General features: G+C 67.3%; 44 protein-coding genes and 1 tRNA gene. 21 read left to right on the top strand and 24 right to left on the bottom strand.

The genetic code is table 11. The features are described 5' to 3' along the window. Window positions 1-1,091, bottom strand: a 1,091-nt coding sequence (locus ACM14_RS22750; RefSeq protein WP_065347371.1) for a M20 aminoacylase family protein, incomplete at its 3' end; no start/stop codon positions are given. A 244-nt stretch (window positions 1,092-1,335) separates the two neighbouring features. Here ACM14_RS22750 and ACM14_RS22745 point away from each other — a divergent pair. Further along, a complete protein-coding gene (locus tag ACM14_RS22745) occupies window positions 1,336-2,328 on the top strand; it encodes a DHH family phosphoesterase (protein WP_043823772.1) in 993 nt (330 codons plus the stop codon). Here ACM14_RS22745 and ACM14_RS22740 read toward each other — a convergent pair. Next, window positions 2,268-3,137: a pseudouridine synthase gene (locus ACM14_RS22740; protein ID WP_065347370.1), complete on the bottom strand. Its 870-nt coding sequence runs from the start codon at window positions 3,135-3,137 to the stop codon at window positions 2,268-2,270. The two genes, ACM14_RS22745 and ACM14_RS22740, sit on opposite strands and share 61 nt — an antisense overlap. A gap of 212 nt (window positions 3,138-3,349) precedes the next feature. Between ACM14_RS22740 and ACM14_RS22735 the strand changes: the two genes are divergently transcribed. Continuing rightward, window positions 3,350-4,348 carry a diaminopimelate dehydrogenase gene (locus ACM14_RS22735; RefSeq protein ID WP_065347369.1) on the top strand — a complete coding sequence of 333 codons (999 nt, stop codon included), beginning with the start codon at window positions 3,350-3,352 and terminating at the stop codon, window positions 4,346-4,348. Here ACM14_RS22735 and ACM14_RS22730 read toward each other — a convergent pair. Beyond that, window positions 4,345-5,718: an MFS transporter gene (locus ACM14_RS22730; protein WP_013803397.1), complete on the bottom strand. Its 1,374-nt coding sequence runs from the start codon at window positions 5,716-5,718 to the stop codon at window positions 4,345-4,347. The genes ACM14_RS22735 and ACM14_RS22730 overlap by 4 nt on opposite strands. Before the next feature lie 90 nt (window positions 5,719-5,808). On the opposite strand from ACM14_RS22730, the gene ACM14_RS22725 reads away from it, so the two are divergent. Together ACM14_RS22725 and cls are read left to right on the top strand one after the other, a co-directional pair. Next, window positions 5,809-6,156: a hypothetical protein gene (locus ACM14_RS22725; RefSeq protein WP_012204400.1), complete on the top strand. Its 348-nt coding sequence runs from the start codon at window positions 5,809-5,811 to the stop codon at window positions 6,154-6,156. 366 nt (window positions 6,157-6,522) lie between these two features. Further along, window positions 6,523-7,971: a cardiolipin synthase gene (gene cls / locus ACM14_RS22720; protein WP_065347368.1), complete on the top strand. Its 1,449-nt coding sequence runs from the start codon at window positions 6,523-6,525 to the stop codon at window positions 7,969-7,971. Between the two features lie 10 nt (window positions 7,972-7,981). Here the strand turns inward: cls and ACM14_RS22715 are convergent, their stop codons facing one another. From ACM14_RS22715 to ACM14_RS22680, 8 genes are all read right to left on the bottom strand, one after another. After that, entirely contained in the window at window positions 7,982-8,614 is a 633-nt protein-coding gene (locus ACM14_RS22715; protein WP_175403295.1) for an ANTAR domain-containing response regulator, read from the bottom strand. 4 nt (window positions 8,615-8,618) lie between these two features. Beyond that, window positions 8,619-9,761 carry a transporter substrate-binding domain-containing protein gene (locus tag ACM14_RS22710; protein ID WP_065347367.1) on the bottom strand — a complete coding sequence of 381 codons (1,143 nt, stop codon included), beginning with the start codon at window positions 9,759-9,761 and terminating at the stop codon, window positions 8,619-8,621. 153 nt (window positions 9,762-9,914) lie between these two features. Then, window positions 9,915-10,622 (bottom strand): ABC transporter ATP-binding protein, encoded by a 708-nt coding sequence (locus tag ACM14_RS22705; RefSeq protein WP_065347366.1) that lies wholly within the window; start codon window positions 10,620-10,622, stop codon window positions 9,915-9,917. Continuing rightward, window positions 10,619-12,448: an ATP-binding cassette domain-containing protein gene (locus ACM14_RS22700; RefSeq protein WP_084027424.1), complete on the bottom strand. Its 1,830-nt coding sequence runs from the start codon at window positions 12,446-12,448 to the stop codon at window positions 10,619-10,621. The genes ACM14_RS22705 and ACM14_RS22700 overlap by 4 nt, the downstream gene beginning before the upstream one ends. Further along, complete coding sequence (locus tag ACM14_RS22695) at window positions 12,441-13,274, bottom strand: branched-chain amino acid ABC transporter permease (protein WP_065347365.1); 834 nt, start codon at window positions 13,272-13,274, stop codon at window positions 12,441-12,443. Before ACM14_RS22695 ends, ACM14_RS22700 begins: the two co-directional genes overlap by 8 nt. Before the next feature lie 41 nt (window positions 13,275-13,315). Then, the gene (locus ACM14_RS22690) at window positions 13,316-14,482 is read right to left on the bottom strand and encodes a substrate-binding protein (RefSeq protein ID WP_065347364.1); all 1,167 of its coding nucleotides are present in this window, start codon (window positions 14,480-14,482) and stop codon (window positions 13,316-13,318) included. Window positions 14,483-14,522: 40 nt separating this feature from the next. Next, window positions 14,523-15,446, bottom strand: a complete 924-nt coding sequence (locus tag ACM14_RS22685) for a nitrilase family protein (RefSeq protein WP_257221264.1) — start codon at window positions 15,444-15,446, stop codon at window positions 14,523-14,525. 258 nt (window positions 15,447-15,704) lie between these two features. Then, window positions 15,705-16,547, bottom strand: coding sequence for an META and DUF4377 domain-containing protein (locus ACM14_RS22680; RefSeq protein ID WP_013803395.1), 843 nt, complete (start codon window positions 16,545-16,547; stop codon window positions 15,705-15,707). A 332-nt stretch (window positions 16,548-16,879) separates the two neighbouring features. Here ACM14_RS22680 and ACM14_RS22675 point away from each other — a divergent pair, with 332 nt between their 5' ends. Beyond that, window positions 16,880-17,458 carry a DUF2242 domain-containing protein gene (locus tag ACM14_RS22675; RefSeq protein ID WP_013803394.1) on the top strand — a complete coding sequence of 193 codons (579 nt, stop codon included), beginning with the start codon at window positions 16,880-16,882 and terminating at the stop codon, window positions 17,456-17,458. Window positions 17,459-17,480: 22 nt separating this feature from the next. Here ACM14_RS22675 and ACM14_RS22670 read toward each other — a convergent pair whose 3' ends face one another. The 5 genes from ACM14_RS22670 to ACM14_RS22650 form a co-directional block, all read right to left on the bottom strand. Then, window positions 17,481-18,278: a peptidoglycan DD-metalloendopeptidase family protein gene (locus ACM14_RS22670; RefSeq protein WP_254662116.1), complete on the bottom strand. Its 798-nt coding sequence runs from the start codon at window positions 18,276-18,278 to the stop codon at window positions 17,481-17,483. Window positions 18,279-18,468: 190 nt separating this feature from the next. Then, complete coding sequence (locus tag ACM14_RS22665; RefSeq protein ID WP_065347361.1) at window positions 18,469-20,733, bottom strand: DUF3300 domain-containing protein; 2,265 nt, start codon at window positions 20,731-20,733, stop codon at window positions 18,469-18,471. 183 nt (window positions 20,734-20,916) lie between these two features. Further along, window positions 20,917-21,234 carry a DUF2322 family protein gene (locus ACM14_RS22660; protein ID WP_013803391.1) on the bottom strand — a complete coding sequence of 106 codons (318 nt, stop codon included), beginning with the start codon at window positions 21,232-21,234 and terminating at the stop codon, window positions 20,917-20,919. Between the two features lie 99 nt (window positions 21,235-21,333). After that, the gene (locus tag ACM14_RS22655; protein ID WP_065347360.1) at window positions 21,334-22,050 is read right to left on the bottom strand and encodes a class I SAM-dependent methyltransferase; all 717 of its coding nucleotides are present in this window, start codon (window positions 22,048-22,050) and stop codon (window positions 21,334-21,336) included. Window positions 22,051-22,179: 129 nt separating this feature from the next. After that, window positions 22,180-23,988, bottom strand: coding sequence for a glutamine--tRNA ligase/YqeY domain fusion protein (locus tag ACM14_RS22650; protein WP_043823783.1), 1,809 nt, complete (start codon window positions 23,986-23,988; stop codon window positions 22,180-22,182). Window positions 23,989-24,218: 230 nt separating this feature from the next. Here ACM14_RS22650 and ACM14_RS22645 point away from each other — a divergent pair, with 230 nt between their 5' ends. The 7 genes from ACM14_RS22645 to ACM14_RS22615 all read left to right on the top strand — a co-directional run bounded on the left by ACM14_RS22645 (window position 24,219) and on the right by ACM14_RS22615 (window position 29,336). Further along, window positions 24,219-24,584 carry a hypothetical protein gene (locus tag ACM14_RS22645; RefSeq protein WP_065347359.1) on the top strand — a complete coding sequence of 122 codons (366 nt, stop codon included), beginning with the start codon at window positions 24,219-24,221 and terminating at the stop codon, window positions 24,582-24,584. A 130-nt stretch (window positions 24,585-24,714) separates the two neighbouring features. Continuing rightward, window positions 24,715-25,158: a type II 3-dehydroquinate dehydratase gene (gene aroQ, locus ACM14_RS22640; RefSeq protein ID WP_065347358.1), complete on the top strand. Its 444-nt coding sequence runs from the start codon at window positions 24,715-24,717 to the stop codon at window positions 25,156-25,158. Next, a complete protein-coding gene (locus ACM14_RS22635; RefSeq protein ID WP_065347373.1) occupies window positions 25,155-26,039 on the top strand; it encodes an alpha/beta fold hydrolase in 885 nt (294 codons plus the stop codon). Before aroQ ends, ACM14_RS22635 begins: the two co-directional genes overlap by 4 nt. Further along, window positions 26,032-26,442, top strand: coding sequence for an alternative ribosome rescue aminoacyl-tRNA hydrolase ArfB (arfB, locus tag ACM14_RS22630; protein WP_017405644.1), 411 nt, complete (start codon window positions 26,032-26,034; stop codon window positions 26,440-26,442). Before ACM14_RS22635 ends, arfB begins: the two co-directional genes overlap by 8 nt. Before the next feature lie 82 nt (window positions 26,443-26,524). Further along, window positions 26,525-27,463, top strand: a complete 939-nt coding sequence (locus ACM14_RS22625) for a class III extradiol ring-cleavage dioxygenase (protein WP_065347357.1) — start codon at window positions 26,525-26,527, stop codon at window positions 27,461-27,463. Window positions 27,464-27,558: 95 nt separating this feature from the next. Next, entirely contained in the window at window positions 27,559-28,224 is a 666-nt protein-coding gene (locus tag ACM14_RS22620; RefSeq protein ID WP_013803384.1) for an alpha/beta hydrolase, read from the top strand. 191 nt (window positions 28,225-28,415) lie between these two features. After that, window positions 28,416-29,336 carry a DUF3014 domain-containing protein gene (locus ACM14_RS22615; RefSeq protein ID WP_065347356.1) on the top strand — a complete coding sequence of 307 codons (921 nt, stop codon included), beginning with the start codon at window positions 28,416-28,418 and terminating at the stop codon, window positions 29,334-29,336. A gap of 18 nt (window positions 29,337-29,354) precedes the next feature. Here the strand turns inward: ACM14_RS22615 and ACM14_RS22610 are convergent, their stop codons facing one another. Continuing rightward, on the bottom strand, window positions 29,355-29,825 hold the full coding sequence (locus ACM14_RS22610) for an Lrp/AsnC family transcriptional regulator (RefSeq protein WP_012204416.1): 471 nt from the start codon (window positions 29,823-29,825) through the stop codon (window positions 29,355-29,357). A gap of 104 nt (window positions 29,826-29,929) precedes the next feature. Here ACM14_RS22610 and mdeB point away from each other — a divergent pair, with 104 nt between their 5' ends. Both mdeB and ACM14_RS22600 read left to right on the top strand, forming a co-directional pair. Further along, a complete protein-coding gene (mdeB, locus tag ACM14_RS22605; protein WP_065347355.1) occupies window positions 29,930-32,560 on the top strand; it encodes an alpha-ketoglutarate dehydrogenase in 2,631 nt (876 codons plus the stop codon). Window positions 32,561-32,895: 335 nt separating this feature from the next. Beyond that, entirely contained in the window at window positions 32,896-35,076 is a 2,181-nt protein-coding gene (locus ACM14_RS22600) for a c-type cytochrome (RefSeq protein ID WP_065347354.1), read from the top strand. Window positions 35,077-35,144: 68 nt separating this feature from the next. Here the strand turns inward: ACM14_RS22600 and ACM14_RS22595 are convergent, their stop codons facing one another. Together ACM14_RS22595 and ACM14_RS22590 are read right to left on the bottom strand one after the other, a co-directional pair. Continuing rightward, window positions 35,145-36,479: a DUF2325 domain-containing protein gene (locus ACM14_RS22595; RefSeq protein ID WP_065347353.1), complete on the bottom strand. Its 1,335-nt coding sequence runs from the start codon at window positions 36,477-36,479 to the stop codon at window positions 35,145-35,147. A 123-nt stretch (window positions 36,480-36,602) separates the two neighbouring features. After that, on the bottom strand, window positions 36,603-37,358 hold the full coding sequence (locus ACM14_RS22590) for a sulfite exporter TauE/SafE family protein (protein ID WP_225614328.1): 756 nt from the start codon (window positions 37,356-37,358) through the stop codon (window positions 36,603-36,605). Between the two features lie 126 nt (window positions 37,359-37,484). Here ACM14_RS22590 and ACM14_RS22585 point away from each other — a divergent pair, with 126 nt between their 5' ends. Then, a complete protein-coding gene (locus tag ACM14_RS22585) occupies window positions 37,485-38,453 on the top strand; it encodes a LysR family transcriptional regulator (protein ID WP_013803379.1) in 969 nt (322 codons plus the stop codon). Here the strand turns inward: ACM14_RS22585 and ACM14_RS22580 are convergent. From ACM14_RS22580 to ACM14_RS22560, 5 genes are all read right to left on the bottom strand, one after another. Beyond that, the gene (locus tag ACM14_RS22580; RefSeq protein WP_065347351.1) at window positions 38,444-39,313 is read right to left on the bottom strand and encodes a zinc-dependent peptidase; all 870 of its coding nucleotides are present in this window, start codon (window positions 39,311-39,313) and stop codon (window positions 38,444-38,446) included. The two genes, ACM14_RS22585 and ACM14_RS22580, sit on opposite strands and share 10 nt — an antisense overlap. Then, window positions 39,310-40,158, bottom strand: coding sequence for a UDP-2,3-diacylglucosamine diphosphatase (locus ACM14_RS22575; RefSeq protein WP_065347350.1), 849 nt, complete (start codon window positions 40,156-40,158; stop codon window positions 39,310-39,312). The genes ACM14_RS22580 and ACM14_RS22575 overlap by 4 nt, the downstream gene beginning before the upstream one ends. 164 nt (window positions 40,159-40,322) lie before the next feature. Continuing rightward, on the bottom strand, window positions 40,323-40,829 hold the full coding sequence (locus ACM14_RS22570; RefSeq protein ID WP_063326722.1) for a peptidylprolyl isomerase: 507 nt from the start codon (window positions 40,827-40,829) through the stop codon (window positions 40,323-40,325). Window positions 40,830-40,886: 57 nt separating this feature from the next. Next, on the bottom strand, window positions 40,887-41,474 hold the full coding sequence (locus ACM14_RS22565; RefSeq protein WP_013803375.1) for a peptidylprolyl isomerase: 588 nt from the start codon (window positions 41,472-41,474) through the stop codon (window positions 40,887-40,889). Window positions 41,475-41,616: 142 nt separating this feature from the next. Beyond that, a complete protein-coding gene (locus tag ACM14_RS22560; protein WP_013803374.1) occupies window positions 41,617-42,150 on the bottom strand; it encodes a tetratricopeptide repeat protein in 534 nt (177 codons plus the stop codon). A 204-nt stretch (window positions 42,151-42,354) separates the two neighbouring features. Here ACM14_RS22560 and cysS point away from each other — a divergent pair, with 204 nt between their 5' ends. From cysS to ACM14_RS22530, 6 genes are all read left to right on the top strand, one after another. Then, complete coding sequence (gene cysS, locus ACM14_RS22555; protein WP_065347349.1) at window positions 42,355-43,740, top strand: cysteine--tRNA ligase; 1,386 nt, start codon at window positions 42,355-42,357, stop codon at window positions 43,738-43,740. A 49-nt stretch (window positions 43,741-43,789) separates the two neighbouring features. Continuing rightward, window positions 43,790-44,599, top strand: a complete 810-nt coding sequence (locus ACM14_RS22550) for a DNA-3-methyladenine glycosylase (protein WP_034391589.1) — start codon at window positions 43,790-43,792, stop codon at window positions 44,597-44,599. Between the two features lie 83 nt (window positions 44,600-44,682). After that, complete coding sequence (locus ACM14_RS22545; protein ID WP_012204428.1) at window positions 44,683-45,660, top strand: acetyl-CoA carboxylase carboxyltransferase subunit alpha; 978 nt, start codon at window positions 44,683-44,685, stop codon at window positions 45,658-45,660. Between the two features lie 186 nt (window positions 45,661-45,846). Then, entirely contained in the window at window positions 45,847-46,806 is a 960-nt protein-coding gene (gene tilS / locus ACM14_RS22540) for a tRNA lysidine(34) synthetase TilS (RefSeq protein WP_175403296.1), read from the top strand. 178 nt (window positions 46,807-46,984) lie between these two features. Further along, complete coding sequence (locus ACM14_RS22535; protein ID WP_012204430.1) at window positions 46,985-48,250, top strand: aspartate kinase; 1,266 nt, start codon at window positions 46,985-46,987, stop codon at window positions 48,248-48,250. 53 nt (window positions 48,251-48,303) lie between these two features. Next, window positions 48,304-48,396 (top strand) — tRNA-Ser (locus tag ACM14_RS22530). Window positions 48,397-48,737 lie beyond the last annotated feature (341 nt).

Raw genomic sequence — 48,737 nt, 5'->3', positions numbered from 1 at the left:
GGCCCGACGCTCCACCATCTTCTGCCGTTGCCTATCCAGCCATAGGCGCCAGGCACGGCCTCCAGCATGAAGCCGAAGTCCTCGGCCGTCATGGCCGGCAGGATGTCGGCGTGGGTGCGGTCCTCGCCCACCGCCTCGCGCATCACCTCGGCCATGAAGCGGGCCTCGTGCGCGTGGTTGGTGGTGTTGGGATAGCCGGGCTTGAGAATGAATTCGGCGCGGCACAGATGGGCCGCTGCCACATGCTCGCTGATGCGCTGCATGCCTTCGATGAACATCTGCTGCGTCTCGGTCCTGAGGGCGCGCACCGTGCCGAAGATGCTGGCCTCGTCGGGAATGATGTTCTCCACCGTGCCGCTGGTGATCTTGCCCACGGTGAGCACGGCGCTGTCCAGCGGATCGGTGCTGCGCGACACCAGGCTCTGCAACTGGCCGACGATGGCGCAGGCCACGGGAATCGGGTCCAGCGTGGTGTGGGGCATGGCAGCGTGCCCGCCCTTGCCGTGCACGCGGATCTCGAAGCGCAGCGTGGAGGCCATGATGGGCCCCACGCGCACCGCCATCTCGCCGGCGGGCAGGGCAGGCCAGTTGTGCAGCGCGAACACGGCCTCGCAGGGGAAGCGGTCGAACAGGCCGTCCTCCATCATGGCCTTGGCGCCTGCGCCGCCTTCCTCGGCGGGCTGGAAGATCAGGTGCACCGATCCATCGAAATCCGGCTGCTGCGCCAGCAGCGTGGCCGCGCCCAGCAGCATGGTCGTGTGGCCGTCATGGCCGCAGGCATGCATGCAGCCCGGGTTCTGGCTGGCGTGGCCGAAGGCGTTGAGCTCCGTCACCGGCAGCGCATCCATGTCGGCCCGTATGCCGATGCTGCGGCCCGGGTTGGCGGCGCTGCGCCCCCGGCCGTGGATGCTTGCCACCACGCCGGTCCTGCCCAGCCCGCGGTGCACCTGCAGTCCCAGCGCCATCAGGTAGGCCGCCACCTTGTCGCCGGTGCGGTGCTCCTCGTAGCGCAACTCGGGGTTGGCATGCAGGTCGTGGCGGAACTTCAGCAGGGAGCCGAGGTGGGGGGTGATGTCGGGTGTGGATCGCATACAGGGGCCGCGGCGGCCTGCACGCCCAGCGGGTCCGCAGGCGGTCGCAGCAATTCAATGACAAGGCGGACATGATAGGTCCTGGGGTTTGCCTGCGGCGCCTGCCGGGGCGATAGGCCTTGTGCTGCCCAGGCTTTGCGCTACGTTCCTTGCGAGCAGCCCGCGCAATGCCCGGCTGCCCAGGGTGCCCGGGCGCTGGAGCAAGTGCAGGGGAATGGCGCCAGGACCGACAATCGCCCCCATCATGAAAAACACCATCCTGCCCCTGCAATTGTTCGTGCGCCCCGAGCATGACGATCCCCAGCCCCTGATCCTCTACCACGGCCGCCGCTGCCCGGACGGCTACGGCGCGGCGCTGGCGGCCTGGCTGTACTACGGCGGGCAGGCCGAATTCCGGGGCCTGGACCATGGCGAGATCCAGAAGGCCGACGACCTGGGCGAGCTGGCCGGCCGCGCCGTCTACGTGCTGGACTTCGCCTTCGAGCCCGAGCTCATGGCCGAGATCGAGTCGCGCGTTTCCAAGCTCGTGGTGCTGGACCACCACAAGAGCGCTGCCGAAAAGCTGAGCGGCTACCAGTGCCGCTGCGGCGTCGTGCACTTCGACATGAACAAGTCCGGCGCGCGCCTGGCCTGGGAGTTCTTCCAGGCCGACAAGCCCGTGCCCGGCCTGATCCGCTTCATCGAGGACCGCGACATCTGGAAGTGGGAATTCGCCGAGAGCGCGGGCTTTCTTGCGGCGCTGGACATGGAGCCGCGCAGCTTCGAGCGCTGGGCCGAGATCGCGGCCTTCACGCCCGAGCAGGAAGCCGCCTTCATGGCGCGCGGCGGCGCCATGGACGAAAAATTCCAGAAGCTGTGCGCCGACATTTCCGAGGCGGCCCAGCCCCTGGTCTTCAACGGCATGCAAGGGCTGATGGTCAACTGCCCCGGCATGTTCCACAGCCAGGTCGGCGACCTGCTGGCGCGCCAGAGCGGCAGCTTCGCGCTGATGTGGCATGCCAGCACCAAGGGCGTGAAGATCGGCCTGCGTTCGCGCTCGGAGTTCAACTGCATTCCGCTGGCCGAGAGCTTTGGCGGCGGTGGCCATGCCCAGGCCTGCGGCTTCAAGATGGGCAACGAACGCCTGGTGGAGCTGCTGTCTGGCGTGCTCAAGGCCGATGCCTCGGCCGACTACGCCTATGTGGCAGCGCCGCTGATGGAGCAGCCTGAAACGGGCGCGCCAGCCGAAGCTGTCTGATCCGGCCGGGCCGTCGCCGGCAGGCCCGCACAGGCCTGCCAGCCGGGCAGAGCGCACAGCGCGCGCCAGTGCTGCACATCGGCCACATGGCCCAGTTGCTGCCAGTCGGCCTCAAAGCGCAGCGGCTCGCCCGTCATCGGGTGCGCCAGCTCCAGCGCATGGGCGTGCAGCCACAGCCGCTGCAGGCCCAGCCGCTCGGCCCACCAGCGGTTCAGCGGTCCCTTGCCATGCGTGGCATCGCCAATGATGGGATGGGCCACATGCTTGAGATGGCGGCGTATCTGGTGGCGCCGGCCCGTGGCGGGCAGGGCCTCGACCAGTGAAATCCGCGTGGCCGCGTGGCGCGGGTCAAAGGCCTCGGGCCACTCCAGGCGCGCCAGGCAGCGCAGCGAAGTCTGGGCGGGCTGGGCTGGCGCGTCCTCGGGCGCATCGTCGGGCCTGAGCGCGTGGTCCACCTCCACCGCATCCGGCAGCCAGCCCCGCACCAGCGCCAGGTATTGCTTGCGCACTTCCTGCCCGGCAAAGGCCTGGCCCAGCCGCTGGGCGGCCTGGGCATGCAAGGCCATGACCAGCACGCCGCAGGTGCCCTTGTCCAGCCGGTGCGCGGGGTACACATGGCAGCCCAATTGGTCGCGCAGGGTCTGCAGCACAAAGCGCGTCTCGTGCGCGTCCAGTCCCGTGCGATGCACCAGCCAGCCTGCGGGCTTGTACACCGCCACCAGATGCTCGTCGCGCCAGAGGATGTGCAGCGGCGCGTCGTCGGGCTCTGGCGGCTGGGCCAGGGAGGGGATGGATGAAGGCTGGAACATGAGGGCGTGAGTGTAGGCGCTGTCCGCCCACCGCCAATGCAGACCCCCGTGCACTACCACTGCGCACTACCCCCGTGCAGGGCAACGCAGTGCTGCCTGCCATTGCACGACTGGCGGCTTCAGGGCGATGCAAGATCGCGCCTGGTTCCGCGCCGCCGCGTGAACCGGAGTTTCTGAACCCCTCTCAAACGCACCACACCACACCACACCGCATGGACCATCGCAGCACCGCTCCCATCCGCATCGCCATCGTCGGCCACGGCAACCTGGGCCGTGGCGTGGAGGCCGCCATTGCCCGCAACCCCGACATGGCGCTGGCCGGCATCTACACCCGCCGTGATCCGGCCCGGCTGTGTCCGCTGCAGCCCGGCACGCCCGTGCACGGCGTGGACAGCCTGCTGGCCCATCGCACCGGCATCGACGTGCTGGTGCTGTGCGGCGGCTCCAAGGACGACCTGCCGCAGCAGTCGCCCGCGCTGGCCGCGCATTTCAGCCTGGTGGACAGCTTCGACACCCATGCGCGCATTCCCGAGCATTTCGACCGGGTGGATGCCGCCGCCCGCGCGGCCGGCACCACGGCGCTGGTCTCGGCGGGATGGGACCCGGGCATGTTCTCCCTGCAACGCCTCATGGGCGAGGCCCTGCTGCCCGATGGCGCCACCTACACCTTCTGGGGCAAGGGCCTGAGCCAGGGGCACTCGGACGCCATCCGCCGCATTCCCGGCGTGGCCGGGGGCGTCCAGTACACCATTCCCGTGGACGAGGCCGTGCAGCGCGTGCGCAGTGGCGTGCGGCCCGAGCTGTCTGCGCGCGAGCGCCACCGGCGCGAGTGCTTTGTGGTGCTGGAGCAGGGGGCCGATGCCGATGGCGTGCGCCAGGCCATCACCGGCATGCCGCATTACTTTGACGAATACGACACCACGGTGCATTTCATCAGCGCCGAGGAACTTGCCCGTGACCATGCGGCCATGCCGCATGGCGGATTCGTCATCCGCAGCGGCCGCAGCTCACAGGGGCTGCACCACTCCATCGAATACCGCCTGCAGCTGGACAGCAATCCGGAATTCACGGCCAGCGTGCTCGTGGCCTATGCGCGCGCCGTGCACAGGCTGCAGCAGTCGGGGCAGACGGGCTGCAAGACCGTGTTTGACGTGGCGCCCGGCCTGCTGTCGCCCAGGAGTGCGCAGCAGCTGCGGGCCGAGCTGCTTTAGCCCTGGCCCACGCGGGCCGCGTCTTCCAGCCGGTCCACATCACGCAGCGGCTTGAACAGGGTCATCCAGCTGCCGACCACGCCCAGCGTGCACAGGCTGCCCACCACGGCAGCCGGCACGGCGCCCAGCCAGGCGGCGCTGGTGCCGGCGCGGAATTCGCCCAGTTCGTTGGACGAACCGATGAACAGCATGTTCACCGCGTTCACGCGCCCGCGCATGGAGTCGGGCGTGGAAAACTGCACCAGGGCCGAGCGGATGTACACGCTCACCATGTCGGCCGCGCCGGCCAGCATCAGGGCGGCCATGGACAGCCAGAACCAGTGCGACAGCGCAAACACCAGGTTGGCCACGCCGAAGATGGCCACGGCGGCGAACATCACGCGGCCCACATGGCGCTGGATGGGACGGGCCGACAGCCACAGGCCCATGGCCACCTCGCCCACGGTCATGGACGAGCGCAGCAGGCCCAGGCCTTCGGGGCCGACCTTGAGCACCTCGTGCGCATACACGGGCAGCAGGGCCACCACGCCGCCCAGCAGCACGGCGAACAGGTCCAGCGAAATCGTGCCCAGGATGATGGGGCGCGTGCGGATGAAATGGATGCCTTCGCCAAAGCGCTGCCACAGCGAGCCGCCCGCCGGCGCCATGGCCCCGGCAAAGCGCACGGGCACCGTGCCCAGCAGCAGCACGGCCAGCACCAGGGAGACGCCGCAGACCGCATAGGTCAGCACGGCGCCGCCCCAGGCGTAGAGCACTCCGCCCAGCACAGGCGCCGCAATGGCGGCCGTGCGCATCAGCATGCTGTTGGTGGCCAGCGCCTGGGCCAGCTGCTCGCGCGGCACGATCTGCGGCAGCAGGCTTTGCAGGGCCGGCCCCGTGAAGGCGCGGCTGCAGCCGAACAGCACCAGCACGGCATAGATCCAGTGCACATCGTGCGCGGCCGCGCCCTCGTGCCAGGACAGCCACAGCAGCAGCAGGGAGCACAGGGCAGCCACGGTCCAGCTGCCCGACAGCAGGCGCTTGCGGCTCATGCGGTCGCTGAGGTCGCCGGCCGGAATCAGCAGCGCCAGCATGGGCAGGAACTGGGCCAGTCCCACGTAGGCCAGGGACATGGGGTCGCGCGTCAGGTCATACACCTGCCAGGCCACGACCACCGCCTGCATCTGCTGGGCGAACATGGACAGCATGCGCGCCATGACGAAGGGAACGAAGGCGCTGCTGCGCAGGCCGGCAGCGGGGCTGTCGGCCGATGAGGGTGGAAGCGGGGAGGAGGGCAAGATCGGATATCCGTGGAGGAGCACGCGCAGTATCTGCGAAATGCCGGCGCCTTGCTGGCCGTTGTGCCCGCTCCACGCTGCCGACGAAGGCATGCGGTCTGCTCCCACAAACACCCGCGGCGCGGCGCGAGAATATGCCATCACGGGTCAGGCCAGAACCCCGCATCAGAGGAGCAACACACCATGTCCATGTTGTCCATGCAATACGCCGGCACCTTGATCGGGCGCGAGGCGGTCATCGACTTCCCCGACAGCAAGGCTGATGTGCGGTACACGCCGCAAGGCCAGATGGTCTGGCATGTGGTCGATTCCCTGGGCCATGTATCCGATGGCTGCGAACGGCTCAGCTACCTGCAGGTCAGCGACAGCCTGCACTTCCTCAACTGGATCGAGAAAACGGGCTTCACCGTCAGCCAGGTCATCGACACGGCCCAGGGCACGGTGCAGGCCTTCTGGTCGTTTGCCGACCCGGCCAGCGAGGGCGGCCACCGCTCGTCCATGTTCGTCGAAGGCCGTTTCCGCTTCCGTTGAGGCGCCCGCCTGCACGGCGCAGCCCGGCCGCGTGAAACATTGCGGCACCTGCGCGATCTGCCTGTTTTTTCAGCGCCTGCGGCAAACCCATGGCTGGCGCGGCAATACAGGGTTGTCCCGAAGCTTGTCCACAGGCAGGCCCACAGTCGCTGGGCATAACCGTCACGCTGCGGTCATTTTCGTCATGCAGCGGAAACGCTCCTGGAATGTGGGTGTGCACTATCGTTGCATTCAAGAATTGGCGGGTTCCTGGAATTCCGGTTCATTGCCTGAGGCGACGCCGGCCGCGCGCAGATCCAGGTTTGCCGCCGTGAAACATCCCTTCCGCCCAATCCCGTCCGCAGAGCCCCCGGCTATGCTGGCTGCATGACCTGGCTGTTTCTTGCATTGCATCTGCTGCTCATTGCAGGCTTTGGCCTGCGCATCCTGCTGCGCGACGATGTGCGGCCCGACGTGCGCATGGGCTGGCTCACCGTCATCGTGCTGCTCCCCTATGCGAGCTGCGCGCTGTACTACCTGTTTGGCGAGGTGACGCTGCGCCGCCGAGGCCGGGCCCGGTACCGCAAGGTGCAGGACTTTGCGCCCGGCGCCCCGGTCACGGGCAGCGGCGTGCCGGTGGCGGGCATCGCGCCGCAATGGCAGGCGGCCTTTGGCTATGCGGCGTCCATCAACCGCTTTCCCGTGCAGCCGGGTCACGCCGCGCGGCTCATGGCCGATGGTGCCCAGGCCCGCGCCCGCATGCTGGCCGACATGGAGGCCGCCCGTCACGAGATCAACGTGCTCTACTACATCTGGCTGGCCGATGACACGGGAACGGCCGTGGCCCAGGCGCTGGTGCGCGCGGCCCGGCGTGGCGTGGTCTGCCGCGCCATGGTGGACGGGCTGGGCTCGCGCGCGCTGCTGCGCTCCGACCTCTGGCAGCAGATGGCGCAGGCCGGTGTGCAACTGGCCGTGGCCCTGCCGGCCAGCCACCCGTTCAGGGTGATGTTCACCAGCCGGCTGGACCTGCGCAACCACCGCAAGATCACCGTGATCGATGGTGCCATCACCTATTGCGGCAGCCAGAACTGCGCGGACGAGGCCTTCGCCGTCAAGGCCCGCTACGCGCCCTGGGTCGATATCATGCTGCGCCTGCAAGGCCCGGTGGTGGCGCAGATGCAGCAGGTCTTTGCCAGCGACTGGGCGCAGGCGCGCAGCGCAGACCATGGACTGTCCATGCCCCTGGCCGCCCAACCCGAAGCGGGGCCGGCCGACATGCCCGCCGAAGGCTTTGCCGCCGTCGTCATTGCCGAAGGCCCGGCCGAGCGGCCGCGCTCCACCTCGCAGCTGGTGTCCACCCTGCTGGCCAGTGCACGGCGCGAAGTGGTGATCTCCACGCCCTATTTCATCCCCGATGCCACGGTGCTGGAGGCCCTGTGCGCCGCCGCCTGGCGCGGCGTGCAGGTCACGCTCATCCTGCCGGCGCGCAACGATTCCTGGATCGTGGGCGCGGCCAGCCGCAGCACCTACCGCTACCTGCTGCGGGCCGGCGTCATCCTCCATGAATTCCGCCCCGGCCTGCTGCATGCCAAGACCCTGTGCGTGGACGGGCAGGTGGCCCTCGTGGGCTCCACCAACCTGGACCTGCGCAGCTTCGACCTGAACTTCGAGAACAACGTGCTGCTGCAGGACGAGGCCGTGACCCGCGCCATCCGCCAGCGCCAGGGCGAGTACATCCGCCAGTCCGACCGCATCACGGCCGCCCAGGTCCACGCCTGGCACTGGGGCCGCCGCATCTGGAACAACCTGCTGGCGATGCTGAGCCCGGTGCTTTGAGCCGAAGGCATCACCGCCGCCGCGCCGGCCCGGGTGCCTTGGCGAAGCCCAGCTTCTCCATGGCCTCATGGGTCTCCAGCACCATGGCCGACACTTCGGCCACGGTCACCCGCAGGCCGGTGGCGCGCTCGCGCATGTGCACATAGGCCTGCTCCTCCGTCATCTGCTGGTGGTCCACGAGCACGCGAATGGCCTTCTCGATCTGGCGGCGCGACTTGATGGTGGATTCGAGTTTGTCGATCTTGCCCTGCAGCCGCTGCTGGAACCCCTGGGCCGACCTGGCCAGCACCAGCGTGCTGAGAATGCCCGAGGAGCGGAATGGCTTGGTGATCACGCCATGGGCCTGGGTGTCCAGCAGCAGCTTCAGGGTGGTGGGGCTTTCGTAGTCCGACAGGGCGACCAGCGCCGCGTCCACGGTGCCGGCATTCCAACCCGAACTGGCCTCCAGGTCCTGGGTCACCTGGAAAAAGATGACATCGGCGCCCGAAGGCGGCTCGGGCGGCAGCGGCCAGACGATGCGCAGCCGGCACCCGATGCGCTGCAGCTGCTCCACGATGATGTCGCGGTCCTCCCCGGGAGGATGGACGACGGCGACGCAGATGCTGCGCAGGTCTTCGTACAGGCGTCGCAGGCTGGAACTCATGGTCTCACCTCAGCCAGAACTCGGAAAACCCGAAGGTGGAAAAGTAGGGATCGGGCCTGACCGGCTCCATGGCTTCCCAGACGATATCGAACTGCCCGTCGCTGCGGCAGATGCCTATGCGGGGCGTCAGGCTGCAGTGGTTATTCTCCGGGTCCACCGTGATCGGTCCTTCGGGGGCCTCGAACCGGACCCGGTGCGCCGCCTCGACCAGCTTGCGCCGGTCCAGGCTGCCCGAGCGCTGTAGCGCCTGGGCGAACAGATGGATCTGGGCGTAGGCCAGCTCGGACCACATGCTGGTGGGGCGATCTCCGAAGCGCGAGCGCCACAGCGCGATGAAGCGCCGGTTGCTCTCGCTGGCCACCGAGCCGAAGTAGGTGGCTGCCGTGATATGTCCCTCGCACAGCAACGGGCCTATCTGGCGTATCTCCTCTTCCACCATGGACAGGCTCGCAATGGGCGTGCGCAGGGGATCGAGACCGAAGTCGCGGTACAGCTGGTAGAGCAGCCGCGCAGACTGGCCGACCATGGTGGAGAACACCGCGTCGGGCTGGGCGGCCTGTATGTCGGCCAGGACTTCCTCCACTTCGGCGCGGCTGGCCTCCAGCGGCAGATAGACCTCGTCGAGCACCTCGCCGCCGTGCTGCTCCACCAGGTCTCGCATGATTCGGTTGGACTCGCGGGGGTAGATGTAGTCGGCGCCCACGAAAAACAGCTTGCGGCCCCGGTTCTGCAGCAGGTAGGCGGCCAGTGGCACATTGTTCTGGTTGGGCACGGCCCCCGTGTAGATCACGTTGGGCGAGTACTCGAAGCCCTCATAGAACGAGCAATACCACAGCAGTGCGTTGTTGCGCTCTATCACCGGAAGCACCGCCTTGCGGCTGGAAGAGCGCGAACAGCCGAAGATCACGTTGACCTCATCTTCCAGCAGCAGCCGCGTTGCGAGCTGGCGATACTCCGTCGCATCGCCCCTGGGGTCGTAGGCCACGGGGATCAGCGGCCGGCTCAGAACGCCGCCGAGCTGGTTGATTTCCTCGATGGCCAGGGCAGTGCCGAGGAAGTGCTCGGACTCCGTCACCCCCGTGGGGCCGGAGCGCGAGAACAGCACGCCGATGCGCCAGCCATCGTCCATCTGGGTTTCGTGGGTCATGGAGAGGCTTTCACGGGTTGGAGATTCCTGGTCGCGGGATACGCGTCCAGTGCCTGCGGTCCTGCCGGACGGGCAGCAAGACACGAAGCTTCGGCGGATGCGGGTAAGAATGCGGGGGCATAAGGCATGGTGCTTGCTCCGTGTTGGCAAGGGTCAGACCCGCAGATGCCCGAACACCGCCTCGACCGCACCAACTGCACGGGCCGGCCCCTCGTCGATCAGCTCGCCTTGCTTGAGGATCGCGTACCGGTCCGCCACCTGCAGCGCAAACGGCACGTTCTGCTCCACGATCAGCATCGCCGTGCCATGGCGCTGGCGCTCCTGGGCCAGGGCCTGGGCCAGCCGCTCGATCACCGAGGGCTGCAGTCCCTCCGTGATTTCGTCGAGCACGATCACCGAGGGGCGCATCATCAGCGCCCTGGCCAGCAGCAGCATCTTCTGCTCTCCGCCCGACAGCGTGCCCGCAGGTTGCTGCAGCCGGCTGCCGAACAGCGGAAACAGGGGCTCCACGGCGGCCAGGCGCTCCGGAAACAAGGCCTGCTGCGCCAGTCCCAGCCGCAGGTTGTCGCGGATGCTGAGGTCGGCAAACAGCGCATGCTCCTGTGCCGCGTAGGCCATGCCACGCCGGGCGATGCGGTGGGGTGCCATGCGCGTGATGTCCTCGCCATGCAGGCGCACGGCCCCCGTCTTCTTGGGCAGAAAACCCATGATGGTCTTGAGCAGCGTGCTCTTGCCCATGCCGTTCTTGCCCAGCAGTGCGACGGCTTCGCCCTGGCCTATGGCCAACGACAGATTGCGCAGGACGACCGAGCCCCGGTAGCCGCTGGTGACACCGTCCAGTGCCAGCACGGTGGAATTCATGCCGCCTCCTTGTGCCCGTGGGCACTGCCCGAGTAAATCGTCCTGACCAGGGGCGAGTCCACCACCTCGCGGAAACTGCCCTGCATGGCGATGCTTCCCTGGTGCAGCACCACGACACGCGTGGCGATCTGCTCCACGAAGTCCAGGTCATGCTCGACCAGCAGGCAGCACAGCCGGTAGCGCCCGGCCAGCGAGGCCAGGACTTCGCCGATCTGCGTGCGCTCGGTTTGGGTCAGCCCGGCTGTGGGCTCGTCCAGCAGCACCACGCGCGGCTCCAGCGCCAGCACCATGGCCAGTTCAAGCGCCTGCTGCTCGCCGTGGGACAGGTCGCGCGCCACGTGGCCGAGCTTGTGCTCCAGCGCCGTCATGCGCACCACATGCAGGGCATAGGGCGGCAGGCGCAGCGCGCCATCGCGACGCACCAGCGAAGGCCGCTCAAGCCGCGTTCCTGCAATGCGCAGGCACTCGGCCACGGTCAGCGATTCGAAGATATTGGCGTTCTGGAACTTGCGCCCCAGCCCGAAGCGCACGCAGGCCTCGGGAGGCTGGCGCCCAATGTCATGGCCGCACAGCCGTATCGTCCCCGCGCTGCGCTCGGCGCCGTCGCTCATGCAGCGCATCAGCGTCGTCTTGCCGGCGCCGTTCGGCCCGATCAGCCCCACCAGCTCCCCGGCATGGGCCTCCAGATCAATGCCCTGCAGCACCTTCAGTGCACCGTAGTGCCTGGCCACACCCTGCATGTGGATGGCCGCTTTCTGCAGCCTGTCCTCCCCGTCCGGCATGCCGTCCATCTCCCGCGGGGCGCGCTCCTGCAAAAGAGGCGGGTCCTCAGCGTCCTGGCCGGTCCTGAAGGGCTTGAGCAGCAGGGGCATCAGGCCTTGCGGAAGCAGCACGATCACGACGACGAAGGCCGCCCCCAGGATGAGTTGCCAGGCAAACGGCATGCTGCTGCCCAGATAGGCGGAGGCCACATTGATCAGCACCGCGCCGGCCAGAGGGCCCCACAGCGTGCCCCTGCCGCCCAGCGCCACCCAGATGATGAACTCGGTACCCAGCGCAAAGCCCGCCAGCTCGGGCGCCACCACGCCGCTGAAGGAGCCGTACCCGAATCCGGCCAGGCCCGCGACGGCCGCCATGGCCACCAGCAGGAGGATCTTGACGATCGATGTATCGATGCCCAGGTAGGTGCAGCGCACCTCGTTGTCGCGGATGGCCGACAGCACCCGGCCGGCGTCGCTGCGCACCAGCATCCAGCCCAGGCCGCCTGCCATTGCCAGCGCGCCCATTGCGATGCCGTACCAGGCCTGCATGGACAGATCGAAGCTCTCGTAGCCCGTCAGGCCCGAACTGGACCCCGTCCACTCGCCGCCGGACAGCAGCAACTGCGTCAGCACTATGGGCAGCACCAGCGAGATCACCGTGGCAAAGAACGGGGAAGCTCCCCGGTAAAAAGACAGCCAGCCCACCAGGGCCGCCACGACGGCGCAGGCAGCCACCGCCAGCCCCATGGCCAGCAGGGCCGAGGCCGGACCCGGCCCCATGTATGTGAAGACCAGGCCGGCCGCATAGGCGCCCATGCCGAAGAACGCTGACTGCCCGAAGATCAGATAGCCCGTATGGCCCCAGAGAATGTCCACGGTCACGGCCACGATGGCGAAGAAAAAGGCCTTGACGAGAATGTTCTGCAGATAGCTGTCGAAAATCCAGGGCCCTGCCGCGAACGCCAGCACGGCCAGTGTGGCCAGGACTGCCGTGGGGCGCAGCCAGGGCGCTGATGCGGTGCGGGCGGGCAGCACGGCGCTGCCAGGTATGCGTGCTTCAGCCATGGGAGAACCCCCGTGGGCGGATGCGCAGCGTGACGGCGGCAAGAACGGCGATGGTCAGGCCGCCAAGGACCGGGTTGGCATAGGTGCTGACCAGCACCTGGGCCGTGCCGAACACCGCACAGGTCAGCAGCAGGCCGCCCATGGAATGGCCGGAAACCATGACCAGCATGAAGGCGCTGACCAGCCAGGACAGGCCCATGTTCGGGTCCACGCTGGACAGCGGCGTGATCATGGCGCCGGCCAGGGTGCCCAGGCCGGCGCCGAGGCTGAACGTGATGAAGCGCACCCGTCCCGAATGGATGCCCAGGCTGCTGGCGAGGTCCTCATTCATGATCACGGCGCGCGTCCTGACACCGAAGTCCGTGGCATTGAGCAGGCCCGCCAGCAGCAGGCACATGAGCAGCGCGACGGGCACCAGCAGGAGCCGGTAGGCCGAGTAGTCCACCCCCAGGAGCTGCCAGGTTCCGGACAGCGGGGCGCTGACGAACTGCACCTCGCGGCCGAACGCCATCATGATCAACTGGCCGATGACGATGCCCAGGCCCCAGGTGGCCAAAATGGCATCGAGCGGCCGCCGGTACAGCGGCCTGACGATCAGCCGCTCCACCAGCATGCCCGCCGCCACGCCCGTGACGAAGGCCAGCGGCCAGCCCAGCCAGGGATCGATCTGCAGCCGGGTCACCACGTAGCTGGCATAGCCGCCCAGCGTGAGCAGGGCGCCATGCGCGAAGTTGACGATTTTCATCACCCCGAAAATCATCATCAGCCCGACCGTGACGATGAACAGCATGCTCGCCGTGGTCAGCAAATCCAGTAGCAGCACCATGGTGCCTCCTTGCAGGGTTGCGGTGGAAGGGGGGCTGCCCGTCACTTGAGGTTCGGGCACTGCATGCCGGGGTCCACCTTCTCGAAAGTCTCCAGCACCTTGACCGTCCCGTCGGCCTGGACCTGGCCCAGGCGCATGGCCAGCGGCGTGTGCCGGCTGCGGCTCATCTGGATGACGCCGCGCGGGCCATTGAAGGACACCTCCGCCAGCGCCCTGATCACCAGCGCCGCGTCCGTGGAGCCGGCCTTCTCCACCGCCGCCTTGAACAGATGGAAGGCTTCGTACTGCGGTTCGGACAGCTCGTTCGGCGTTTTCATTTCCGCTCCGAACTTCTTTTGCATGGCCTGCATGAAACGTTTGTTCTCCGGCGTGTCTATGCCGGTCAGGTACGAGGCCGACAGGAGCATCCCCTGCGCATCGGTGCCCATGGTCCTGGCCGTTCCCTCGTCGACGGCCAGGTTGCCGTAGGGCAGCGACAGGCCAGCCGCTTTGAGTTGCTTGGCCAGGGACACATTGGGGGCGCCGCCTGCCGTGGCGCTGATCAGGGCGTCGGCCTTTGCCGACCGGAGCTTGGACAGCACCGAAGTCCAGTCGCTGCCATCGATGGGCAGATATTCCTCACCCACCACCTTACCGCCCTGCTGCTCTATGTACTTGCGCGTGAATGTCAGCATGCCGCGGCCGAACGCATAGTCATTGCCCACCAGAAAGAAGTTCTTGGCATTGCGGTTCTTGGCGAGGAAATCCACCATGGGCGCCACCTGCTGCTCGGGCACCCAGCCGTTGACGTACATCCAGGGATTGCACGAACGGCCTTCGTAGAACGACGTGTAGATATAGGGGAGCTTGCCCCGGTTGATCACGGGCAGCGCCGCGTTGCGCGCGGCGCTGGTTTCCATGGCGATCACCGCGCTGACCTTCTTCTGGAACACCAGGGTGTCGAAGGCCTTTTGCGCGCCCACGGCGCCCGAGGCGTCGTCGGCAATCTCCAGTTCGACCTTGCGCCCCAGGATGCCGCCGGCCGCATTGATCTCCTCCACGGCCAGTTGCGAAGCCTGCACCACGGCCGGGGCCACGACGCTGTTGGCGCCTGAAAGTCCGACCGCCACGCCGATGCGCAGGGGCTCGGCGGCGTGTACCTGCCATGCCAGCAAGGGCGCGATAGCCAGGGCCGCAGTGCGGCGTGCAATGGATGTGAGCGATTTCATGCAAATGGCTCCAAAAAAGAGGGGGATGGATGGAAAGGACTCAGGGCTGCGGGCGCGGCCATCCCGTGCCCAGCATGGCGTCGTAGATGTCGGTCCTGCGGTCGCCCAGCACATGGTTGAAGGCGCTCAACCGGCGCTTGCGGCGCGCGTCCTCCAGGTCGATCGATGCGTGCAGGATCTCCTCGGCATGCACCGAAGCGGGGCCGGCCAGCGGCCAGCCTTCGGCGCCTACGATCAGGCTTTGGCCTATGAAGGGCTGGCCGCGCTCCGTGCCGGTGCGGCAGGCGCAGACGATGCTCAACGCGTTGCTGTGTGCATTTGCCATGGCCAGCGTATTGGCCATGGCCGGCCGGTCTGCGGGCTGGCCTCCCATGGGGACCCAGTTGGTCGGCATGGCCACGATGTCCACGTCCTGCATTGCCAGCAGGCGATAGGTTTCGGGAAACCAGCCGTCATAGCAGATCAGCACGCCCAGGCGCCCCCATTCGGTGTCGAACACGGGCAGGCCCCGGTCCCCGGGCTCGAAGAACACGTTCTCGTCTCCCCACAGGTGCAGCTTGCGGTAGGTGCCCAGGTATCCCTGGGGACCCAGGACCACGGCGGTGTTGTAGAGACGGTCGCCCGCGCGCTCGGCAATGCCGGCAACGATGTGCACATTGCAGCGCCGCGCCACATCCATCCAGACCTGGGTGCAGGAGCCGTCCGGGACGGACTCCGCCAGCGCAAGTGCCTCGGCGCGGCTGGCAAAGACATAGCCGGTGTTGGCCAGCTCGGGCAGCACCACGAGGTTGGCGCCCTGGGCGGCGGCGCGCTCGATCAGATCCACCGAGTGCGCAAGGTTTTCGCCCTTGCGCCCCACGCGAGGCTCCATCTGGATGCTGGCCACCGCAAGCGGGGGCCTAGGGGATACCTGGGATACCGTGGACGGCGGGCGCGAGTCAGGAAGACTTTCCGTAGAAGACATGCAGGCTCCAAAAAGCAAAAAGCCCCCGACGGCGCCGTAGGCGCATGTCAGGGGCTTTCATAGCCGATATGAGTCAGCAGTTATTGCTGAGGTTGGGCACGAGAGAGGTCTCGGCCGTGGCAATCATGTTGTCGTCCCGATTGACGGGTGTCAAACCAGTAGATTCCCGGACATGGGCTGGCCCAGGCCGTCTCCTTCCGAAAAAAGAAAAAGGCCTGCGCAATGCAGGCCTTCAGGGCTGTTGGGAGGCAGGCGCGCTCAGCGGCCCACGCGCTCGCTCTCGACCACCATGTCCAGCACATAAGCGTAGGCCGATGCGTCGGCGGGCACGTTCTGGCGCTTGTAGCGCTGGATGCGCAGCACGTTGCGGATGCCGGGTTCGTGCTTGTAGCCCTCGATCTCGCTGTAGAAGTTCTCCCACTCGCCGGTGGAGGTCTTCACGCCGTTGTCGCCGTAGCGGATCTCGCGCACGCGCAGGCACTGGAAGTCCTTGATCAGCGGGTGATTGCAGGCCGTGCGTTGGGGTGCCACTTCCAGGAAGATGCGCTCGCCGGCGCTGCCGTACTGGGTCTGGGCCGTGGGCGAGCCGTCGAACTGCCAGCGCGTGCCATCGATGAAGGTGAGCGTCAGGCGCGCAGGCTGCTTGCCTTCGCCCAGTTGCACGGACCATTGCTTGGCCGTGGGCAGGATGCGGGCCACCTTTTGCTCCAGCGCCATCAGTTGGTCGTCATCGCAGGCCATCAGCGTGCTGGCGGCGCGTTGGGTGGCGATGCGGTTGCCTTCGGTGCGGTAGCCCGTGGTCACCACGTTGCACAGGTTCTTGACGGCCAGGCGCTGGTCGGCGAATTCCAGTTGCAGGGGCCGCTTGCGCGAGGCGGCGGTCAGGAACCAGCTCTGGTCTTCGGTGCCCTGGGGCGTGAAGGCCTGGCGAAGATTCCAGTGGTAGGCGGTCAGCGATTGGGCATCGCCGGGTGGGCCGGCAGGGGCCGACGCCTGGGTCTTGGCGCCTTCTTCGGCATTGCCACCCTTGTCGATATGGCTGCAGGCGCCGAGCCCCATGGTGACGATCACGGGCAGGCACCAGGTCCAGCTTGGCTTCATGTTGAATTCCTTGGTTGATGGGTACGGAGACAGGCTCAGGCGCGGCGGGCTGGTGGCAGCCCTGGTGCGGCATGTGCCGCGCCGGCCCTGGCCGAACCGGGGCACCATAACGCAGATGCGGGGCGGCGCCTGTCAGAACGGGGCGCTATTCACATTCCTTTGCATCTATTTGATGCAGGCGGAAAAAACGGATTGCTGCAAAGTTGCCGGCCGATGCGTTGCGCTCAGGTGAGAATAGGCGGCCAGCCGCCATGCCATCCGCAGGCTGCGGCGCCGGAGCAAGGAGCAGGTTCGTGTATCGACGTTGGAGTGCAGCAAACAGGGTGCGTGGCATGCGCTACGCGGGAGCTTTGGCCATCATTGCAATGCTTGCGGGCTGCGGCTCGACCATTCCCCAGCATGTGCCCGTGCAGGAGAGCTTCGGCTCCACCGAGACCTTCTCGCGCATGTTCGATGCCTCGCCGGCCCAGACCTGCGAGGCCGCGCGCCGCGCGCTGCTGAGCCAGGGCTACATCGCCATGGCGCGCACGGCCGAACTCATAGAGGGCAGCAAGAGCTTCCAGCCCGACCCCGAACTGAACCTGCAGATGAACATCCGCGTGGTCTGCGTGCCCGAGACGGCCGATGGCCAGGTCAGCATCGGCTTTGTCACGGCGCTGCAGGACCGATATACCTTGAAGAAGAGCGCCAACTCGGCCAGCCTGGGCGTGGGTGCGCTGGGGTCGGTGTCGCTGCCGTTCTCCTCGGGCAGCGACTCCATGGTCAAGGTGGGCAGCGAGACGATTGCCAAGAGCGGTTTCTACGACAGCTTCTTCGAGCTGGTGTCGCGCTACCTGGCGCAGGACCGTGAATCCATCGCCGTGCCCACGCCGGTGGCGCCGCAGAACACCATTCCCTCGGCCAACCACTGACGCCGGCGGGCGCCGGCCCGGTTCACGCCGCCAGGAACAGGGCCGGGTCCACCATGGTGCGGTTGAGCATCACGCCCCAGTGCAGGTGCGGGCCGGTGACACGGCCCGTGGCGCCTACCTTGCAGAAGGCATCTCCCGTGTCCAGCTGATCGCCCAGCTTGCACTGCACGCTGCTCAGATGGCAGTACATGCTCAGCAGGCCGCCGCCGTGGTCCAGCCACACGGTGCCGCCGTTGAAGAAATAGTCGCCCACATCCACCACCTTGCCCGGCAGCGGCGCGACGACGTTGGTGCCTGTGGCTGCCGCGATGTCCATGCCGCTGTGCGGATTGCGCGGCTGGCCGTTGAACACGCGGCGCAGGCCGAAGCTGCTGCTGCGGCGGCCCGGCACGGGCTGGCGCATGCGCAGGTCGCCAGGGCGTGCGGGAGGCTCGGTGAACAGCGCCATGATGGTCTGCTGGTGGGCGCGTTCACGCTGGTATCGGGCATCGTCCTCGGGTGACAGGTCCACGGTCTTGGGCGAGACCTTCAGGCGCTGCTCGGTGTATTTCTTGTCGCGCACTTCGTAGGGCAGGGTGCGCGGTGTGCCCTCGCCCTTCACCGTCACGCCATGCGTGCCGGGCGCCTCCGACAGCGCAATGCCGACCACGGCCGTCCATTCGATCATGTCGCCCACAACCAGCACGGGCACGTCGCCGGCCAGCACCTGGGGCCGCTGGGCGGCTGGCCCCAGCGACAGGCGGGCCACGCCACCGGGCACGCGGCTGTCATGCGGCCAGGGGGATTCCCCGGAGGCCGCAGCGGCCCAGGCCGGGACCATCAGGCCCGCGCCCGAGGCGCACAGGGATTGCACAAACAGTCGGCGGGAGCGGGAATTCGTCGTCGGTATCTGCATGAGGGAAGCGGGGGGGGCTGTGGTCGAGCGCCCCATTGTCCGCCATGCCGGCGCGCCAGCTTGCCATCGCCTCAACGCCATGACGCCATGGCATTCAAATGCGCTTGCGCGCCGCTCAACGGTCCCGGCGCTCGTCGCGCCCGCCGCGCCGCTCCTGTGGGCGGGCCGCGTTGGCCATGCGCTGCTGTTGCTGGCGTTGCTCCTGCTGTGCGCGGGCCTGCTGCTGCTGGGCACGTGCCTGTGCCTGGGCCTGCTGTGCTTGCTGGGCCTGCATGCGTTGCTGCTGTGCAGCCTCGAACTGCTGCTGTCTTTGCTGCTGCGCCTGCCGCTCCTGCATCTGGGCCTGTCTTTGCGCCTGCTGCTGGGCCTGTTGCTGGGCCTGCATCCTGGCCTGCATCTGCTCCTGTGCGCGTGCCTGCTGCTGCTGTTGTTGTTGCTGCATTTGCTGCTGGCGCGCCTGGTCCTGGGAGCGCTGCTGCAAGGCCTGGCGATCGCGCTCGGCCTGTTGGCGGGCCTGGGCTTGCGCCTGAACCTGGGCCTGGTCGCGGGCCTGATCCCGCATCTGCGCCTGGGCCTGCATCTGGGCCTGGCGCTGCTGTTGCTGGCGCGCCTGTTCCTCGCCGCGAAGGCGGGCGGCCTGCGTCTCCATTTGCTGCTGTTGCTGCTGGCGCTGGCGCGCTGCATCGGCCATGGAGCGGTCGCGGTCCTGCCGGTCCTGTGGCCTCATGCCCTGCTGCGTGGCTGCGGAAGACCAGGAAGGCACGTGGGAGTCGCGGCCCCTTTCACCCTGCATGGCTGCCGCAGGCAGTGCTGGCGCGGGTCGCTGCGCGGCGCCCGATGGGGATGAGGGGGCCGATTGCGCAGACTGAGGGGACTGCGGCCACTTGCCGAACTGGCCCGGCTGCGAGGCCGGCGCCGGGTTCATCCGGGGCTGCAGCGAGGCCTGGGGCCGGTCATCGGGCCTGAGGCCCGGGCGTCCGCGATCGGCACCATCGTGCCGGGCAAAGCCCTGGGCGCCGCCGGGCGGCACCATGCCTTGGGCGGACGGGGGCGGGCCGCCCTGCGGCGGCCTCAGGCCCAGGCGTTGGGGCATGCCGGAGTGCGCTGCTGCGGCGGCGCCGGCCATGCCTGCGGCACCGGCCAGGGCCGCAGCGGCCATGCCGCCTGAACGAGGGTCACCAGAACGAGGGTCGCCAGAGCGCGGGTCGCCCGAGCGAGGATCACCGCCCTGCTGCGGGAAGTCAGGGCGGCGCGGCTCGAAGTGCGGGTTGTTCGCGATGTGGGTGACGTTGCCAACGTTGTTGATGTGCGTGTTGTGGATGTTCTGCACCACCGTGGTCGAGCGCGAGACGTAGGTGTTGTTGTTGTAGATCACGGCCGGGCGGCGCGAGGGCGGTGGCGGCGGTTCGTTGCGGTGCCAGCGGTAGCCGGGCTCGCCCCAGCGCATGCCCCAGGAGTTCCAGCCCCACGGGCGGCGGTCCACGGACTCGGCCAGGATCACGCCTGCGCCGAAGCCGATCAGCCCCGCCACCACGGGCGCGGCCGAACTGCCCACGTACACGGGTTGCGGCGCCACGATGGGGCGGTATCCGCCGTACATCGGCACCGGCTCGCCATAGACCACGCCCGGGTCGTACTGCGGCACATAGACGGTGTCAGGCTGGGCAGGTGCGATCTCGATGAACTGCGGCGGCGTGTCGATCACCGGCACGGGCAGCATGGACGACAGCGGCTCGCCCACGGCTTGCGGTGCGGGCTGGGGCACGGGGGGCGGAGCATCGGCTGTGGCCACGGCCACCTTGAGCCGGCTGGAGTCCTTGAGCGTGCCGGCCTTGTAGGCGCGCTGACGCATCACCTGGATGGCGTTCATCACATCGGCCGGATCGTTGTAGTAGGCCTTGCCCAGGGCCGTGGTCCAGGGAACGTTGGATGACAGCTGCGCCAGCACATTGGGAAACTGCGCCAGCGACTTGACCGAAGGGTCCCAGTCCTGGCTGTTGACGGCGTTTTGCAGTTCCTCGGGCTTGAGGCCCGGGTTCTGTCCCATCCACACCTCGGCGGCGCCGACCTGGTCGGGATAGGTAGAGGCGGCCAGCACCTGGGCCACGAGCTTGTCGGGGTACAGCGCAATGGGCGCCACCATCTGGTAGAGCGTCTCGGCCGAAGGCGGCACATAGGCCACGGGCGTGGCGACGGGCTGGGCGCTTTCGGTGGCAGGCGGCAGCGGCGCGCTGGCGGCCTGCGGGGGCTTGTCCTGGGATTCGTTGCAGGCGCTCAGCGCCAGGGCGGCGGCCACGCCCAGCACGCTCAGGCGCAGGGCGCCAGCGTGGGAAGTTGAGCGGGCCGTGGTGCGTGCTGTGGGCACGGCTGATTGCAGCATTGCGTTCTCCTGGGCAGGAACGCCTTGCGCGCCGAAGCGGCAAGGCACATGTCATTTGAACGCCAAAGTGCGCGCTGCGTTGACACCGGCGTGTCAGCCGATGCCCCCAGTCCGCGCAACTTCTGTGACGCGGTGTTTACCCAGGCTGAATCAGGCGGCGATCAGGCCGCGCTCAGGCCGCGATCAAGCCGCGATCAGGCGGGCCTGGTAGCTCTCGGCACCCTTGGACCAGGCCAGCAGGCGGTCGATGTTGGGGTGCTTGCCAGGGAAGGCGATGGCGTCCTGCGTGTGCTCTGCATACCACTCCAGGCCCAACTCGGCGGCGGCCGGCGTGATGCTGCCGCCGTACAGCGCGGCCAGCGCGTGGTACACGGCCAGCGAGCCGGTTTGGCCGGGCTTGTTCTCGATGGTGGCCACGACCTGGCCCTGGGCATCGGCCAGCTGCAGCGCGGCGAGGTGGGTGACGGTGGGCAGTTGCTGAAGGCGTGCGGAGAAGTTCATGCTGAAAGGCAAATCAAAGGGAAAAGAGTGAAAGGGACGGGTCCACCGGCGCCGGGCGTTCTGGTGTTTCAGTGGCTGAGTGGTTCAGTGATTCAGTGGTCAGGCCTTGAAGGCAATCCAGGCACACCAGAACAGGCTGGAGAAAAAGCGCTTGGGCTGCACGAAACCGGCCTGGGCCAGCATCTGCTCCACCGCCTCTTCCGAGGCCGGTGGAACCGCGCCCTGCCGGATTTTGCCGAGTTTCGCATGGACAGCGGCCTCGTCCACGCCCGCCATGCGCCAGCGCATGGCCCAGGCTTCAAGGAACAGCGGCTCGCTGTCATAGCGGTGGCGGTTGCAGGCCAGGATGAAGGGCGCCCCCGGCGCCAGCCGCGCCGACAGGGCCTGCAGCAGCTGCAGCTTGTCCGCGTCGTCAGGGATGTGGTGCAGCACACCGATCAGCGTGGCCGCGTCGAACACCGTGCCGGCCGGCAGGTCCTGCACGGCGCAGGCAGCGGCCTGCACCTGGGCCGACAGCCCCGCCGCGGCGATGCGGTCCATGGTCTGGTCCAGCATGGGGGCCGAGGGGTCGGCAGCCGTGAATTTCCACAGCGGCCTGAGCCGCGCCGTGGCCAGGATTTCCTGGCCCGTGCCACCGGCGCCGCCAATCAGCACGGACTTCGGGCCGGCATCCAGGCTGGCGGCCAGCAGGCAGGCGGCCAGTTCGTGGCAGGCGTCGTAGCCGGCCAGTGCGATGCGGCTTTGCGTTTCGTACTCGGCCGCGCGGGAGGTGTCGAACTTGGCGGCGGAAGCCGCCTGTGGCAAGGCTTGGTTCATGGCCTGGCATTGTGCTGAGGCCACGGTCCCTGCAAAAGCGCCGATGTGCGATGGCCCACCCCTGCAAAGCAGGATGGTGGGCCATCTTCGGGGAGGAGCGGTGCAGGTGCCCGTCAGCGGGCCATGCGCCTACTTGCCCCAGGAGTCCTTGAGACCCGTTGCGCGGTTGAACACGGGCTTGCCCGGTGTGTGGTCCTTGCGGTCGGCCACGAAGTAGCCGAAGCGCTCGAACTGGAACTTGTCGTCAGGCTGCGCGTTGGCCAGCGAAGGCTCCACATAGGCGGTCACCACCTTGAGGCTGTCCGGGTTGAGCAGCGTCAGGAAGTCCTTGCCGCCCGCATCGGGCTGCGGGTCGGTGAACAGGCGGTCGTACAGGCGCACCTCGGCCTGCACGCCGTCGGCCACGCCCACCCAGGTGATGGCGGCCTTGACCTTGACGCTGTCCGCACCCGGCGTGCCGCTCTTGGTGTCGGGCACCACGGTGGCCAGCACCTTGGTGACGTTGCCCTCGGCATCCTTCTCGCAGCCCGTGCACTCGATCACGTAGCCGCCCTTCAGGCGAACCTTGTTGCCGGGGAACAGGCGCTTGTAGCCCTTGGGCGGCACTTCGGCGAAGTCCTCGCGCTCGATCCACACCTCGCGGCCCAGCGTGAAGCGGCGCACCGGCACCTGCTGGCCTTCGGCGGCGTGGGGCAGGGCGGGCAGCTCGCAGGCTTCCAGGTGCTCGGCGCTGCCGAAGACCTCGGCCCAGTTGGTCAGCTCCAGCTTGAGCGGGTCCAGGGCCACCATGCCGCGATGGGCCTGGTTCTCCAGGTCCTCGCGCAGGCAGCCTTCCAGCGTGGAGTAATCGATCCAGGCGTAGTCCTTGGTCACGCCGATGCGCTCGCAGAAGGCCTGGATGCTCTGGGGCGTGTAGCCACGGCGGCGCAGGCCGACGATGGTGGGCATGCGCGGATCGTCCCAGCCGCTGACGATGCCGTTGTCCACCAGGTGCTTGAGCTTGCGCTTGCTGGTGATCACATAGGTCAGGTGCAGGCGCGAGAACTCGTACTGGCGGGGCTGCGGCGCGGCGATCAGGCCGCCTTCGCGCAGATGGTCCAGCAGCCAGTCGTAGAACGGGCGCTGGTCCTCGAACTCCAGCGTGCAGATGCTGTGGGTGATGTGCTCCAGCGCGTCCTCGATGGGATGGGCGAAGGTGTACATCGGGTAGATGCACCACTGGTTGCCGGTGTTGTGGTGCTCGGCATGGCGCACGCGGTAGATGGCGGGATCGCGCAGATTGATGTTGGGCGATGCCATGTCGATCTTTGCGCGCAGCACGGCAGCGCCATCGGGCAGCTTGCCGTCGCGCATTTCGCGAAAGCGCGCCAGGTTCTCGGCCACGGTGCGGCTGCGGAACGGACTGTCCACGCCGGGGCGCGAGAAATCGCCGCGGTTGGCCTTCATGTCGTCGGCGCTTTGCTCGTCCACATAGGCCAGGCCCTGCTCGATCAGGTACTCGGCTGCGCGGTACATGAAGTCGAAGTAGTTGCTGGCGAAGTACAGGTTCTCGTGGCCGTCGGCTTCCTTCCAGCCGAAGCCCAGCCAATGGACGGCATCGATGATGCTGTCCACGTACTCCTGGTCTTCCTTCTCGGGATTGGTGTCGTCGAAACGCAGGTGGCAGGCACCTTCGTAGTCGCGCGCCAGGCCGAAGTTCAGGCAGATGGCCTTGGCGTGGCCCACGTGCAGGTAGCCGTTGGGCTCGGGCGGGAAGCGTGTGCGGATCTTCGCCACGTCCACCTGGCCCTGGTTGTGGTGGTCGCCATCACCGGGGCTTCCACCCCAGCGGCGCTGGGCGTGGGTACCGTTGGCCAGGTCGGCCTCGATGATTTGGCGCAAAAAGTTACTCGGTTTGACCGGATCTTTGGAGATGGGGGAGGCGTCAGCAGAGCTCATCGCAGCATTGTAGGCGCCCGCCTGCAGACCCGCTCCGGACGGCTTTCGGACAGCCGCGCCAGCCAAGGGTTGAGGCATTTGGAAACAAACTTGTATAAAAGCCTGCCATCCGTAGACCCCTCTCGCGCGTTGAGAATGCAGGGCGTATGCCGTCCCCCTGTGCCAAAGTGCGGGAAGGCGGCACCAGCGGCAATGCCTGCCACGCCTGTCCAACTTCGAGGAGAGACACCATGACAACGACAGCTTCCCCGTGGGTTGCAAAAGCAGCAGCAGCCGGCCTGGCCCTGGCCGCCCTCATGGCTTCGGGCGCCGCCCAGGCCCGGGGCGATGTGCACTGGTCCATCAGCCTGAATTCGCCTGGCATGTATGGCCCGCCCGTCTATGTCGCGCCTGCCCCCGTCTATGTGGCACCGCCCCAGCCCATCTACTACGCGCCCCCGCCGCCGGTCTACTACGCGCCGCGCGCCGTCTACCGTGCTCCCCCCGTCGTGGTCGTTCCCGGCTACGGATACGGCTATGGCGGCGGCTACCGGGGTGGATACCGTGGCGAGTACCGCCATGGCCATGGCCACGGGCATGGCCACTGGCGCCGTTGATCTGAGCTGAGCCGCGCTGAACCGACTCTTGCCGCCCCTTGGGGCGGCTTTTTCCGTGGCGCCTGCGCCAAGACCGGGCCGGGGATGGCCCGCATAATCCAGCCCGTTGGAAACCTGGAGTGTCCCCGCCGTGAAAACCGTCTATGTCCTCAATGGCCCGAACCTGAACCTGCTGGGCCTGCGTGAACCCGCCATCTATGGCTCCCAGACCCTGGCCGATGTGCGTGCGCTGTGCGAAGCCGCCTGCGCGCGCTACGGGCTGGCGCTGGAATTTCGCCAGAGCAACCACGAAGGCGAACTGGTGGACTGGGTCCACGAAGCCGGCCGCGTGCACGCCGAAGGCCGCCTGGCCGGCCTGATCTTCAACGCCGCCGCCTACACCCACACCAGCGTGGCCTTGCTGGATGCCGTCAAGGGCACGGGCGTGCCGCTGGTGGAGCTGCACATCAGCAACGTGCATGCGCGCGAGAGCTTCCGCCACCACTCCTACCTGTCGGCCGCCGCGCGCGCCGTGATGTGCGGCTTTGGCGTGGCCGGCTACGGCCTGGCCATTGACGCCGTGGCCCAGTGGTGAATACGCCCGCCGCCATTGAGCGCCTGCGCGCCCAGGCGCGGCGCCTGACCACGCCGCTGTCTGCCGCGCAGCCCGAAGACGGGCACATGGTCTGGCATGTCTGGGGCGAGGCACGCGCGGGCGAGCTGCCCATCGTCATGCTGCACGGCGGCAGCGGCAGCTGGACGCACTGGCTGCGCTGCATGGACGCGCTGCTGGCCCAGGGGCGCCAGCTGTGGATACCCGACCTGCCCGGCTTCGGCGATTCCGACGGCGTGCCGGGCGGCCAGGATGCCGACACCCTGGTCGAGCCGCTGCGCCAGGGCCTGCGGCAGCTGCTGGCCGATGACGGTGCGCCCGCCGCCCCGCTGTGCGATCTGGTCGGCTTCTCTTTTGGCGGCATGACGGCCGGCATGCTGGCCGCCGCCGACGGCACGCTGGCCCGGCGCCTGGTGCTGGCCGGGGCGCCCGGCATGGGCGTGGGCAAGGGCCTGGCCGTGCGGCTCAAGGGCTGGCGCCACCTGGCCACGCCCGAGGCGCAGGCCGTGGCCCACCGCTACAACCTGCAGGCGCTGATGCTGCATGACGCCGGCCTGATCGACGAGGACACGCTGGCCCTGCATGTGCTCAACGTGGAGCGTGACCGCCTTCCGCGCCGCCGCCTCTCGCACACCGATGTGCTGGCGCGTGCCCTGCAGGCCGTGGACGGCCCTGTATGGGCCATCTATGGCGAGCACGATGCGCTCTATCCGGGCCCGATGATGCAGGAGCTGGCCCAGGCCTTTGCACGCCATGCGCGCGACTTCCGCGGCCTGGCGCTGGTGCCCGGCGCGGGCCACTGGGTCATGCATGAGCGTCCCGATGCCTTTGTGGCGGCATTGGCCGCTGCGCTGGATGCCTGAGCGCATGCGGCCCATCGAGCTGCACGAGGTGCAGTGGACCGCCATGCGCGCCCAGGGCGCGGGCGGCCAGAACGTGAACAAGGTCTCCAGCGCCGTGCACCTGCGCTTTGACGTGCGCGCCTCGCGCCTGCCCGAGGCCGTGCAGCAGCGCCTGCTGGCCCTGCGCGACGGCCGCATCACCAACGAGGGCGTGGTCGTCATCAAGGCCCAGCAACACCGCACGCAGGAGCAGAACCTGCGCGCCGCGCTGCAGCGGCTCAACGTGCTGGTGGCCGCCGCCTATCCCGAGCCCATCCTGCGCCGCGCCACCCGGCCCACGCTGGGGTCGCAGCGGCGCCGCCTGGAAAGCAAGAGCCGGCACGGCGCCACCAAGGCCCTGCGCGGGCGCCCGCGCGACGATTGATTCGGATTGACCCGGCCAGCGCAACAATGTGTGCTGCCGCTGGCGGCTTGGCGCGGCGCCCGGGCGTCCCTACATTAGGGGAATGCAAGACTCCCACGCTCCCCACTCTCCCCAGGTTTCCTCCGCTGCCGGTGCCCGGCTGCCCGTGCTCTATGTCTCCCACGGCTCGCCCATGTTCGCGCTGGAGCCGGGTGAAACCGGCCCCGTGCTCGCGCAATGGGGCAGGGCGCTGCGCCAGGCCCACGGCCCGCTGCGCGGCGTGGTCGTCATGTCGCCGCACTGGATGTCGCACGGCGTGGAAGTCATGACCGGTGCCACTCCCTCCACCTGGCACGACTTTGGCGGCTTTCCGCCCGCACTCTACGAACTGCAGTACCCGGCCCCCGGCGCGCCCCAGCTGGCGCAGGAAGTCATGGACCGCCTGCAGGCCGCAGGCATTGCCTCCACCGCCAACGCGCAGCGGCCCTTCGACCACGGCGCCTGGGTGCCGCTGATGCATTTGCTGCCGGATGCCGACCTGCCCGTGGTGCAGCTGTCCCTGCCCGCCTCGGCCGGGCCGGCCGAAACCCATGCGCTGGGCGCAGCCCTGGCGGGCTTGCGCGATGAGGGCGTGCTCATCGTTGGCTCCGGCAGCATGACGCACAACCTGGGCGAATTCCGGGGCGGCACGGGCGAGGCCACGGTGCGGGTGGACGACGCCGTGCAGGCCCTGCACAGCCAGGATGGCCTGCAGGGCGACCATGCCGTCGGCGGCTCCAGCGCCTCCTCGCCCTACGTGCAGGACTTCAGCCGCTGGATCGAATCGCGCCTGCAGGCGCAGGACCTGCCCGCGCTGCTGGACTACCGCGCCCGCGCGCCTTCGGCCCGGCGCGCCCATCCCAGCGAGGAGCACTTCATGCCGCTGTACTTCGCGCTGGGCGCGGCCGGCGCGACAGCGCGACCACGGTATCTGAGCCGCGAAGTCATGTATTCCATCCTGGCCATGGATGCGATGGCCTTCGAGGACGCGCAGGCGGCATAACCTCCTGCTGCCGCGGACTTGGCGAGGCGCCACAATGGCGCGTTGCCCGGGACCACCCCGGTCCTGGAAATCGCTAAAAAACCAAGGAGTCCGTGATGATCGACCTGCCTCTGGTGGCGCTGGAGCGCCCCGCACAACCTGCACCGGGGCAGCAGCCCTGGCTGCTGGTGCTCATGCATGGCGTTGGCAGCAATGAGCAGGATCTGTTCGGCCTCGCATCGTTCGTGCCGCCGCAGTTCCACGTGCTCAGCCTGCGCGCTCCGTTTTCCATGGGTCCCTCAGCCCATGCCTGGTTCCAGTTCACGGTGGATGCCAACGGCACGCGCCACATCCACGCATCGCAGGAAGAGCACAGCCGCGCCCTGGTGGCCCAGACCGTGCAGCAGGCCGGAGCGCGGCTGGACATCCCTGCCCAGCGAACCGTGGCGGGCGGCTTCAGCCAGGGCGGCATCATGGCGCTCAGCCTGCTGCTGACCCAGCCCGCGCTGCTGCGCGCCGCCATGTGCTGGCACAGCCGCCTGCTGCCCGAGGCCTTGCCGCACCAGGCCCCTGACGCGGCCTTTGACGGCAAGTCGCTCTGGGTCAGCCACGGCACCTACGACAACGTCATTCCGCTGACCAGCGCCCACGCCATTCGCAGCCACGTGCAGCGCCTGCCGCTGCAGCTGAGCTACCACGAGTACCCCAGCATGCATGAGATCCGCCCCGACGAGCTGCAGGCCGCCATGGCCTGGCTCCAGGATCTGGGCACGCAGGGCTGAGACGGCCGCGTAAGCTGGGTAACGCGTTGTTGCCGGGCGCGCACGATGGCCTGCGCAGAGAGCGCGGCGGCTTATAAACACAAGGCAGGGGCCGGTGTCAGCAAAGCCGGGGAACCCTGGTTGTGCTTTGCTGTCGCACGTCCTGCGGCAACTGAGCTGCCAGCCCCCTGCCCAAGCCAAAGGACCCATCCATGCCAGAACGCGATCCCCAAGACTTCCGCCCCCGCGCCAGATCCTCCGGCCCATCGGCTTTCGGCATCGCCGCAGCGGTGCTGGCGGCTGCCGCCCTGGGGGGCGCGGCCTGGTGGTACTGGTGGCGTCCCGCCCCCGTGCCCGAGGCGCCGCCGGAAGTGGCGCAGGCGCCCGCCCAGTCCACCCAGCCCTCCGAACCTGAACCCGTCCCCGCGCCCGAGCTGACCGAGCCCCAGAACCCTGTCGATGCGCTGGAGCAACCCGCCTCCGGCCTGCCCGCGCTGCAGGACTCCGACGCCCATGTCACCCAGGCCCTCAACGGCCTGCTGGGCCGTGACAAGGCAGGCAGCTTTCTGCAGATGGACGGCTTTGTGCGCCGCGCCGTGGCCACCGTGGACAACCTGACCCGTTCCCAGGCCCCTGCACGGCTTTGGCCCGTGCACCCGGCGCCTCAGCGTTTCACGGTGGAGGGCGCGGCGGAGGCTGGAGAGGCGCAGGACATCGCCCCCGCCAACGCCGCACGCTACAAGGCCTTCGTGGCCTTTGCCGAGTCCATTCCCATGGACGGGGCCGTCAAGCTCTATGCCCGGCTGTACCCTCTGTTCCAGACTGCCTATGAAGACCTGGGCTATCCCAGCCGATATTTCAACGATCGCCTCATTGCCGTCATAGACCACCTGCGCGCCGCGCCCGAGCCTGCTGGCCCGGTGCAAGTACGGCTGACCAAGGTGGAGGGCGAGGTGCCCTCCATCCAGCCCTGGGTGCGCTACGAATACGCTGACCCTGAGCTGCAGGCCCTGTCCAGCGGACAGAAGATGCTGGTGCGCGTGGGCCTGGACAACGAGCGCCGCCTCAAGGCCGTGCTGGGCGAGCTGCGCCGCCGCATCGCCACCGGCGAGATGGCCAAGCCTGCGGGCTGAGGCCAGCCTCCTGCCACCTCAGCCTGCGGCCGGCAGGGGCAGGGCGGTCTTGTACCGCACCTGCTTGAGCGTGAAGCTGGAGCGGATCTTCTCTATGCCGGGAATGGGCGTGAGCTGCTCCACGATGAAGCGCTCCAGCGCGCCGATGTCGGCCAGCGCCACGCGGATCAGGTAGTCGGCGTCGCCGCTCATCAGGTAGCACTCCATGACCTCGTCGTGCTCGGCAATGCGGCGCTCGAAGTCGGCCAGCGATTCCTTGGCCTGCGACTTGAGGCTGATGTTGATGAACACATTCAGCCCCAGCCCCAGCGCCGACGCATTGGCCAGCGCCACATAGCGCGCGATCACGCCGGCCTTCTCCAGTGCCTTGACGCGCGCCAGGCATGGCGAGGGCGACAGATGCACGCGCCGCGCCAGTTCCACGTTGGACAGCGAGCCGTCCGTTTGCAACTCGGCCAGAATGCGCAAGTCGATGGTGTCCAGTTTCATGTGCCGGATTTTATGTAGATACCGGCATGAAATGCTGGAATATGGCGTTTTCCTTATCCATGAACGGCTGCTCATGCCGGCCTGCCAGTCCTAAAGTGGCGGGCATGAACGCACCCACGCCACTGGCCGCGCTGGCCGATATCGATACCGATCCCCAGGAAACCGCCGAATGGCGCGAGGCCTTTCTGGCCCTGGTCGCCACAGAAGGTCCGCAGCGAGCGCGCTTCGTGCTGGAAGAGCTGGCGCGCATGGCGCGCGAGCAGCGCCTGGGCTGGCAGCCCGACCTGAATACGCCCTATGTGAACAGCGTGGCGGCGCAGCAGCAGCCGGTGTTTCCGGGCGACCTGGCCATCGAGGAGCGGCTGGCGTCCATCATGCGCTGGAACGCGCTGGCCATGGTGGTGCGCGCCAACCAAGCCTATGGCGAGCTGGGCGGCCATATTGCCAGCTATGCCAGCGCGGCCGACCTGTTCGAGACCGGGTTCAACCATTTCTTCCATGCCCGGGAGGGACTTGCGCCGGGCCAGCACCGGGGCGACCTGGTGTTCTTCCAGCCGCACAGCGCGCCCGGCGTGTATGCGCGAGCCTTCCTGGAAGGGCGGCTGACCGAGCAGGACCTGCAGCACTACCGCCAGGAGATCAGCGCGCCGGCCGCTGGCGCGCAAGGCCTGTCCAGCTATCCCCATCCCTGGCTGATGCCCGATTTCTGGCAGTTCCCGACGGGCTCCATGGGCATTGGCCCCATCAGCAGCATCTACCACGCGCGCTTCATGCGCTATCTCACGCACCGCCGCCTGCTGGACTGCCAGGAGCGCAAGGTCTGGGGCGTGTTTGGCGACGGCGAGATGGACGAGCCCGAAAGCATGAGCGCCCTCACGCTGGCCGCGCGCGAAGGGCTGGACAACCTGGTCTGGGTGGTCAACTGCAATCTGCAGCGTCTGGACGGCCCGGTGCGCGGCAACGGCCGCATCGTCGATGAGCTGGAGCGGCTGTTTGCCGGCGCGGGCTGGAACGTGGTCAAGCTGCTGTGGGGCAGCGACTGGGACGGGCTGTTTGCGCGCGACCTCACCGGCACGCTGGCACGCACGCTGGGCGGCACGGTGGACGGGCAGATGCAGACCTTCGCTGCCAAGGACGGACGCTACAACCGCGAGCATTTCTTCGGACAGAACCCCGAGCTCGCCGCCCTGGCCCAGGGCCTGACGGACGAGCAGATCGACCGCTTGAAGCGCGGCGGCCATGACCTGGTGAAGATCCATGCGGCCTATGCAGCGGCTGCCGCCCATCGCGGCCAGCCCACGGTGATCCTTGCCCATACCAAGAAGGGCTACGGCATGGGCTCGGCCGGGCAGGGCAAGATGACCACGCACAGCCAGAAAAAGCTGGACGAGTCCGACCTGATCGAGTTCCGCAACCGCTTCAACCTGCCACTCAGTGACGAGCAGGCCAAGGGCCTGGCCTTCCACCGGCCCGCCGATGACAGCGCCGAGATGCAGTACCTGCGCGATCGCCGCACGGCCCTGGGCGGCGCACTGCCGCGCCGTGAAACGGTGTGCGACCGCGTGCCCGTTCCAGCGCTGGACCAGTACGCGCAGTTCGCGCTGGCGCCTGCCGGCAAGGAGATGAGCACCACCATGGCCTTCGTGCGCATGCTGGGCGGCCTGCTCAAGGACGCGCAGCTGGGGCCGCGCATCGTGCCCATCGTGGCGGACGAGGCGCGCACCTTCGGCATGGCCAACCTGTTCAAGCAGGTGGGCATCTACAGCAGCCTGGGGCAGCGCTACGCGCCCGAAGACATCGGCTCGGTGCTGTCCTACCGCGAGGCGCTGGACGGCCAGATCCTGGAGGAGGGCATCAGCGAGGCCGGCGCCATCGCCAGCTGGACGGCGGCGGCCACCAGCTACAGCGTGCACGGCCTGGCCATGCTGCCGTTCTACATCTACTACTCCATGTTCGGCTTCCAGCGCGTGGGCGACGCCATCTGGGCGGCGGCCGACCAGCGGGCGCGCGGCTTTCTGCTGGGCGCCACCTCGGGCCGCACCACGCTGGGCGGAGAAGGCCTGCAGCACCAGGACGGCTCCAGCCATCTGGTGGCGGCCACCATTCCCAACTGCAAGGCCTGGGACCCCGCGCATGCGGGCGAGCTGGCCGTGATCCTGGACGCCGGCATGCGCGAGATGCTGGTCGAGCAGCGCGACGTTTTCTACTACATCACCCTGATGAACGAGAACTACGCCCAGCCCGACCTGCCACCGGGCGCGGCCGAAGGCGTGCTGCGTGGCGGTTATGTGTTCGGCCGCTTTGGCGATGCGGACCGTGCCACGCAGCACGTCACCTTGCTGGGATCGGGTGCCATCCTCACCGAAGTGCTCAAGGCCGCCGAGCAATTGGCCAGCGAGGGCATGGCCGCCACCGTGGTCAGCGTGACCAGCTGGAGCGAACTGGCGCGCGATGGCGTGGCCTGCGAGCAGCGCATGCTGGCAGGTGAGGCACCTGGCCAGCCCTGGATCGCCCAACTGCTGGACGGCACGCAGGGCCCGGTGATTGCTGCCACCGACTATGTGCGCGCCGTGCCCGAGACCGTGCGCGCCTTCCTGCCCGCAGGCAGGCGATTCCTCACCCTGGGCACGGACGGCTTTGGCCGAAGTGACACGCGTGCCGCGTTGCGCGGCCACTTTGGCGTGGACGCGCACAGCGTGGCGCAGGCGGCGCGCCGCTGCAGCCAGGCGGCCTGAGCCCGGCGGGCGAGCCGCCACCCCATACACTGACGGATACACCGACGGTGAAATCAGCGGCCCCTTGCGGGCCGCTTTTTCGTGTGCGCCCGAGGCGGCTGCGCGCGCTTTTTCCCTGTATTGATTAAGCCCGCGTTAAATGCGCTATTGGCTTATCGTTTTCGTCGGCTTGCATGGAAAAAATAGGTAGATACCACTAGAATTCGTATATATAAGAAGATATTGCGCAAAGATATGATCATTTGCTGCAATGGCTGCAGGCGTTGGGTTGAATATCTCGTCAATATCCGTTTTTGCCTCTTTCAATAATAATTCATTTCAGTGGATCGAAGACGATGAAACTCTCGCTCAAGCAAGGCCTGCTTTGCGTGGCCGCGCTGTCGGCCGCCGCCTGGCAACTGGCCATTTCGGCGCCGGCGCCCGGAGTGGACCATGCGCAAATGCCACAAATCATTGATGACCTGCCTGCCGATTACGCGGCGGACCTGACGGCGGAGCAAAGAACCCTGGTCGATCGCGGCCGATATATCGCACGCCTGGGAGATTGCGTTGCCTGCCACACCGGCAATAAATCCCAGCCCATGGGTGGTGGGCTGGCGCTGGAGACGCCATTCGGCAAGATCTATTCCACCAATATCTCGCCCGACGCCGATACGGGCATGGGCAAATACAGCTTCGAGCAGTTCGACCGCGCCATGCGCAAGGGCGTCGCGGCCGATGGCCGCAACCTGTACCCGGCCATGCCCTATCCCTCCTACGCCAAGATGACGGCCGAGGACATGCAGGCCCTGTACGCCTATCTGTTGCAGGGCGTGGCGCCCGTGAAGGCGGCCAACAAGGAGTCCGACCTGGGCTTTCCCTTCAACCAGCGCTGGGGCCTGGCGCTGTGGAACTGGGTGTTTCTGGATGACACGCCCTTCCAGCCCCAGCCGCAGCAAACTGCCCAGTGGAACCGGGGTGCCTACCTGGTGCAGGGCCTGGGCCACTGCGGCGCCTGCCATACGCCGCGCGGCGTTGGCTTCCAGGAAAAGACCATGACCGGCGAGGGCGGCAAGGGCGAGTATTTCCTGGCCGGCGAGACCGTGGAGAACTGGCGCGCGCTGAGCCTGCGCAATCTGTGGACACCCGAGGAAACCGCCCAGTTGCTCAAGACCGGGCGCAACAGCCACGGCACGGTCTCCGGCAACATGGTCGACGTGGTGCAGCACAGCACGCAGTACATGAGCGATGCGGACCTGCTGGCCATTGGCACTTATCTGAAGTCGCTGCCCGCAGGCAAGAGCGATCTGCCCATGCAGGTGGCCCAGGGGCCGGGGCCGGTCATCGCCCCGCATCCGGCGTCGCAGGCTTCCGTGCATGCGCCGTCCGCCACGCCGGCAGTGTCTTCCGATGTGCCTGCCGATCTCTACGCCAGCCGTGGCGGCCTGGGCTATCTGCAGTTCTGCGCCGACTGCCACCGTGCCGATGGCGGTGGCGTGAAGGACGTGTTCCCGCCACTGGCCGGCAATTTCTCGCTGCAGTCGCAGGACCCGTCCACGCTGATCCATCTGATGCTGGTGGGCTGGAAGGCGCCCGTCACGCAAAGCCATGCGCGGCCGCTGACCATGCCGGCCTTCGCACAGCTCAAGGATGCGGAGATTGCCGACATCCTCAACTTCGCCCGCAAGAGCTGGGGCCGTGCCGATGCGCGCGAGATCCATGCCAAGGAGGTGCAATCCATGCGCAAGCAGCTCGACGCCAAGGGCGAAAGCGCGCGCCCCTTCGAGACGCCGCGCCTGGCCGCCATGCTGGACGAATCCAACGCGAAGCAACTGGTCTACGGCGCCCGCCTGAACATAGAGACGCGTGACCTGCTGCCCAGGAATGTGGGCAATGCGCTGAACTGCGCCAGCTGCCACCTGAACGCGGGCACGGTGGCCGATGGTTCGCCATATATCGGTGTCTCGGCCTTCTTCCCCGGCTATGCGCCGCGCGCGGGCCGCGTCATCACGCTGGAGGACCGCATCAATGGCTGCTTCCTGCGCTCCATGAACGGCAAGCCTCTGCCGCTGGAGTCCGACGAGATCAAGGCCATGGTGGCCTACTTCGACTGGATGCGCCGCGAAACCAAACCCGAAGACAAGGTCGAAGGCCGGGGCGTGGGCAAGATCAGCCAGTCCATCGTGCCCAACGTGGACAACGGCAAGAAGGTCTATGCGGCCCAGTGCGCGGTCTGCCATGGCGGCGAGGGCGAGGGCGTGAAGAACGCCAAGGGCCAGTGGGTCTATCCGCCGCTGTGGGGTGACGAGTCCTTCAACATCGGCGCGGGCATGGCGCGCACCTACACGGCAGCGGCCTTCGTCAAGCGCAACATGCCCATCGCCTTCCATGGCAACTTCCCGCTGGGCCAGGGCGGCCTCAGCGACCAGGAGGCCGTGGACGTGGCCGAGTACTTCAGCCACCAGCCGCGCCCGGACTTTGCCAACAAGCACAAGGACTGGCCCAAGGACAAGAAGCCGGCCGATGCGCGGTACTGAGGTGCTGAGGTACTGATGGAATCCTGAAAACACAAGGCCCGGCGCTGGGCCCGCGCCACCCGGCGCCATCAACCGTGGCGCAGGCAAAAGTGTGATGCGCTGGCGGTGCGGGTTCCCGCGTTGGGCGGTGCCAACTCGCGCGCCACGGTGGCCGCGAAGCTGGCCAGGCTGGCCGTGCGCAGCGCGATGAAGGGCACGCCATGCCGCTCGCTGAGGCGCTTGAGGTTGACCACGGAATCATGGTCCACGCAGTCCACGGGGAACACCACCAGGTCGACGCGGGGCAGCTGCGCGGCCAGCAGGCCCTTGCGCGTTTCCAGTCCGCCGTCGTGGTGCAGGAATTCGCCGCCATGGCGTTGCACATGGTCGCGTATGGCAGGGGTGGAGCTGGGGCGCCCGCCCACGTAGAGCAGCTTGCGGCCCTGCAGCGCCTGCTGCTGCGCGGCATCAGGGGCCTGGGGCTGGGTGGCGGCGCGATGCAGTTCCTTTTCGGCGGCGGCCAGTTCCTCGGCTAGCCATTGCACGCGCTGCTGCAATTGCTCGGCCATCTGCTGCAGGCGGCCAGCCTCGGCCCAGGCCTGTTCGGCAGCGCGTTCTGCACGCTCGCGCTGTTCGGTGTGCATCCCGACCAGGGCGCCCGCATCGGCGGGGCGGGTCTCGCCGCCACGGGCTGTCCCTGCCCTGAGTTGCGACAGGCGGGCTTCGAAGTCCAGGGACTGCTGGCGCAGCTGGCCGGCCAGCGCATCACGTTCGAGCTGGGATTGGTGGTGGCGCTGGCGTTCGCGTTCCAGCTTGTCCTGCAGTTCCAGGTTTTCCTTTTCCAGTGCCACGAAGCGCTTGAGTTCATGCCGGTTGGCCGATCCCATCAGGTGCGACAGCATGTGCACCTCGCCAAAGGCCATTTGCCGCAGCGCAAAGCTGGTGCACTTGTGCGTGAGCAGGGCCCAGTAGGCGCCCGGAATCTCGCCCTGCTGCCAGGCCTGCTTCCACGCGGCCTCCAGTGCAGCCTCGTCCTGGGCGGCGGCAAAGCCCTTGATCACGGCGGCATGGCGCTGGTCCAGCGCCTTGTGGATGGCCTTGGACAGGTCGCCGTTCTCATGCGCCAGGCCCACGGCCTGGTGGTGCAGTTCCAGGTCGGTCTTGCCCTTGATATCCATGTGCCGGCCCATCAGCTTGCGCAGCTCGGCCGGGCTCAGGCAGGTGCCTATCACCGAGCAGTGCAGATGCGTGTCCAGCTGGTAGAGCCGGGTGCGCGCCTGGGCGTGCGCTGCGCCGCCATGCTCTTCGCGGACATGGTCGTGCCCGCAGCACTGGCCGTCCCCGGACTGCAACGCGCCGGCCGACACGGCGGCGCCCAGGGCGGCCATGCCGCCTGCGCTGAGTTTGAAGGGGGGCGTCAACATCGGAAGGCCTCTCATGGAAGGGCTGGTGCAGTTCGTAATATACGATGAAGCATAGCGAGGCGTGTGCCAGAGGTTCACATAGTTGACTGCCGTTGGCCGATGGAGTGTGGGCGCGCGGCGCGCTCAGGCCACGCGCTGCAAAAGTACGGGCACGGAAGACGCCAGCAGCGCCACGCCGGACAGGCACAGCAGGCCCAGCACGATCTGCCGGAACCGTGCCTCGCTGATACCGATATAGAGCCTGGAGCCCAGCAGCGATGGAATGAGCATGGCCGGCGCCACGATGGCGAACAGCGGCAGCATGCTGCGCGTGACCATGCCGGTGCCCAGGTAGGTGGCCATGGTCACGGCCAGCATGGACAGGTTGAAGTTCTGGATGACGGAGCGCTGCTCATCCTTGGGGTAGCCGCGCAGCGTGCACCACAGCGTGGGCAGCGTGCCCGTGAAGCCGCCCAGTCCGCCCATCACGCCGCCCGCCAGGCCCACGGCGCCGTCTGCCACCCGGCCGCCGCGCGCCAGCCTGGGCAGCCGGGCCGACAGCAGCATCACTGGGCACCACAGCACCAGCATGCCGCCCAGCAGGGCCTTGAACCAGGCCATGTCCAGGTGCGGCAGCAGCAAGACGCCCAGCGGAATGCCGGCAAGACCGCCCAGGATGAAGGGCAGCAGCTTTGCCAGCGCAAACCCGCGCCGCACGGTGATGGCCGACAGCACCTGGCCCAGCAGCGAGCCGAAGACGGTGAGCACGGCCGCATCGCGCGGCTCCAGCACCCATGCCCAGAACGACATGGCCACCATGCCGAAGGCAAAGCCCGACAGGCCCTGCACGAATCCGGCCGCCGCCGCGCCCAGCGCGATGATGAAAAACATGCCATCCATGGTCTGCCTGGTCCTTTCGTTTTGGGTGTGCAAGACGCCGGAATTCTGGAACGCATGCATAAGCAGAAATTCGTTTGTTTTTATTGTTCAATATGGTTTTGCTTATGACGCGCCACACCTGAATCCATGCCGCAAAACCGCACTGCATCGACCGCTGCCCAACTGGCCCACCGCATGGCCACGCGCCTGAAGATGAAGCATTTGCTGCTGCTGCGCTCCATCAGCGAGCTGGGCACGCTGACCCGCGTGGCCGAGCGCATGGCCACCAGCCAGCCCGCCGTGACCCAGGCCCTGGCCGAGCTGGAGTCATTGTTCGGCGCGCCGCTGTTCCTGCGTTCTGCGCGCGGCATGGAGCCTACGGAGCTGGGCGCGCTGGTGCTGGCGCGCGCCCGGGGCATGCTGGCCGATCTGGACCATTGGGCCCACGACATCGAGGCCGTGGGGCAGCAGCGTGCGGCGCACCTGCAGGTGGGTGTCATCCCCTTTCTGCCGGCGCGCATGCTGGCCGATGCCATCGGCAGGACGCGGCCGCAAGGCCGGCGCATCACGGTCACGCTGCATGAGGACACCAGCGACCGCCTGCTGCAAAAGTTGCGCGCACATGAGCTGGACTGCGTGATTGGCCGCGCCTCGGCCGTGCTGGACATGAGCGGCATACGGCACAGCGTGCTTTATGAGCAGGAGCCACGCCTGATCGCCCACCGCAGCCTGGCCACGCGGCTGGGGCGCCGACCTCTGCAGTGGGCCGAACTCACGGGGCTTGACTGGGTGCTGGGCCAGCGCCGCACGCCCATGCGCGAGCAGATCACCGACTTTTTTCTGCGCGCGGGCGTGGAGCCGCCGCCGCCGTTTGTGGAAACGCTCTCGGCCAAGGTGATCGGCGAACTGGTGGCGGCCAATGAGCGGGCCGTGTCCATCGTGCCGGCCGACATTGCCGAGGAACTGGTGCGCATCGCGGGCGTGGGCATCGTGCGCCACCGTTTTGGCTGGACCCTGCCACCCATCACCCTGTTCGAGCGCAAGGCGGGCGGGCAGTACGAGGAGCAGCGCCTGTTCGCCCAGGCGCTGAAGGAGGTTTGCTCCGATCAGGATTGACTGGTGGCCGGCTTGAAGAGCGCAGCCAGCAGCGGCGCCAGCGTGGGAAATTCCAGGGCAAAGCGGGCGCGGTCCACGAAGAAGGCCTCGCAGGCCACGGCGAAGAATTCGGCGGGCGCCGTGGCGCCATAGCCGTCCAGCCAGGGCCATTCGCCACCAAAGCGTTCGGCGATGGTGATCTGCTCACGAAAGGCGTCGTAGGCCGGCGCCCAGGCGGCCTGCCATATCTCGCGGGCCTGGCGCGCGGAGCCGCTGCCCATGAAACCGGGCGGCAGGGGCGGGCAGCCGTCGGCACCGCCGTTGCGCATGTCGATCTTGTGGGCAAATTCATGGATCACCACGTTGGCGGGCTGGCCGCCGTGGCCATGGTGGCTGGCATGCGACCCGCGGCCTGCGCCAATGGCCTGCCAGCTCAGCATGACGGGGCCGCCATGCATGGCCTCGCCCATGATCACTTCGTCGTAGTCGTGGATGACGCCGGCCTCGTCCATGCTCTGGCGCCGCGCCACGGCATCGCCCGGGTGCACCACGATGCCGACAAAGTCGTCATACCAGGACAGCGCGCCCTGCGGCTCGCCCCAGTGCAGCAGGGGCAGGCAGGCCTGGGCGGCAATCTCCAGCGCCATGGCATCGCTCACTTGCAGGCCGTGGGCGCCGTGGAAGCGCTTGCGCTGCAGGAAGACGGCGGCCAGGGCGCGCAGCTTGGATTGCTCCTCCAGCGTCAGCGACGCGAGAAAAGGGTAGGCGGCCAGCGTGGACAGCCACAGCGGCGCAGGAATCTCGGGCACCGGCGACACCGTGGAGCGTGCGCGGCGGCCCAGTCTGCGGACCCAGCGGCCCAGGTGTTGCCAAAGGCTCATGGCGGGCTGGCCTGTTCAAGAACATCGGACAGCGGCAGGCGCTGCAGGCCCATGCCGCGCTCCCAGCGCAGCACCTCGGCGCGGGGCACGGGCGCCGCCAGATCCCAGTCGCTGAGAACGATGCGCCGCAGGCCATCGCCCAGGTCATGGTCGGCCGGGCGGTGCGTGTGGCCGTGGATCAGGGTGGCGGCACCTGCGGCATGCAGCCAGCTGCGCGTGGCCTGCGCGTCAAGGTCGGCATAGGTGGGCATGGCGGCGCCATGGCCGTCCGATTCCCGCTTGCGCGATTCGCTCTCCTGCCGAATGCCGCGTGCCTGGTCGCGGCGCACCTGCAGCGGCTGGGCCAGGAAGCCGGCCTGCCAGGCCGCCGAGCGGGCCATGGCGCGAAAGCGCTGGTAGTCCACATCGTCCAGGCACAGGGCATCGCCATGGCTGAGCAGGATGCGCTGGTCGCCGCAGTCAAGCACGGTGGGATCGGTCAGCGTGGTCGTGCCGCACAGCGCATCGAACTGCGCGCCGGTCAGGAAGTCGCGGTTGCCCTGCATGAAGAACAGCGGCGTGCGGGTGGCTGCCGCGCGCATGGCGGTGGCGCATTCGGCCTCGAAGCTGCCCGGCTCCAGCAGGGCGTCGTCACCGACCCAGACCTCGAACAGGTCGCCCAGCAGAAAGACGGCATCGGCCCGCGTGGCGGCCAGGTAGTTCCGGAAGGCCTGCACGGTGGCGGGCTCGCTGACCTGCAGGTGCAGGTCCGAGATGAACTCCAGCGTGCGCCAGCCCGCAGGCAGTGTCCACTCGGCCGCAATGGGCGGCTCGGGAAGAGGGCGGGGCGCGGCGGTCTGGGCCATGGGACGGGGCACCCGGCAAGGGCGCTGCATGAAGGGCTGTAGGAGCCTTGGGACGGCTCTGAAGCGGGTCTGTTGTCCATGCGCACGGCCTGGTGCCATGCGCATGGACAACAGGGCGGCCGGACCCGAAAGGGCACGGCCGCCTCGTGTGCGCAAGCGCCTGATTACAGGGCCACGGCCTTTTCGATGATCACGTCATCCTTGGGCACGTCCTGGTGGCCGCCGTTGCGGCCGGTCTTCACGCCACGCAGCTTGTCCACGATCTCGGTGCCCTTGATCACCTTGCCGAACACGGCATAGCCCCAGCCCTGTGCGCTGGGCGAGGTGTGGTTCAGGAAGCCGTTGTCGGCCACGTTGATGAAGAACTGGGCGGTGGCCGAGTGCGGGTCGCCGGTACGGGCCATGGCCAGGGTGTACTTATCGTTCTTCAGGCCGTTCTTGGCCTCGTTCTCGATGGGAGCGTCCGTTTCCTTTTGCTTCATGCCGGGCTCGAAGCCGCCGCCCTGGATCATGAAGCCATCGATGATGCGATGGAAGATGGTGTTGTTGTAGTGGCCCTTGTTCACATAGGCCAGGAAGTTCTCTGCGCTCTTCGGGGCCTTGGCGGCGTCGAGTTCGATGGTGATGACGCCGTGGCCGGCGATGTGGAGTTCGACTTGGGGATTGCTCATGGCGATTCCTTGTTGGATGGAGGGGAAGGGCGTGCCACGCAAGGCGCGGCGCGCGGTTTACTTGACTTCGGTGGCCGAGAGGATGGTCACCGGCTTGGTGGGTACATTCTGGTGCATGCCCTGGTTGCCCGTGGCCACCGTGCGGATTTTGTCCACCACATCCATGCCCTGGACCACGCGGCCGAAGACGGCGTAGCCATGTCCGTCAGGCTTGGGCGCGTTGAGCATGTCGTTGTTCACCACGTTGATGAAGAACTGCGAGGTGGCCGAGTTGGGATTGCCCGTGCGCGCCATGGCGATGGTGCCCCGGTCATTCTTGAGGCCGTTGTCCGCCTCCAGCGGAATCGGTGCGCGCGTGGGCTTTTCCTTGAGGCTGGCATCCATGCCGCCGCCCTGGATCATGAAGCCGTCCATCACGCGGTGGAACACCGTGCCGTCATAGTGCTTGTCGCGCACGTACTGCATGAAGTTGGCCACGGTCTTGGGAGCCTTGGCCTCGTTCAGCTCCAGCACGATGTCGCCCATGCTGGTCTTGATCTGCACCTTGGGCGTGGCGTTCTGCGCCATGGCGGGCAGGGCGGTGAAAAGGGAAGCGGCCAGGGCCATGCCGGCCAGGGAAAGCGACGCAATGCGGCGTGTGGTCATGCGAATCTCCTGTGAAAGCCAAAGGGCTGGGGGATGGAGTGGGGAAAACCGGGCAGGTTCCTGCGGGTGCGCGCCAGGCATGGCAAGACCCGATCGACCGCCGCGCGCGCTGGCGCAAGGGCTGCGCGCGTGGGCCGGGGGCCTACTTGGCGGCGGTGACGGGCGCCAGCAGGTCGCGCAGCAGCTTGAGCTTGGGGCGCACGCTGGCCGCGCGGCCATCCAGGCCTTGCGCCTTGGAGTAGGCCTCGTAGGCCAGGCGGGCATGGATGTCGCCCAGGTTCTCGTAGGCGACGCCGTAGTTGGGGTTGTTGCGCACGGCGGATTCGAGCGCGGAGCGCGCCTTGTCGAGCTGGTTCTGGCCGGCATAGATGACCGCCAGATTGTTGTAGGGCTCGGGCAGCTCGGGATAGTCCTCGATGAGCTGGTTCAGCGCGGCGATGGCCTCGTCCGTCTTGCCGCTGTCGGTCAGTGCAACCGCCTTGAGAAAGCGCATCTGCGGGTCGCGTGCGTTCTTGGCCAGATAGGCATCGGCGCGTGCCAGCGCCTGGGTGCTCTTGCCGTTGCGCAGCAACTGATTCACTTCCGTATAGTCGTCGGCGTGGGCGTGGCCTGTTGCGAGCAGGGCCGCCAGTGCCGCGAGGCGCAGGGCGGAGCGAAACGAGTTGCGTAGAGGCATGTAGGTGCTTTCGGGGCCTCGGGGGAATGCCCCGCGGCGCGGGCTTATACTGCAGTCAATTGTAGCTGAGGGGTGTGCTGGGTCACACGGGCTCTGCGCCTGCCGCTCCTGCTCCCTGCTGAGCATGCCTGCATCGGCGCCAAGGGTCCGGCGGCGCGTGGGACGCGCCCCCTGCAGCGACCCTTTCTCCCCTGATAAACATCCATGAGTTTGCGTATCTACAACACGCTGTCGCGTGCATTGGAAGCGTTTTCGCCAATCGAACCGGGCCATGTGCGCATGTATGTGTGCGGCATGACTGTGTACGACCTGTGTCACCTGGGACACGCACGCTCCATGGTCGCTTTCGATGTGGTGCAGCGCTGGCTGCGTGCCAGCGGCCATCGCGTGACCTATGTGCGCAACATCACAGACATCGATGACAAGATCATCCGTCGCGCCGTCGAGAACGGCGAGACCATCCGCTCGCTGACCGACCGCATGATCGACGCCCTGCACCAGGACGCCGACGCCCTGGGCATCGAGCGCCCCACGCATGAGCCGCGCGCCACCGAATACGTGCCGCAGATGCTGTCCATGATCGGCCGCCTGCAGGACAAGGGCCTGGCCTATCAGGGCACGGATGGCGACGTGAACTTCGCCGTGCGCAAATTCCCCGGCTACGGCAAGCTGTCGGGCAAGTCGCTGGACGAATTGCAGGCCGGCGAACGCGTGGCCGTGCAGGACGGCAAGCAGGATCCGCTGGACTTCGTGCTGTGGAAAAGCGCCAAGCCCGCCGAGCCGGAAGAGGTCAAGTGGGCCAGCCCCTGGGGCGTGGGCCGTCCCGGCTGGCACATCGAGTGCTCGGCCATGGGCTGCGAGATGCTGGGCGAGAGCTTCGACATCCACGGCGGCGGCGCCGACCTGCAGTTCCCGCACCACGAAAACGAGATCGCCCAGAGCGAAGGCGCGACCGGCAAGCCGTTCTCGCAGGTCTGGATGCACAACGGCTTCATCAACGTGGACAACGAGAAGATGTCCAAGTCGCTGGGCAATTTCTTCACCATCCGCGACGTGCTCAAGCAGTACGACGCCGAGACCGTGCGCTTCTTCGTCGTGCGCAGCCACTACCGCAGCCCGCTGAACTACAGCGACGTGCACCTGAACGACGCACGCGGCGCGCTCAAGCGCCTGTACACGGCGCTGAGCCTGGTCGCGCCTGCCGAGGTTGCCATCGACTGGAATCATCCCGCTGCCGCACGCTTCAAGGCGGCCATGGACGAGGACTTCGGCACGCCCGAGGCCGTGGCCGTGCTGTTCGAGCTGGCTGCCGAAGTCAACCGCAGCAAGAGTGCCGAGACGGCGGGCCTGCTCAAGGCATTGGCCGGCTGCCTGGGGCTGCTGCAGGGCGACCCGCAGGCCTTCCTGCAGGCGGGCACTTCGGAGATGGATGCCGGCGCCATCGAGGCGCAGATTGCCGCACGCGCAGCCGCCAAGGCGGCCAAGGATTGGGCCGAGGCCGACCGCATCCGCAAGGCGCTGCTGGAACAGGGCATCGTGCTCAAGGACTCCCCCGCAGGCACGACCTGGGAGGCAGCCGCAAAGGGCTGATCCGTATGCCTTGCCAGATGTGCCGCGCCAGGTGCGGGGAGGTGCTTTGATGGCCTCCGCCAAACCCCTGGACACCATGGATTTCGAGCAATTGCCGTTGGTGGCCGATCTGCCCGTGCCCGAACAGCAACCGGCCCCGCTGCCGATGGTGACGCTGGGCGCGCGCGCAGGTTCGGCGCCTGCGGCCGCCGCTGCCGCTGCCTCCGCTCCCAAGGCCAAGATATCCCTGCCCGCACCGCCCGAGGGCGCCCCGGCCTACTGGGCCGAGGCCTGCCGCCAGCTGGTGCGGCGCGATCGCGTGATGAAGCGCCTGATCCCGCGCTTTGCCCACCTGGCCTTGCAGCCCGGCGGCGATGCCTTCGCCACGCTGGCGCGCTCCATCGTGGGCCAGCAGATCTCGATGAAGGCTGCCCAGACGCTGTGGAACAAGTTCGCGCGCCTGCCCGCCCGCATGGCGCCTGACCTGGTGCTCAAGCTCAAGGTGGACGACATGCGCGCCGTGGGCCTGTCTGCCCGCAAGGTGGACTACCTGGTGGACCTGGCCATGCACTTCACCGAGCACCGCCTGCACCAGGACGACTGGCAGGGCATGAGTGACGAAGCCATCGTGGCCGAACTCATGTCCATCCGAGGCGTGGGCCGCTGGACCGCCGAGATGTTCCTCATCTTCTACCTGCAGCGGCCCAATGTGCTGCCGCTGGACGATGCAGGCCTGATCTCGGGCATCAGCCAGAACTATTTTTCAGGCGACCCCGTCAGCCGCAGCGAGGCGCGTGAGGTTGCCGAGGCCTGGAAGCCGTGGTGCACCGTGGCGACTTGGTATATTTGGCGCTCGCTCGAACCGCAGCCTGCAGCCTGAAGACAAACCGATCACACCCGATCAACCCCCGTTTTCCGGCCGGAACGCATGCACCGTGCCTGGCTGGGACAAGGAGAAACAAGTTGGCGAAAAAGAACTTTCTGGATTTTGAGCAGCCCATCGCCGAGCTCGAATCCAAAATCGAGGAACTGCGCTACGTGCAGACCGAAAGCGCAGTCGATATCTCGGAAGAGATCGAGCAGCTCAGCAAAAAAAGCCTGCAGCTGACCAAGGACATCTACAGCGACCTCTCGCCCTGGCAGATCACCAAGATCGCGCGCCATACCGAGCGTCCCTACACGCTGGACTATGTGCGCGACTGCTTCACCGACTTCATCGAGATGCACGGCGACCGGCACTTTGCCGACGACCAGTCCATCGTGGGCGGGCTGGCGCGCTTCAATGGCATTTCCTGCATGGTCATCGGCCACCAGAAGGGCCGCGACACCAAGGAGCGCACGCTGCGCAACTTCGGCATGACGCGCCCCGAGGGCTACCGCAAGGCCCTGCGCCTCATGAAGACGGCCGAAAAGTTCGGCCTGCCGGTCTTCACCTTCGTGGACACGCCTGGCGCCTTCCCCGGCATCGAAGCCGAAGAGCGCGGCCAGTCCGAAGCCATCGGCCGCAACATCTACGAAATGGCCCAGCTGCAGACCCCCATCATCACCACCGTCATCGGTGAAGGTGGATCGGGCGGCGCCCTGGCCATTGCCGTCGCCGACCAGGTGTTGATGCTGCAATACGCCGTCTACTCCGTGATCAGCCCGGAAGGCTGCGCCTCCATCCTCTGGAAGACCGGCGAAAAGGCCCAGGACGCGGCCGATGCCATGGGCATCACGGCTCACCGCCTCAAGGCCCTGGGCCTGGTGGACAAGATCGTCAATGAGCCCGTGGGCGGCGCCCACCGCGACCCCAAGCAAATGGCCGCCTTCCTCAAGCGCGCGCTGGGCGATGCCTATCGCCAGCTGGCGGACCTCAAGCCCAAGGAACTGCAGGACCGCCGTTACGAGCGCCTGCAAAGCTACGGACGCTTCGCCGATACCAAGGCCGACAACCGCTGAAGGTCTGCGCCACGCTCTGGCACACTGAACGGCTCCCCCTGGGAGCCGTTTGCTTTTTGCGCCAATCCCTGGCCCGCGTCCTGATACCTCTGATCCAAGCCTGTGGAAATTCCGATCACCGACCCACTGCGCAATGTTCCGGCAGCCGCGCCAGATGCTGCACCAGGTGCTGCACCGGGTGCCGCTTTGGACGCGGCCATCCATCGCTTTGCGCCGCAACTGCCGCTGGCCGTGGCCTTCAGCGGCGGTGCGGACTCCACGGCGCTGCTGCTGGCCTGCGCCGAGCGCTGGCCGGGCCAGGTCGTGGCCATCCATGTGCACCACGGTCTGCAGTCGGCGGCCGACGCCTTTGTCGGCCAGTGCGAGAAAGTCTGCGCGCAGCATGCCGTTCCTTTGAAGATTCGCCGCGTGGACGCGCGCCACGCGCCGGGCCAGAGTCCTGAGGACGCCGCACGCCAGCTGCGCTACGCAACGCTGATAGAGGCCGCCCGCGAACCCTGGCCTGTGCAGGGCGCCAGCGGAGAGCCCTTGCCGCCCGTTCGCAGCATGGCGCTGGCGCAACATGCGGACGACCAGGTCGAGACGCTGCTGCTGGCCCTGTCTCGAGGCGCCGGTGTGGCCGGTTTGGCCGCCATGCCGGCGCAGTGGAGCAGGGCGGATCTCGAATGGCATCGACCGCTGCTTGATCTGCCCGGCCAGGTCCTGCGTGACTGGCTTGCGGCGCGTGGCCAGGCGTGGGTGGAAGACCCGACCAATGCCGACGCGCGCTATACGCGCAACCGCATCCGCGCCCAGTTGCTGCCCGCGCTGCAGCAGGCCTTTCCCCAGTTTCGCGCCACGTTCGCGCGCAGCAGCCGGCATTGCGCCGAGGCGGCCGAACTTCTGCAGGAGTTGGCGCAGGCCGATCTGGCGGCCATCGGCACCCCCCCCGGCATAACCGCCTTGCAGGCGCTGAGCCCCGCACGCCAGGCCAATGTGCTGCGCCACTGGCTGCGCAGCGTGCATGCCACCACGCCCAGTGCCGCGCAGCTCGATCAGCTGCTCGCGCAGATCGGCGTTTGCCGTACGCGAGGCCACCGCATCCATCTCAAGATGGGGCGGGGTTTTGTGCGGCGCCTGGGGTCGGTGCTCGATTGGTACAATTGACGAGTTTTGGTCCAACTTTGTACGAAAACCGGCGGCGCGCCAAAACCAAACGGCTTGCGCAAGACGGGTCCGGGCGGACATTTCGCTTCATGCGCAGTCCTCTCGAACATCCTGGCTTGCACAAGCATCCATCTGTCGTACAGCGCCGTGGCAAGCAGTTTCGTCACCCTGATATCCAATGGCACTGATCGTTCATAAATACGGCGGCACCTCGATGGGCTCGACAGAGCGCATCCGCAACGTTGCCAAGCGCGTGGCCAAGTGGGCTCGTGCGGGTCACCAGATGGTGGTCGTCCCCAGCGCCATGAGTGGCGAAACCAACCGTCTGCTGGGTCTGGCCAGCGAGCTGGCTCCCGGCTCGGCCAAAACGGCGTACTACCGTGAACTCGACATGCTGGCCTCCACGGGCGAGCAGGCGTCATCGGCACTGCTGGCCATTGCGCTGCAGGCCGAAGGCGTGGAAGCCATCAGCTTCTCGGGCTGGCAAGTTCCCGTGCGCACCGACAGCAGCTTCACCAAGGCACGCATCGAGTCCATCGACGACAAGCGCGTTCGCGCCGAACTCGACGCAGGCCGCGTGGTCATCATCACGGGCTTCCAGGGCATCGATCCCAACGGACATGTCACCACGCTGGGCCGTGGCGGCTCCGACACTTCGGCCGTGGCCGTGGCTGCGGCGCTGAAGGCGGCCGAGTGCCTTATCTATACCGACGTGGACGGCGTCTACACCACCGACCCGCGCGTGGTGCAGGCCGCCAAGCGCCTGAACACCGTGAGCTTCGAGGAAATGCTGGAAATGGCCAGCCTCGGCTCGAAGGTGCTGCAGATCCGCTCGGTGGAATTTGCCGGCAAGTACAAGGTGCCCATGCGCGTGCTCTCCAGCTTCACGCCCTGGGACATCGACCTGGAGGAGGAATCCACCTCCGGCACGCTGATTACTTTTGAGGAAGACGAAAAAATGGAAAAGGCCGTCGTATCCGGCATCGCATTCAACCGCGGCGAAGCCAAGATCTCCGTTCTCGGCGTGCCCGACACCCCCGGCATCGCCTACGGCATCCTGGGTCCGGTGGCTGATGCCAACATCGAAGTCGATGTGATCATTCAGAACATCAGCAAGGAAGGCAAAACCGACTTCAGCTTCACCGTCAGCCAGGGCGACTACCAGCGCGCCATGGAGCTGCTGCGCGACAAGGTCGTGCCCGCCCTGGGTGCCACCGAAGTCGTCGGCAACCCCAACATCGCCAAGGTCAGCATTGTCGGCATCGGCATGCGCAGCCATGTGGGCGTGGCATCCACCATGTTCCGTGCACTGAGCCAGGAAGGCGTGAACATCCAGATGATCTCCACCTCCGAGATCAAGACCTCCGTCGTCATCGACGAGAAGTACCTGGAGCTGGCCGTGCGCGCCCTGCACACCGCCTTCGGTCTCGACAAGCCGGAATAAAATCATCGTTTTGCCGAAACCGGCAAAAAAGCACGTTACAATAACGTCATTCCGGAAACGTGACCGAGTGGCCGAAGGTGCTCCCCTGCTAAGGGAGTATGGGGTGTAGAGCCTCATCGAGGGTTCGAATCCCTCCGTTTCCGCCAGGATAGAAAAAAGCCACCCGCAAGGGTGGCTTTTTTTATGAGAGGGTTGTTTTGGTGGCCTGATCCGGTGGTTGGGGCTGATGCTCTGGTTGCTGCGGTAGGAATCTTGTTGTTGGCGGGTTGAAAAAACGTGCTACAATGCAAGGCTCTGCTGAAGAGGAGCGATGCAGATCGCTGGTGTTAAGAAGATCGAAGAAATTTGATTGCAACGACGCTAAAAACTGTGCTAGAATTCAAGGCTTCGCTGATCGCAGCGAGTCGGAAGCAAAGAAGAAATTCTCTGCTTCGATCCTTAAAAATATACAGCCGATAAGCGTGGGCGTTTGAGGCGAACAGCCAAG

Origin of the sequence: Delftia sp. JD2 (assembly GCF_001682645.1) — a bacterium.
Taxonomy (GTDB): domain Bacteria; phylum Pseudomonadota; class Gammaproteobacteria; order Burkholderiales; family Burkholderiaceae_C; genus Comamonas; species Comamonas acidovorans.
This window is presented reverse-complemented; position numbering and strand designations above follow the sequence as displayed.

Bases quoted from the DNA above. Each gene is read 5' to 3' on its own strand.
- ACM14_RS22745 (WP_043823772.1), top strand. From the start codon at position 1,336: ATGAAAAACACCATCCTGCCCCTGCAATTGTTCGTGCGCCCCGAGCAT.
- ACM14_RS22740 (WP_065347370.1), bottom strand. From the start codon at position 3,137: ATGTTCCAGCCTTCATCCATCCCCTCCCTGGCCCAGCCGCCAGAGCCC.
- ACM14_RS22735 (WP_065347369.1), top strand. From the start codon at position 3,350: ATGGACCATCGCAGCACCGCTCCCATCCGCATCGCCATCGTCGGCCAC.
- ACM14_RS22730 (WP_013803397.1), bottom strand. From the start codon at position 5,718: ATGCCTTCGTCGGCAGCGTGGAGCGGGCACAACGGCCAGCAAGGCGCC.
- ACM14_RS22725 (WP_012204400.1), top strand. From the start codon at position 5,809: ATGTCCATGTTGTCCATGCAATACGCCGGCACCTTGATCGGGCGCGAG.
- cls (WP_065347368.1), top strand. From the start codon at position 6,523: ATGACCTGGCTGTTTCTTGCATTGCATCTGCTGCTCATTGCAGGCTTT.
- ACM14_RS22715 (WP_175403295.1), bottom strand. From the start codon at position 8,614: ATGAGTTCCAGCCTGCGACGCCTGTACGAAGACCTGCGCAGCATCTGC.
- ACM14_RS22710 (WP_065347367.1), bottom strand. From the start codon at position 9,761: ATGACCCACGAAACCCAGATGGACGATGGCTGGCGCATCGGCGTGCTG.
- ACM14_RS22705 (WP_065347366.1), bottom strand. From the start codon at position 10,622: ATGAATTCCACCGTGCTGGCACTGGACGGTGTCACCAGCGGCTACCGG.
- ACM14_RS22700 (WP_084027424.1), bottom strand. From the start codon at position 12,448: ATGGCTGAAGCACGCATACCTGGCAGCGCCGTGCTGCCCGCCCGCACC.
- ACM14_RS22695 (WP_065347365.1), bottom strand. From the start codon at position 13,274: ATGGTGCTGCTACTGGATTTGCTGACCACGGCGAGCATGCTGTTCATC.
- ACM14_RS22690 (WP_065347364.1), bottom strand. From the start codon at position 14,482: ATGAAATCGCTCACATCCATTGCACGCCGCACTGCGGCCCTGGCTATC.
- ACM14_RS22685 (WP_257221264.1), bottom strand. From the start codon at position 15,446: ATGTCTTCTACGGAAAGTCTTCCTGACTCGCGCCCGCCGTCCACGGTA.
- ACM14_RS22680 (WP_013803395.1), bottom strand. From the start codon at position 16,547: ATGAAGCCAAGCTGGACCTGGTGCCTGCCCGTGATCGTCACCATGGGG.
- ACM14_RS22675 (WP_013803394.1), top strand. From the start codon at position 16,880: ATGCGCTACGCGGGAGCTTTGGCCATCATTGCAATGCTTGCGGGCTGC.
- ACM14_RS22670 (WP_254662116.1), bottom strand. From the start codon at position 18,278: ATGGTCCCGGCCTGGGCCGCTGCGGCCTCCGGGGAATCCCCCTGGCCG.
- ACM14_RS22665 (WP_065347361.1), bottom strand. From the start codon at position 20,733: ATGCTGCAATCAGCCGTGCCCACAGCACGCACCACGGCCCGCTCAACT.
- ACM14_RS22660 (WP_013803391.1), bottom strand. From the start codon at position 21,234: ATGAACTTCTCCGCACGCCTTCAGCAACTGCCCACCGTCACCCACCTC.
- ACM14_RS22655 (WP_065347360.1), bottom strand. From the start codon at position 22,050: ATGAACCAAGCCTTGCCACAGGCGGCTTCCGCCGCCAAGTTCGACACC.
- ACM14_RS22650 (WP_043823783.1), bottom strand. From the start codon at position 23,988: ATGAGCTCTGCTGACGCCTCCCCCATCTCCAAAGATCCGGTCAAACCG.
- ACM14_RS22645 (WP_065347359.1), top strand. From the start codon at position 24,219: ATGACAACGACAGCTTCCCCGTGGGTTGCAAAAGCAGCAGCAGCCGGC.
- arfB (WP_017405644.1), top strand. From the start codon at position 26,032: ATGCCTGAGCGCATGCGGCCCATCGAGCTGCACGAGGTGCAGTGGACC.
- ACM14_RS22625 (WP_065347357.1), top strand. From the start codon at position 26,525: ATGCAAGACTCCCACGCTCCCCACTCTCCCCAGGTTTCCTCCGCTGCC.
- ACM14_RS22620 (WP_013803384.1), top strand. From the start codon at position 27,559: ATGATCGACCTGCCTCTGGTGGCGCTGGAGCGCCCCGCACAACCTGCA.
- ACM14_RS22615 (WP_065347356.1), top strand. From the start codon at position 28,416: ATGCCAGAACGCGATCCCCAAGACTTCCGCCCCCGCGCCAGATCCTCC.
- ACM14_RS22610 (WP_012204416.1), bottom strand. From the start codon at position 29,825: ATGAAACTGGACACCATCGACTTGCGCATTCTGGCCGAGTTGCAAACG.
- mdeB (WP_065347355.1), top strand. From the start codon at position 29,930: ATGAACGCACCCACGCCACTGGCCGCGCTGGCCGATATCGATACCGAT.
- ACM14_RS22600 (WP_065347354.1), top strand. From the start codon at position 32,896: ATGAAACTCTCGCTCAAGCAAGGCCTGCTTTGCGTGGCCGCGCTGTCG.
- ACM14_RS22595 (WP_065347353.1), bottom strand. From the start codon at position 36,479: ATGTTGACGCCCCCCTTCAAACTCAGCGCAGGCGGCATGGCCGCCCTG.
- ACM14_RS22590 (WP_225614328.1), bottom strand. From the start codon at position 37,358: ATGGATGGCATGTTTTTCATCATCGCGCTGGGCGCGGCGGCGGCCGGA.
- ACM14_RS22585 (WP_013803379.1), top strand. From the start codon at position 37,485: ATGCCGCAAAACCGCACTGCATCGACCGCTGCCCAACTGGCCCACCGC.
- ACM14_RS22580 (WP_065347351.1), bottom strand. From the start codon at position 39,313: ATGAGCCTTTGGCAACACCTGGGCCGCTGGGTCCGCAGACTGGGCCGC.
- ACM14_RS22575 (WP_065347350.1), bottom strand. From the start codon at position 40,158: ATGGCCCAGACCGCCGCGCCCCGCCCTCTTCCCGAGCCGCCCATTGCG.
- ACM14_RS22570 (WP_063326722.1), bottom strand. From the start codon at position 40,829: ATGAGCAATCCCCAAGTCGAACTCCACATCGCCGGCCACGGCGTCATC.
- ACM14_RS22565 (WP_013803375.1), bottom strand. From the start codon at position 41,474: ATGACCACACGCCGCATTGCGTCGCTTTCCCTGGCCGGCATGGCCCTG.
- ACM14_RS22560 (WP_013803374.1), bottom strand. From the start codon at position 42,150: ATGCCTCTACGCAACTCGTTTCGCTCCGCCCTGCGCCTCGCGGCACTG.
- cysS (WP_065347349.1), top strand. From the start codon at position 42,355: ATGAGTTTGCGTATCTACAACACGCTGTCGCGTGCATTGGAAGCGTTT.
- ACM14_RS22550 (WP_034391589.1), top strand. From the start codon at position 43,790: ATGGCCTCCGCCAAACCCCTGGACACCATGGATTTCGAGCAATTGCCG.
- ACM14_RS22535 (WP_012204430.1), top strand. From the start codon at position 46,985: ATGGCACTGATCGTTCATAAATACGGCGGCACCTCGATGGGCTCGACA.